Source organism: Bradyrhizobium sp. WBAH42, assembly GCF_024585265.1.
Classification (GTDB): Bacteria; Pseudomonadota; Alphaproteobacteria; order Rhizobiales; family Xanthobacteraceae; genus Bradyrhizobium.
This window is the reverse complement of the sequence record NZ_CP036533.1, coordinates 7,813,366-7,869,333: the sequence shown is the minus strand read 5'-3', so window position 1 is coordinate 7,869,333 and position 55,968 is coordinate 7,813,366. Positions and strand designations below refer to the sequence as shown.

Here is a 55,968-nt window from a genome sequence, read left to right as displayed (position 1 = left end):
TGCCCATGAGCCATTCACGCCTGCGCATCATCGCAGGAGACGCACAAAACGCCGAGATCATCGCACAGGTCGTGGAGGGGCAGGATGTGGTCTGTGATTGTCTGGGCACCACCAATGTCACGCAGACGATAACCATGTTCTCGCGTTGCGCGGAAAACCTTGCAAAGGTCCTAAAGCCCGAGCAATTGCTGATCGCCGTGACCGGTATCGGCACCGGCGATAGTCGAGGCCACGGCGGCTTCTTATACGATTACCTGTTCATGCCGATTGTTCTGCGCAGGATGTATGCCGATAAGGATCGCCAGGAACGGATCATCAAAGACAATGTTGCGCGCTGGATCATCGTCCGGCCCGGCTTCTTGACCAATGGCCCGCACACGGGACGTTATCGTGCTCTTACTGATTTAACAGGCATCCATGGTGGGCGGATTTCACGCGAAGACGTCGCCGATTTCATGCTTTCGCAGGCAAAGGCACCAGAATTCATCGGTCAGACGCCTCTGCTGATCTACTGACGGGCGCGCCAATTCGAATCGCCGTCTCGAATTCTCACTTTGGCGCGGTCGCAGGCTGCTCATTGCCTCCCTTGTCCGTCCATTCCGGAGGAAGCCCGAGACCTCCCCCGACGAGACCGGCGACCCCTGGACTGCGACCGAAAGCATCGCATGCGGAATTCTCGTGGGCGCCGCCCAGATCAGAACGGATCTTCTGCATCGAGGGCAAGGACGGACCCTTGCCGAATGGGCTCTCGCCTGTGGCCACAAGAGTGCCGAAATCCTCGCCAAATGCGCTAGCAAGATCGTAGGCGTCCGAGGCTTCGGACACTTTGGGTCGGCTAGTGATGGAGTCCGCGCCTCGCGCCCATATCAGGGCGGCTTTCTGCTGATTGCTGCGGTCGCGCGCTTCCGCCTCGACCGATAGGCTGCCGAGGCCGACAGGAAGACGAGGCACCGGCACTGGAATACTCAGGACGGAAGGCACAATCGAGACAGCCTTTGAAGCCCCGGCAGCTACCTTATCAGTCGGTTCGGCGTGGGTGATCGTGGCATGAACGGTCAGATCCGCAGTTTCCGTAGCGTTCACGACCCGAAGCCGATCACTTAGCTTAACGCAGAGCGCGCGATCGACGGCATTCAGGACCAGCTTGCGCTGCTCGTCCGAGAAATTAGCCGGGAGGGCACCGGAAGCGACCGACGCGGGTGCGATACGAACCGTCTTGGCCGCAAGAACGTCCGGCTTGTCAACCCGCACCCTGGATTTTGTCAGAACTCCATCACTGGAAGTAAGATTATCATAGGAGCTCAGCGCGCCGGACTGGCTCAGAGGCGCCGTCGCGCAGGCGGCAAGCGGCAGCAAAAACGCCAGAGAGCCGCACGCCAAATACCTCCGAACTTCCCTTGGCATTCGCCGGCGTCTACCGCCCCCCTGATCTTGGCATTGGACGACACGAGCTGCGACTAGAGCGTGGAGTCTAACATACATTGACACGGGTGAGATGGTCCGATACTGATTAGATCGAACGATCTATTAATCGGAAGACGATGGTCATGCAATGCGTCAACTTGGCCAATGTCCACACCGAGGAGCAACCATCGTCAGGCCTGCCAATCTCCTCAAGCCTCAGTTGCGTTGGACCGATCTGATGTGGGTAAGGAACCAGACTTCTATCCGATCCCGCTTTCGATTGATCGACCTGCCGATGGTGCAACCGAATGGTGAGTCATGACTCGGCTGGCCCCGGCGTTTCGAGCGATCCTGATGAAACACTCACCGATGTTCATCGCTTTATCGCTTGGGATTTCCTCGCAAGCCTTTGGTGGCGTCGATACCATGGCAGGTAGATGGTCCGGGACCGGCTCCATGAAGCCCTCGGACGGACCTCGAGAAAAGATCCATTGCAAGGTGGCTTATGACGTGAAGCGGCCAGGCAAGTCCATCAAACTAGACCTGAAATGTGCGAGCGACGCCTACAAGCTGATGCTGTCGGCAGATATCGAGCAAGATGGAGATAACATCTCCGGCAACTGGTTTGAGAGCGAATGGCGACAGGGCGGCAAGGTTATCGGCACAAGCTCGGGTGACCTCGTCGAGGCCAGAATTGAAGGCAATACCGTCGCTGCATTTGTAACCATCCGAACGACAGCCAATCGGCAATGGTTCGTGATGGACGCCCCCGGTTCGTGGGTGTCTCAGGTCTCGATAGAGTTGAAGCGGGAAGCACCATAATCGGACCTCCCTCACCAGCATCGACCGCCTTCTTTGCGCGTAATTCACACGCGGAACAACTATCCGTCGATCCCTACAGCGTCCGGAAAGCACCAATTTACACGATTTTTCGAGTGTTCAGTCTAATCTAGATTGACGCCTTCGCTCGTAGTCGGTAAATTCGACCGAATGATCTAGAAACTTAGAGAGACCTTGTATGCAACCGCGTCGACTAGATCATCGTGGCCCTTCGACGTCCGCGCCAGCTGGCCCCGGCAATGAGGTCCACCACCCGAGGCCTCTCCCATGAAGCATCTTAGCAAGGCCGTCTTTCGCCCTTCCAAAAGCACCCCGCACTGTATTCTTTTTGCGGCGGCGGTCGTGGCCATTAGCGCGGTGATGGGCACCTCCGACCGGGCATCCGCACAGACTGCGTTCACCTTGCCGGCGCCGCCTTTTGAGCTGCCGGTCCTGCCGCCGGTGTCTGGGACCTGGACCGTGATGATCGGCGCCGAGGGCCAGTACAGGCCAAGCTATGAAGGAGCGAACCACAGCCTGTTCAGTCCTGTGCCGATTTTCTCCATCCGGCGCGCAGGCTCCGTGGACCAGTTTCGCAGCCCGCGCGACAACATAAGCATCGCGCTCATTGACTTCGGCGATCTGCGCGCCGGCCCCGCTGGCAAGTTTGTGCCGTCGCGAAAGGCAAGCAACTATTCCGAGCTCACTGGCCTGGGCGACGTCAAGGCTGCCTTCGAAGCTGGCGGATTCATCGAATACTTTCCCGTCGATTGGTTTCGCGTGCGCAACGAGACCCGCGCCGGGTTTGGTGGCCATGAGGGCGTCGTCTCGGACTTTTCGGCGGATTTCATCGTCCCCGTGACACGGGCGATTACCGTTTCGGGCGGCCCGCGCTTCACATGGGAGAGCACGAAGGCTGTAGCGCCCTATTTCAGCATCGATGCCGTTCAGGCGACGGCGGCCGGGCTGCCGGCGTTCGACGCCAAGGGCGGTGCGCACTCCGTCGGCGCGGGCGCTCAGGTGAAGTATCGGATCGATCCGCAATGGGAGGTTCATTCCTACATCGAATACGATCGGCTGCTCGGCGACGCGGCAAAAAGTCCGCTCGTGACCGCGCGCGGTTCGGTCAACCAAACGACAGTCGGCATCGGCGCGTCCTACTCCTTCGACTTCAAGATCCGGTAGGAGGCGCGATGCGCACTGCCGGCCGATATGCCTGGATAGCGATCTCGATCTCTTTGGTACTGAGTAGCGGCGCTCACGCGTTGTTCGAGACCCGGGACGCAAAGCTCAAGGACGTCAAAACGATCGGCATCGTTTCGGCGATCGGCGATCAGTTCACCTATGCAAAAACGGGGCTCACAGGCATCAACAACAGCCCTCGAAACGTACCAATCGCTTCCTGGGGTCTCGACGACCTGATCGCGCAGGAGATGGCAAAGGCGCTGAGCAACCGTTTTCAAGTGCAGCCTGTCACCTATCCGCGCGCTACCTTCGCAACGACCCAGGAATCGGCGATCGGCCCCGTCAATCTCGTTCGAGGTGATCCGTTCAAGAAGCTCGTTCAGACCGAGGTCTCTCCGCAAGGGCTCGACGCCTACATCATCATCACCAAGGCCAAAGCCTCTTTTGGCGGCGGCAGCCGAAAGGTGGAGGGCGTGGGCCTGATCACATACAGCACGGTTTTGGAATCATTTGACCTGCTCCACGCGCTTTACGAGGTCAGAGTTATCGACGGTAAGACGTTCGACGTCATCGAAAAGCTGGCTGCAGGGCCGCAAGATGGCACGTCGAGCGTCCGACTCCCGGGTCCTAGCCTGATGGTCGATGCAGGCTTCGACACACGAGACGAGAACCTGCGTCGAACGATCGTTGATCTTATCGTCCGCAGCCTCCCGAACACACTGAGCGATCTGCATCTGATCAATCGACAGCCCTAGATGGACGAAATGATGAACGCCACGCCGCTTTACCTGGCTCGCCTGGTATGGCCGTTGGCTGCAAGGCGGATCGAACACATTGGCGGCGACGCCGGTTTGGCGTGCTCACGACGAAAAATTGAGTGCGCGGTTACGACGGTATCACTTGGTACGGTGGAGCTCATCCAGCTGCGTGATGCAGCACCTGCCGCAGGCACGTAGCCCCCCGCGAATCGGAGGTCACAAATGCTGTTCTGCCGAGGCGCAACGGCGCTCTCCAGCTTCGCTTCGGCTCTACGGTCAATTGTGACGTGGGTCGCTCGAATAGCCCTTTGCCTGACGTCGGGCGTTTCCGGTGCCGTCGAACTGTCCGTCGACCCGGCGATCCTATCAACCACGGGCATCGCGTGGGCGAGCGGCTCGCCGCTCTGGTTCGTTCGCTCCGTGGGGACGGTCGAACTGGCAGGCGCAGTCGGAATGGCGGCCGCAGCACTCACCGGCGCCGCGCCGCATCTCACTGTCCTGTCTGCAGCCGGTCTATTTGCCATAGACCTGGTGGCACTGGGCGTTTGCTCGCGCGGGTCTACACTGGCGACGCCCGCGCCGCTGGACCAGCTTTCGCTCGCTCTGTCTTTGGTTGTGCTTTGCACGGCACGGACAACCTCGCTCCGCTCGCAACGCAAGCGTCGTGTGCAATCCGGCTCGCGATCGTATCTGGATATGAGCCCATGAGATTGCAACGTCGCAGGACTCGGCGAACCACGGCAGCCTCTCCTAACGGGCCCCAGCAGATCCCCTTCTGTCTATTGATACGTTTGATTGCCATCCAACTGCGGCTCCTCACTGATCCGCGGTCGTTGCCATTGATCGTATCCTTGGCAAGTTTTGTTGCGACCATTGCGCTACCGACCGAATCCCATGCCGCGACCATTCGTGCGCGATACTTGATGAAATACGTCGGGATAGAGGTCGGTGAGCTCGCGATCGTCAACAACATCGGTTCCTCGTCCTACGAAGCCGCGTTGCAGGCGCATGTAACGGGCATTGCGACCGTAGCCACTTCGCGCAGCGTCAGCATGAAGGCGAGCGGAACCATTCGCAAAGGCACGGTTGTGCCATCCACTTTCTTTTCAGATCAGGTCGGCGCCGACCAGACGCGAACGACGCGGGTGTCTCTGACCGATGGCAATGCGAGACTTGTCGAAATTGATCCGCCTTTCCAGGACAACGCTGAGCGCGTGCCCCTGACAGAAGAGCATAAGCGCAACGTGATTGATCCTCTCAGCGCACTTATCCTGACCGTCCCTCCCGGCGAGCGCGCGATAGGGCCGTCTACCTGCAACAGAACCCTGCGGGTGTTCAATGGGCTGTTCCGTGCAGATGTAGAGCTTGCCTATGTGAGAACAGAGCCATTCAATGCAAAGGGCTATTCCGGTGCTGTCGCGGTCTGCTCGGCGCGATATGCGCCACTCGCAGGCTATAATCCAAATGCGACGATGACGAAGTTCATGATGGCAAATCGAGCCATGGAGATCCGTGTGGCTATGATCGAGGACGCCATGCTGGCAATTCCGGTGTCGGTCAGAATACCAATGCCCGTGGGTACTGCCTCTGTGGAGCTCCAAGACTACAGCGTCGAGCCGACGCCAGGGGCCACGAGAAAATGACCTGCGAACCCATAGGGACGACCGGCTGCACCGATCCAAATTCGGTCGACGGCGGCGGCCAAGAAGGGGGCTGCGGCCGATACCTACCCCCCTATCGCTTGGCGATGGGCTTTGCAACCGATCGCGCGGCCACAACGCGGCGTTGCGGCGGCTGCGACAAATAGTTCAAACAGTCTAACTTTATTGACGGGGAGGCTCTGGCCTGATAATTATTAGATCATGTGATCTAATAATTAGGATCGAAGTTCCGCGAGCTGAATGAGAGCCCGAGCGTATCGACGGGCGGTCTCGGGTCCGCTCATGCAAGGATGAAGCCGGAAGCGATGGTTGCAAGCACTTCCCAATGGTTACCGTCTCTCAAGGAGCAAGTAGCATGAAACGACAGCTCAGCGCCATAATCCTAGCGTGCGTTGTCGCAACAACGCTTCCTGCGACAGGCGCGAATGCGCAGGTTGCCGCTGTGCAACAGGAGGTGGCGCCCTTCCGTACGGTCGATTTCGATTGGGTCGATGCTTCTCGGGGACGCAAGGTTCCTGCCCGCCTGTATTGGCCTGCTGCTGCATCCCCGGGACAGGTGCCGCTGATTGTGTTCTCACATGGCATGGGGGGAACCCGGAATGGCTACACCTATCTTGCCAGGCAGTGGGCCACACACGGCATTGCCAGCCTGCATGTCCAGCACACCGGCAGCGACTCCGGGGTTTGGTTCGGCAACCCCTTTGGAGTCGTGAATCGGCTGCAGGCAGCGGCACAGGACGGCGAAGCGGCGGCGCGGGTCGGGGATTTGCGATTTGCGCTCGACCGTATCCTGTCAGAAGCAACTGGACCGTACGCCGGCTTCATCGACCGCCGCCGGATCGTCGCCGCGGGTCATTCCTATGGTGCCAACACCACGCTGTTGGCCATCGGCGCGCGGGTCATGCGAAACGGTCGGCTGCTCGACTTCCGCGATCAGCGTTACAGCGCCGCGATCGTGATTTCCGCGCCCGCGTTCTACGGCGAAAAGAACCTGGCCAGCGTGCTCGCCAATATCACCGTGCCAACCCTCCACGTGACGTCCACCGAAGACATCATCAGAATTCCGGGCTTTTTCTCGCCAGCCAGCGATCGCGTCGCAATCTTTAACGCAGTTGCCGGCCCGCGAAAGCTGCTGGCGGTCTTTCAAGGTGGGTCTCACAGCATGTTCACTGACCGCCCTCTGGTCGGAGGCCTGGCGCTAAATCCGAAGGTCAAGGAGGCCACAGCGGATCTCACGCTCGCATTCATGGACTACGCCTTCGGGTCTCACGTCAACGCTTTGAGCCACTGGAGTGCCACCTGGCGAAATCTTCTCGCCGAGCCTCCAGCAAGGCTGACGGTTGCAGCGACGCCAGCACAGAGGCTGTTGCAGCCGGCGATATCAGGCGAGCCAGCCGCAACGGTTTCCGAAGTGAGCGCGGAAGCCCGCATCGGGCCCGGTGAAGGCCGAAGCCCGGCCGCAGCGCGCTGTGCTCCGCGCCGCTCGGGTGCTTTCAGGGGATCTCCGGCCTGGGCTGGCGAGACCTGCACGGATCAGAACGGGACGATCGGCCATGGACCAAGCTAGACCGCAGCGCGTCGTCGTCATGACGGGAGCCACATCCGGGCTTGGCGCTCATGCGCTTCGGCAGATCGTCGCCCAGTCGAACACGCGTGTTTTCATAGGTGCGCGCGGAAGCGGAAGGACGGTACCTGACGGCGTCGAGGTCCTCCCGCTCGATCTCGCCTCCCTCGCGAGCGTCCGCGAATTCGCAGAGGCGGTGACTCGGCGACTCGGGGATGCTCGCATCAACATTCTGGTCCTCAACGCCGGGATCCATGGTTCGGACGCCAAGCAACGTAGCGCGGAGGGATATGGGCTGGCATTCGCGGTCAATCATCTCGCCCACTATCTGCTGGCCCGACTCCTGCTGCCGAATATGGCCGACCATGGTCGCCTGGTGATCACCTCGAGCAACATGCACGATCCTCCTTTCAAGCGGATCGCGCCCAAGTCGCTCGACGTGCAGGAATGGGCCCATCCGACTCCAAATGGTTCTGGCGCGGGTATACGCTCCTATACGGCTTCGAAGCTGTGCAACATGATGACGGCGCTGTCGTTTGCGCGGCTGGACGAGGTGAAGGCGCGCCAGATCAACATCGTCGCCTTCAATCCCGGCCTTACCGGCGGCGTTGCCGGCCGTGATGCCTCGGCCTTGCAGAGAGCGTCGGTCAGACTCCTGACGCGCACGATCTTTCCCCTCATTGGCCTGTTCCGTCCCGAGTTCATCATGAACACACCTGAACACTCCGGCAACATGCTTGCCAACGTTGCTCTGGGGGCAGTCAGTCCGCCACCCGGCCGGATCTATGTCTCCCTGATCAAGGGCGAACCGACATTCCCCGATCCCTCGGAATTGGCGCGAAACGGAGAGGCTCAAGATCGACTGTGGCGCGAGAGCGCCGCGATGGTCGGCATCAAGGGACAGCCGAGCATGCCGCCTACCCTCGGAGTGTCTGAGAGCGATCTGTCTAAGTGAACGTCAATCTTGAATGGAGAATTGGCTGTGAGCGAACCGATGTCCGAACAGTCCGGCCCGAACGCCGGCATCTCTAATGCGACCGCCGCGCCTCTGCACGCTGATGGTGCGCTTGAGGCCGCCGCAAGCATGGACGGACCGTCGATTGCTCCGGACCACGAGGCGCCGCCCAAGCCGGACGCCCCGAAGATTGAGGCATCCAACGCCGAAGCTCCCCGGATCGAGGTGCCGAATATCGGAGCCAAGCTGGAGGCGGAGCCCAAAGCCGAGCCAAAACCCGGCAAGCTCATCGTGATGGCCCCAACGGAGTGGTCTTCGAACCGGTTCAGGGACCGCGAGGATTTCGGCCCCGATAAGAACGCAAACGAGGCGCGCGCGGCTGGCAAGCGCCGGCTGGCGGGGACGGCCGCGGTAGTGGCGCTCGCAGCCTGCGTCGGCGCCATCAGCGGCGCGCTGACGACAGCTCGCGTCATGCAATTCGCCACCAACCCGGCGCCCGTGCCGATGGCAGATAACAGCGCGCTGGCAGCTTCGGTCGGGCGGATCGATGCCGATGTCATCGCGCTCAAGGCGAGCCTCGACAATACCTCCAAGACCGGCGTAGACCAATTCAACCGGACCACCGACCGTCTCGACAAGCTCGAAAAGGCGCAGGCCGAGCCGATGGCCAAGCTCGCAAAGTTGTCCGAGACGGTGGACAAGCTCCGCACCGCGCAGGCTGCGGTCCCCGCACCGACTGCCGCAGCTCAGGCGGCAACACCCGCAGCTACCCCGCCGAAGGTCGAAGCCAGCAAGCTGCCGATGGTTGACGGCTGGCGCCTGCGTGACGTCGCCAATGGCGGCGCCCTAATCGAGGGCCGGGAAGGTCTTTATGAGGTCTATGCCGGCGATCCCGTACCGGGCCTTGGCCGCGTCGATGCGATCCGGCGTCAGGATGGCCGCTGGGTCGTCGTCACCAGCAAGGGCCTGATCGTCGCACGCTGATCCGCCGATACCCATTTCGGCAGACACTGCACTACAACGCGAGGCGCTTTGATGGAACCTCGCTATCAAAAATTCTGCTTTGATAGCATCGCAGTTAGTTTCCGGAGGACGCCATCATGGCGGCCGTCACCATCCGCAACCTCTCCGAGGAGGCGCATCGCGCCCTGAAAGTCCGCGCGGCGCAGCACAATCGCAGCGCGGAAGGAAATGCGCGCCACGGTTCTGTCGCTGCGTTCCCGCCGCAGAGGGGAGCTTGTCGCGATCGCGATAGATACCGACCAGACCCGCGACCGCAACTAGCGCCTCGAAATCAAGAAATCGTCCGTAAACTCTCCCCGCGACACCTTCACTGGAATCTCTCCCTCGCTACCGATTTCGAATATCTCGGACCCCGACCTCTCCGCTTCATCGGCGAGACGATCGATTCGTTCGGCGATCTGCTCGGCCTGCCATGCGTTGAGATACCAGGCGAATTCCTCTCGTTTTGGACGCATGCCGAATTCGGGATCCGCCGGCAGCAGGCTGACAGCGGTTTCCGGATGAAGGGCCGGCAAATCCCGAGCCATCGATATCTTGTTCGGCTGGCGAGCGAACTTTCTCAGGAGCTCTGCCAGTCCAGCCAGATCGCGACTGTCGCCGATGAAGAGGAACATCGGATTGAAGTCACTCGGAAGGAATTCGTATCTGAGCATTGATCCGGACCGGGCTTTCGAATCTGAATTCACGTACTCGCGGACGTGCTCAGTACGGAAACGATGTCCTGAGCATGGCAAAGCTCGATCAAGCCAACGTCACTTCCCTCGCGAGATTCCAAATACTTGACCTCCACCCACATGCCATCGTCCATGTTCTGAGTGACTTCCGCGACGATTTCCTCCCTGAGCTTCAGCCGATCGCCAGGCTTAAGATCCAGAACGTTAATCATGGGTCCCCTCCCTGCTCAAAAGAACATGGTCAGATTTTTGGCGAGCAGGATGTTCTGCTCCAGTATGATTTCCCGCCTACAGACCTTCCAGGCTCCATCGATTAGCCGGAGCGTATCGTGCCGGCGGCCTACCAACGTGTAGGTCTCGTACTCCACCCTGTTTTGATAGACCAGGAAACGACTGGTAACGTCCACCTCATGAGCCTGCTCAAGGCTGGGACGCACGTCCTTGATCTGCACGTTCGTGATCATGTGGGTGACACGAGATAGCGGCTCCTCCGCGTAGTGAACGCCCGTCAGGATTTGCTCGACGCGCTTGGTCAGCGTCCATTTGTCTTCGTCAAACCAACTGATGCCTTCGCCCCTTTTCGTGTTCTCGCGGGCTTCGTGCTGACCAAATTTCACGTTTCTTCGAATAGGCATGAAGTAGGAGATGTCTTCGGTAAGGACGTCAAGCCACTCGCGAAAACGGCGTTCGTCGAGCAAATCTGCTTCGAAGTAGAGAAAGTCCTCGATGTCCGCCTTGAGGCGATAATAATGCGCATTCCGCTCGATCGTGCGATTGCCCGCGGCTTGCGCCCTCACTGTGTCCGGCGTTGATACTTGGTTCATGCGCGGCTCCTTTCTTCAGTCACGTAATTTCAGCTTTTCGGCTTTGGCGGCACGGGGCCGCCCTGGTGCGCAAAGCAGCCGACATCGATGACGGCTCCTGAAATCGTCTCGGCATCGGGCGACAGAAGGAAAGCAACAACATTGGCGATATCGTCTCCCGTGGCCGGCCGGCCTGCGGCCGTGCCGGGCGCTCCAATTCCGAATTTGCTCGTGTCGCCATCTACGCGTCCGAGGCTCATACCGCTGACGATTCCTCCACCGCCTGGGATGACCGTGTTCACCTTGATCCCGCGATGAATGAAGTCGTATGCAGTCGCGGCGCCCAGGGCCACCAAGGCGCCCTTGGTTGCCGAGTACACGGCCATGTTGGGCTTCCCCCAACCCGCCCCTGATCCAATATTGACGATCGAACCACTTCCGCGGCGAAGCATGTGCGGTAGCACAGCACGTGAGGTCAGGTAGGGTCCTTTGAGATTGACGGAGACAATTCTATCGAAAAGAGCCTCGTCCGTGTCGAGAACTGTGCCGAGCGGACCGATGGCGGCGTTGTTCACGAGACCATCGATCCGGCCGTAGTGCTCCAATGCGAAACTGACAACGCGTTGGACATCTGATGATTGAGACACATCTGCTTCAAGGAGGTGCGCCTGCAGGCCGCGATGCGCCAGTTCGTCCCGCAGACCTGGTATGGCTGCCTCCGCTGTACTCGAAACTTGACGACCTTCCAGGCCGAATGCGACGACCTTGTGACCTCGCGCGGCGAGGCCGAGCGTGATTTGCCGCCCAATTCCGAATGTTCCTCCCGTTACGATGACGATCTTGCTGGCCACGTTCACTCCGCCGCCTGCCTGCTCGCAGCCGGTACACCCAGCAACTCACCCCAGTCCGCATCACGCATGTAGGATTCCCACCGCTTGTAGAAACCGCGCGCGATCTGCTCCGTGACTTGCAGGCTCACTTCACCGCCAAGTTTGTGCTCTGTGGTGTACGCTCCCATCGACTGCTGATAGTTGAACGGATAGCGACGAGCGACGGTGCCCGTGCTGGCGGCAGTCGCGTACAGCCAATTCTCCAGATCGTCTTGCTCGGTCATGCCGGCGGGCCCCGAATAGCGCATGTAATAGCGCCGCAAATAATCCTTCACTTCCGCGGGAGCATCCTTGTCGACCAGGAAGAAACGCCAGCCTTCGGTGGACGTCGGGCTGTGGGGATGCCAGGCGCAGAGGCCTCGCGGCTGACGCCCGTGATAGGACGTGTTCGGGAAGATGGTACCGACGAAGGGCAAAAGGCGGGCGTCCTCGCCCAGCCGCCGCTTCCGCTCCTCGTAGCAATGCCTGAAGTATTGCTCCAGGACCGGGTTGTCGAGAAAGGACTCGATGTATTCGTTTGCCTCGGGCTGGATCGCGCTATGCACCCCATGGCCAGCGGGAAAGCTGATCCAGACATGCTGAGCGTGCTCGAGTTCGTTGTCCCGTCGGCCTTTCTTGCCGGATGCTGCGCTCGGCCCGATCCCAATCAAGTCAACCGAGCGATGACTGGGATTGTGATAGGTATCGCCGAGAAAATTTTCGGCGGCGAACTTCCAATTTGCCGGGAAGACCCACTTGTGAACTCCGATGACCTCGGACCCGCCCTCTCGACCGTCGCGACAATCAAGCGCCTGATCCAGATGGAGCTTTGCATCGCCGAGATAGGTCAGGAAATCCGGAGCGTTCTTGTCCCACGTCGCCCAGATTGAACCTTTGTAATTGAACAGCTTCGCCACCGAGACGAGCGAGTTGGCCTCCCGATCCAGGACCCCGTCATAAAGCGACTTGTAAAGAGGAACACCTTGCAACTTGCCATCGGTCGTATAGGTCCAACTGTGATACGGACACGTGAATAGAGAGGTGTTGCCGGATTCGTATCGGCACACCTTCATGCCGCGATGCCGACACGAGTTAAGGAAGACATGGATCTCTCCCTTCTTGTCGCGGCACAGGATGACCGACTCTTCGCCCATGCGGGACGTGTAGAAATCACCTGGATTCGGCACTAGGCTTTCGTGACCGACGAGCAGCCAGGCCCGCGTGAAGACCTTGCTGAGCTCTTCCTTGTAGATGTCGGCATCCACAAAAATTTCGCGACTGATGTAGCCGTTTGTGACGTCCACCAAACCTTCGATTTGCTGGCGCTGCGTCATGGGGCGCTTCTCCAATGCTGATGATTTATCCCTGCCGCTCCGGGACATGAACGACGAGACCGTCGAGATCTGCGGAAAATTCGATTTGACAACTCAGACGGCTCGTCGGGCGCCGCTCGCTGGCGGTGCAATCGAGCATCTCATCCTCGTCCTCACTGGCCGCCGGAACGCGCGAAACCCAACTCTCGTCGAGGTAGATGTGACAGGTTGCGCAAGACGCAGCGCCACCGCAGTCGGCCAAGATACCTGAGACGCCGTTGTACACGGCAATTTGCATGAGGCTCACGCCGAACTGCCCTTCGACAATGGCTCGAGAACCGTTGGGCTGGATGTAGGTCACGTGCGGCATGTACAGCACCAGATGTCCGTCAGATGGACATTATTTTCATTTTCATGAGAATCAGCTTTTTGACAGAGACTGTCAAGACCAGGTACCCTGGAGTCGATCAGGAAATTCGGCTGGCTACGCCATCGAGGCGGTTGTCGTCGGCAATCGACAGAATAGGCGCGAGCGAGCGCCAAGCTCAGCGCGCAAACGACTTGCCAGGGTTGAGAACGTCGCGCGGATCGAGCGCGTGCTTAACACGCCGCATCAGCTCGATGTCCAGCTCCGACCGTTGCTCAGCCAGTTCTCGACGATGAAGCTGCCCAATACCGTGTTCCGCACTGATGCTGCCGCCGAGCTTCCAGACAACTTCGTTTGCAACATCTTCAATGCGCTGCTTCTTGGCAATGAATGCGTTCGGATCTCCGTGCGGAGGTTGGCATGCGCTGAAGTGAAGATTGCCATCGCCGAGATGACCGAAGGCGAAGGGCACGAAGTCCGGCTCCAGCTTGCGGATTGCTTCGCACAAACGGTCATAGAGCGCGGGAATCTGGCCGATGGGGACCGAGTAGTCGAACCGGATCGACTGACCCAGATGGCGGTGAAATGGAGAAAATGCGTCACGGATCGCCCACAACTGAACCTCCTGCGCTACCGACTGTGCAACAACGGCGTCATTGCACAACCCTTGCTGTAGCGCCTCCTCAATATGCCCCTCCAGCACATCGCTTTCCGCATTACCTGCAAAGCGCACCAACACGTACCAATCGCCACAAAGGGGAAGAGGCGGCTGACATTTGACTATCCTCTCGCAAGCACCCTTGACCCCGATAAAGGGCATCAATTCCAGTGCCGACAGCCCCCCTCCCGCCAAGATCAGCGCCCGTTCTGCAAACTCGCTCGCGGCCTCAATAGAGGGCACTGCAACCAACGCGGATTGCCCCCACGCTTCGGGCGGGGCAAGTTTAAGCGCCGCTGCAGTGATGATGCCGAGCGTTCCTTCCGAACCAATAAAGAGATGGTTCAGGTCGATCCCAGTGTTGTCCTTGCGTAAACTTTTCAATCCGGACCACAGCTCGCCATCGGCGAGAACGACCTCTAATCCGAGCACCAGTTCACGGCAATTGCCGTATCGCACCACGTTCATTCCGCCTGCATTCGTGGCGATGGCGCCTCCCAGGAGCGCACTGTCGCGCGCTCCGAAGTCCAGGCCAAAATGCCGGCCCGCTTCTCGTGCCGCACCTTGGATCTGACTGATCGTGCAGCCGGCCTCCGCGACGACGGACCACGATGTCCGATCGATCGAACGGACACGATTGAGGTTCGCGAGACTTAGTACGATCCAGCGATTGCCATCATCCGATGGAACCGCACCTCCGCACATGCTTGTATTGCCCCCTTGAGGCACAATCTTGAAGCCGTTCTCCGCGCAAACGCGAACCGCGGATCGAACCTCGTCCACCGTGTTCGGGCGCAATAGCCCCGCCGCAGGCCCCCTGAACCAACCGCGATAATCGGAAGTTACCGACGCGAGGACGTCTGCGTCGGTGACGAGAAAGCCCGGGCGATCGAATGCGGCTCGCAACTCGGCTGTCATTGATCCTCCTCAAGCACCCCAGAAACCGGCCAGAGGGGCCGACCTCGCTCATCGCCTGCGAGGCACCCCGACAGACCGTGCCGCCCAAACCAAGTGCGCCGCTTTCAGATTGGTCTTGCGGCCTTGGGGCTCCGAAATGTCTAGGCTCTATTCCAGGGCACTAGAAGCCGCTCGATCTCGTTGAAGAACAGCGTCAGGACGAACCCGATGACCGCGATTGTAAGGACACCTGCATACATCGTATCGACCGCAAGCAGCTCCCAGGAGTTCCAGATCATGTAGCCGAGCCCCTGCTTCGCTCCGACCATCTCGGCCAACGCGATCAATACGAGTCCAAGCCCCGCACCCAGCTTGATCCCGGTCATAATGAGCGGTAGCGCCCCGGGAAGAGCGATTGTCCGGAACACTTGCCACCTCGTCGCTCCAAAATGTGTACCGACTTCGAAGTAGACTTTGTTGATGGTAAGAACACCCGCAGTCGTGTTGGATAGCCACCGGATAGAACACACCGATGGCGACCATGGCGATCTTCGATCCTTCTCCGAGACCGAATATCAGCAACAGCAAAGGCAGGATCGCGCTCTTCGGAACGGGATAGGTCGCGGCGATCAGCGGATCTACAATCAACCTCATTGGACGCGACAGCCCCATGAGAATTCCAATGGCCAGCGCCGGAATTCCACCGACCAGAAATCCGAGCGCCAGACGGGCCAGGCTTGCCTTGGTATTCGACCAGAGCTCGCCTGAAGCAGCCAGCGCGTGCAGAGCTGCAAAAATGGTGCTGGGCGTCGGAAAATACCGTTGATCGAGGAGACCAGCCCGTCCCGCGAGCTCCCAAACCAACAGCAACGCCACCGGCGACACCAGCGTCATGATCCGTTCGGTCAGCGCAGACCCGAAGCTCAGCGAAAGGCGCCTCTTTGCAGATGCAGAGGCGACCGTGACAAATTTCGATGAACTTACCTGAGCACTCATGCTGCTCATGCTCCGTATCTCCCCTCGAGCCGCCCCTCGCTCTGCAATCTTGCCTGCTGAACCTCGTCCCGAAGATATCCCCAGATGCGGAAGACCAACTCGCCGTATGCCGGCTGTGCTCTGAGGTCTATGACTTTTCGCGGCCGGTCGAACGGCACGTCGACGAGTTCCTTGATGCGCCCAGGGTGAGCAGTCATGATCATGATCTTGTCGCCAAGCGTGACTGCCTCGTCGACGCTGTGGGTTATAAATAGAACTGTCTTTTTCGTCTCATCCCAGATTTTCAGCAGCTCCTCCTGAAGGAGGGTTTTGTTCTGCTCGTCCAGCGCTGAAAACGGCTCGTCCATCAAGAGGATTTCCGGATCATTGGCGAAGGCCCTCGCGATCGACACACGCTGGCGCATGCCTCCCGATAGCTGGTGGGGATATGCCTTCGCGAACTTGGTCAAACCGGTACGGTCCAGGAAATGCCCGACGACATCCGCTACCTCTCCGGGCGATACGTTTCGGAGCTTGAGCGCATACGCCGCGTTGTCCCACACATTCATCCAGGGAAAAATTGCGTCTCCCTGAAACACCATCGACATTCGCGGACGACCGGAGCCGCTGCGGGCGCATTCGATGGTTCCGGCGCTCGGCCGTTCCAAGCCTGCCAGCATTCGCAGCAGCGTCGTCTTTCCGCAACCACTTGGTCCGACAATCACGAAGAACGTGCCATTCGCGATGTCGAGATTGATTTCGTCAATAGCGGTGAAAACCCGATTCCCGGCCGTGAAGTCTTTGCGCAGATTGCGAAAGCGGATCTTGCATTGGTCCGCAATCGGGAGCGCTGCGGGTTCGAACAAAACGGGAGATTCAGCGGATCCGCGCGACATTCTTTTCGCCGATACGATCATTTGATTTGCTCGGCACCGTCAGTTGGTGCCACCCGCCGATGCAAGCGCCTTGGCAGCGCGCTCGGCGAAAGACAGGTCGATAAGCTGCTCGATGTCGGCGTCTCCTTTGATCAAGCCCCTCTGCTTGAAGAACTCGTAATCCTTCTTCATTCCGGGAACGTTGAGTTTTCCGTCCGGGTCGCAACCATGGGGGGTCATCGCCTCAATGAGACGATCCTCCTTCAGTTCCGTGTAGCTCTTGTAGGCCGCCTTAACTTTCTCCGCGGCAGCGCCTGCGACCATCTTGCCATTCACATAGGCAGAATTGAAAAGACGGCACCCTCTGAGAAACGCCTTCATGAAGCCCACCGCAGGCCCGGCGCGGTCCTTCATGAACGAGCCCGAATAGATCATCACTCCGAGCACATCATTGGGGTAGATCTGGTCTCCGGTCGCAACGCGAATGACAGATCCCTGGCTAAGAGCAAAGGTCGCATGCGGCTCCGTCACGAAGGCTGCATCAATGGCCTTGTTTCCCAGCGCGACCGCAAGTTCGGAGTGCCCCAGATAGGTCACATCCACATCGTCGAACTTAAGGCCTCCGAGCTTCAGGAGTTCGTTGAGTGTTGATTCCGCAGCTCCGCCTTTGGACTGCGTACCGATTTTCATTCCCTTGAGATCGGCGTAGCTCTTGTACCTGCCATTTTCGATGAGGTCCTTGCGAACCAGAAACTGCATGTAGCCGTGGCCGGGCGGCATCGATGCACGATCGGATACGATCTTGAGGTCGACGCCGCGAACAGACAGGTTGTTCAGTCCGGCCGCGACAACTCCCGCCGCGACATCGAGCTGTCCAGTTCCCAGCGGCGCCACCATTTGCGCGCCCGACTTGAACGGGACCATTTCGACTTTCAGTCCTTCAGCCTGGAAATAACCCTCTCTTTCAGCCAGGTGGAGCGCCACGTCGCCGGTCGAACCGAGAACCCCAACCTTCGCCAGTGCCGGCTGCTGCGCAGAAGCGGCGCCCGAACTTGCGATCGAAACGACCGCGACGAACGCCGTGAGCGGAAACGCAGTCCGAAGAACGCGTCGAAGCATTTGCACCCTCCCAGGACGGGTTATGGTGATGTCCATTAGGTGGACACGTGTATTATTTTTTGATCTATGTCAAATAGCGGCCGACGTGTCAATGGTTCGCAGTTGCACGTGAAGCGACCAACTCGAAATGACCGTTATCGCACTCGCTCGCCCACCCCCTTGGTGCGGCCGCGAGCGCCTAGGGGAGGAGAAACATGGGACGAATAGTTTTTGTGTTGCTACTTGTTGCCGCAGCAGCCGCCGCGCGCGCGGAAGAGCCCACCACAAATACCCCAGCGCTCTGGGGTAGCCCGACCGTGGACAATGGCACTTGCTGTTCGACGCTTGCCGAGGTGCGGCAGAACATCGACCGTATCGATCGTGAGCTTGTGCGACTGATGGCGGAGCGAGGGCGCTACGTCCACGAGGCGTCACGCTTCAAAGCCAATCCGGCGCAGGTGGAAGCGCCAGAACGTGCGGAAGCCGTTGTAAGAAAGGCAATGTCTCTTGCCGAGGAAAACGGCCTGTCGCCTAAGATTGCCGAGACCACTTACCGCGCCATGGTGCGATCCTTCATCGATTACGAGCAGGAGGTCTTTGCCAAAGCGGCTGCCGAGGGGCAGACACCCTGGAAGAAGTAGTCTTCGCTGCTCCGTCTAGGCGCTCTCACCTGCCAACAGGCGCCGGTCCCAGCGGATTCGGCGCAACCTTCTTGTCCGATGCGAAGGGCGGAGGCATCAGCCTCAGCAGGTGCCACGGGCTCGGCATTTGTCCGACACGGGCCTCGATCAGGATTGGCCCATACGTTTCTGAGCGAGCGCGCAGAGATTTTTCGAGTCCACCGGGCTCGTCGATTCTCTCATACGGAATGCCGAACGCGTCCGCTAGGCGATCAAATTTCGGATTGAGAAGATCAACTCCAAACTCCTTTCCGAACTGGTCCTGCTGCATCTTTCTGACGTTGCCAAAATGACCGTCGTTGAACACCACGATCGCGGCGTTGAGATCATATTTCCGGGCGGTGGCAAGCTCCTGCATCCCCCATCCAAAGCCGCCATCGCCGTTGATGCTGACGACCATGCGACCCGGGTCGGCGGCTGCGGCGCCGAGCGCCGTGGGGAAACCAAAGCCGAGCGTTCCCTGATAGCCCGGAGTAATGAAGGTGTTCGGCAGATAGACTGGATAGGCGATCCGGGCGAAATATCCGACTTGCGTGAGCTCGTTCACGAGAACGCCATTGTCGGGAATGGCAGCACGAAGGGCTCTCACCCAGGCTCCCTGCGGCTCGATATCGCGCATCTGCTCCTCCGCCCAGGCGCGGACCTTGCCGAGATCGATTCGCAGCGGCGCACGTCGAGCGCAAGCGCGCTCGAGCGCTGCGAGTCCAGCCTTGCAGTCAGCTTCGATCGCAACATCGGCCCGACGCGGTGGCTCCCAGGCAGAGGGATCTATGTTGAGGTAGATATACTGAGTGGTCGCATCCGACGGCCAGGCAGGTCGGCCCATCGCAGTATCCACAAAGCGACTTCCGATCACCATTACAAGATCGGCGTGCGGGAACAGTGCGCGCCCCTCGAGGCTGTTGAGTGCGAGTGGATGACGATCCGAGATCGAACCTCGGGCGTTTTCGCCCATGACCACGGGAATCTGGAGTCTTTCTGCAAAAGACTTCAAGGCCTCGGATGCCGCGCCCGCCATCACGCCGCCTCCAACATAGGCGATCGGCAGCCGCGCCTTCGCGAGCATGTCGGCAGCACGCTCGATAGCGCGAGGATCCGGAGTTGTCGGACCGGGGCCGACGGCCGGTGGAACGAGGCTCATGTCGGCAGTTGCGCTTAGCATATCATGCGGAATCTCGATGCCCACCGGCTGCGGTCGCCCGGAGTTCAGCTCTTGAAAGGCCCGATGGACCAGCGCGGGGATATCTTCCGCTCTGCCTGCCCTCCCATTCCACTTAGTGACCGACCCAAGAATCTCCGATTGGTTTCGGATTTCATGCAGCAGGCCGAGCCCCTTGCCAAACGCAGGCGAGTAGATGTCACCGCTGATACAGAGGACCCTGGAGTTGCATGCATAGGCGGTCGAAAGCCCGGCCATTGCGTTCAGCAGCCCCGGCCCTGGGACGACCATACAGACTCCGACGCCTCCGGTACTCCGAGCATAGCCATCCGCCATATACGAACTCGCCTGCTCGTGGCGCGCGACTACGTATCGGATGCGCTCTCGTACCTTGCGCAGGCCGTCGACGGCCCAGTCAAGTTGAACGCCAGGCACACCAAAGACATCAGTAACTCCTTCGAGCACGAGCTGTTGCGCCAAGGCGTCGCCACCGGTCAGCATGACCCCTCCACTCCAAAATTGGTCACTTCGCATGACTATCAAATCATGATAATAGTGTCCATCAGATAGACATTCCCGGCCGTGCCTGCGTTTGCGAGCCACAGACCAGCAAGTTTTCAGTCTGTCCCCGCTGATTTGGGTCCAGTACTGTCGAAGCCAAATTCACGAGTCACATCAGTTCGGTGCTATGGCGAAATCACGCGAATCCGACCTCGACGATGTTGGCGCAACGAGCGTCAGGGCCGTCGATCGCGCTATTGCGATCCTTCAATCGTTCACCTCCGAGAATCCAACGATGAGTGTGATCGACATCCAGAAGCGTGTCGGACTTAGCCGGCCGACGCTCTACAGGTTGCTCCATACGCTCTCGCAAAAAGGATTAATTCAGGCCGAGGGAGATCCCCAGCGCTTCAGGCTGGCGCATGGCGTGATGAGCCTCGCGCATGTTTGGCTGAAGGCGCTTGATGCTGTTCAGCTTGCCCGGCCGATCGTGGAAGGCCTGCGCGACGTGACCGGCGAGACCGCGGCGCTCTTCAAACTGCAGGAAGATCGCGGAATTTGCATTCTGGAGTGCGAGAGCCGCCATGTTCTCTCGATCAGCCGAGGCGTCGGCGACTCCTTGAGCATCTCGCAAGGAGCAACGGGCAAGGCGATGCTTGCCTTCATGGAGAAAGACCGACAGACCGAGTTTTTGAACCGCATGCCGCGCGATGCACATCGCGCAAGTCTCGAGCAAGCCCTGGCGATTGCCAAACGAAAGGGCTTTACCACAAGCCGAAGCGAAATCATCCTCGGAGCCGTCGCCGTCGCCGCTCCCTTTTTCGATCATCGGGGAGCGGTCGTAGGAGCAGTTGGGCTATATGGTCCCAATGTAAGGGTTACAGATGATCATCAGGAAGAGTTCGCCAACCTCGTTGTTGAGGCTGGCCGCAAGATCTCGCGCCTACTCGGATTCCAATCAAAAGACCTTACGGTGCAAGATCAGGAACACGTTGCGACAACGAAGCCGCAATCGCGTGTGCGCCGTCAGTCCTAACTGTGTCTGAACGCCGAAGGGCCCTCGATGACGAATTCGTCGATACGGCGAAATGTCAGCGATCGCGGAGGTTCGAGCCGGTTTCGCCTACCGGGAACAGCCGCAGCAGAGCGTTATCTGCAGCGCGTCGGCCTGCTCGCCGATCTGGAAACGCTCGGCTTCGGCATTGTCGGCTATGGCCTGCATCGGCAATTCGGGCTGCTCGCGCCCGCCATGGCCAAGGCCATGCAGGCTCGCGAGCTCGCGAAATCGCAATTTTCCAGGTCGCGTGCACGGCCAGATCGAACTTGCGTTTCTGGCATCGCCCCCGCTCGTGGTCGCCTTTGCGCTCGCCAGCGACGTAGGTCGCGCCATCGCCCGCAATGCCGCCGGGATAGACATCCGCAGGACCTGGACCTCCGTCCGGACGATAGCATCGAGATCGAGGCTCCGGCGGAGGCGATCCCCCCCCCCCGCGCGCAATCTTGGCCGTGCGTGTCCTGCCGAACGGCGTGGAAACCGGACGGTTTGTCGCGACGGCCGCGATCGAAACCAATCTGGAATGCGCAATTCTTCGTGCAGGTGGCTTGCTGCCGCTCATCCTGCGCAACGCCATGTCTCATTCCGGCATCGAACGCTGACGCGGTCGTTCACCGGCCCTGAAAGACCGCCGGCCGCCGTTCGATGAAGGACTGGATGCCCTCGCGCGCGTCGGCGCTCTTGAGAACGCGATCCCGGATCATCGGGATGCAGGCAATCGCAGCCGCTTCGCCCTGCTCGATGTATTTCGCAGCCGCCTCCTTGGTCGCTTGAATACCAAGCGGTGCATTCCGGGCGATGGTCGCCGCGATCTCCAGGGCGCGGGCGATCTGCTGACCGGCCGGCACGACCTCCTGGACGAGACCGATCTCACGAGCACGCTGTGCGGTGAATTCATCACAGAGGAAGAGGTGGTACATGGCGTTGCCCCAGCCTGCGCGGGACAGGTAACGGAAATGCGCACCGCCCAGCGGCGCGATGCCGCGCTTCGCCTCCATCTGGCAGAACCGGCTGTCGTCAGCAGCGACCACGATGTCGCCGGCCAGCATCAGCTCGATGCCGACGGTATAGACGATGCCCTGCGTCGCCGTCACGATCGGCTTCCTGCAACGCTTGCTGAGGCCGAAGACGTCAACATTGCCTTCCTTGATGTTCCGCTTCTCCGCGTTCGGGCCGAAAAACTTCGGCATGTCGAGACCCGCGGTAAAGTCCCTACCTTCCGCGCAGATCACACCGACCCGGTAGCTGTCTTTGTTGTGCAACTCGGTCAGAGCATCCGAAAGCTGGTCCATCATTGCTGGCGAGAAGGAGTTCTTCTTCGCGGAGTTGTCGATGATGATCTTCAGAATGTGATCATGCGCCTCGGTGCGGATCGTGCCCTCGGTTGTCATTTCGTAGCCTCCTGTTTATCGATCGTTCTTGATCGCAAGTGCGGTACGGATGGCTGCGGCCCGCTCTGGCGGGAAAGCTGCCGCGCCCTCCTGCAGGATATCGAGGAACGACAGCACACCGCCGCGTGAGCCCCAGTTGCCCTCTTCGATGATGCGGAAATTGACCCACCAGCCCGGAGGCGGCTCCTTCAGCTCGCAAGCATCCGCGAGAGCCCTGAGAACGTTGCGAATGACCGCAGCTCGGTCTTCTCGTGTCCAGCAGCAGTCCATCACCACGACATCCACCACCATGACGTCTCTTGGCTGGTCAGACAGCAACTCTCCGCCGTTGGCCATCATGTCGAGCGGGCGCTCGAGGAAATGCACCTGGTAGCCTCGACGCGCCTGCGTGACGAGCCGGCCGACCTCCGGCACCAGCACGGCATCCGTCAATGTTTTGGCCAAGACTCGGCGCTGCTGCCCGGTCAATCGACCCTGCGGGGTCATCACATGGATAAACGTCATCGCGATCTCGGGCGCGGGGTTATATGTCACGTGACATAGCCACGCAAATACTCGCTATGTCAACTGGCATATTGTACAATCGGGGTTCGAGGTGCCCGATGACGTCCGATACGAGAGCGAAAATGGTGGCCGGGGCCGCCGACCTGATGAGCCGCCGCGGCGTGAATGCGACCAGCGTGCGGGAAGTCGTGCGTCACACCGGCACGCCGCGCGGATCGATCAGCCATCATTTCCCCGGAGGCAAGCAGCAGCTGATTGAAGATGCCATTGTCTTTGCAGGCGCCCAGGTCAGCGGTCCCCTGCGCCATCTCACCAGCGAACGCGGTGCCATGGCCGGCTTGCGCGCCTTCATCACACTGTGGAAGAAGACCCTCGAGCGCACAAATTATCAGGCGGGATGCCCGATCCTGGCAGTCGCCGTCGAAGAATACATTTGCGATCCCGTCGACAAGGATGGCGTCGGCGAGCAGGACGTACAGGACCGCCTGCTCGATCTCGCCCAGAGCATCTTTGCCGACTGGCAGCAGATCCTGTCCAGTGCGCTGAGGCGCGAAGGTCTCACGGCATCGCGGGCGCGGCGGCTTGCGACGCTCGTCGTCGCGTCCGTCGAGGGAACTGTCGCAATGTGCCGGGCCGCGCGGAGCGCCGAGCCATTGGACGAAGTCAGTCACGAGCTCGAATTCGTCTTGAAGGGCGCAATCGAAAAACTATAGCGAACCGCGCCCGGTTTCAGGTTTAGCGAAGCTGGCCTCAATCAATCCGCAATGCGATCGAGTTGATGACGTCCCGCCATTTGGGAATTTCCTGCGCCATGAACTTCCCCAAATATGCCGGGCTATTCGACGGCGCCGGGATAATGCCTTGCGCTTCGAGAATGGGCTTGATCGAGCTGTCATTCATGGCGCCGACGAAAGCCGCATTGAGCTTTTCGATGATCGGCTCAGGTACGCCCTTCGGCGCGACGACGCCGAAGAAGACGCTGACGTCGAAACCTTTCAAGCCTTGCTCGTCGAAGGTCGGTACATCAGGCAAGACCGGCGTCCGCTCGATCGTCGTGACGCCGAGCGCGCGAAGGAGTCCGGCCCTGATGTGAGGGGCGGAGACGAAGATGTCGGCGAAGCTCATCTGAACCTGGCCTCCGATCAGATCGTTGATCGCAGGCGCGCCACCACGATAAGGCACGTGCAGAATATCGGTTCCGGCGGCGGCGTTGAACATGACCCCAGCGAGGTGAGTGGATGCCCCATTGCCGGACGAGGAGAAGCTCAACTTGCCTGGATTCACTTTCGCATACGCGATCAACTCCTGCACATTCTGCGCCGGCACAGAGGGGTGCACCGAGAGCACGTTGGGCATTTTGCCGATCATGATGACCGGATCGAAGCTCTTGATCGGATCATAGCTGAGCTTCGCGTACAGGTTCACATTGATGGCAAGCGGGCCCGATGTCCCAAACAGGAGGGTATAACCATCGGCCGGCGCGTTTGCGACGTAGTCGGCACCGACATTGGCGCCGGCACCGGCGCGGTTCTCGACAATGACGGGTTGGCCGAGCTTGGCTCTGACGCCCTCGGCCAGAGACCTCGCCAGCGCGTCCGTCGGTCCGCCGGCCGCAAAAGGCACGACGAATTTTATCGGTCGCTCGGGAAATTCCGCCCTCGCCACCGCAGGCGTGGATAGCGCGATGGCCGACGCAAGCAGTAATTTGCGGCAAAGACCGATCAAGCCCATTGGCTTCTCCCATCCCTCGAGGCAAGGCTGGCGCCATGCTGTTTCCAACTCTTCGCCGGTTGGTGTGGCGAGATCGTCACGCCGCACGTCCGACTGTTGTTTTTGAAAAACTCGTCGGTTCGATCAGATCACGCGTACGTCACTGTCACCTTGCCGAAGGGCCCGAAATCAGCGACGAACGTCTCGCCGGCGTTCGGCCTCAACATTCCCGTCACCGTGCCGGTGCTGATCATCTGCCCCGCCTTCAGGCCGATGCCGGTCCGGGAGAGTTCGTTGGCGAGCCAGGTCACAGGCACGATCGGATGGTCCAGCGCGATCGCCGCACATCCCTTCCGCCTCAGTGTCCCGTTGCAGGTCAGGACAACTTCCTGGCCGGCAATGTCCCTCTCCCGCCAGTTCTCGATCGACGGACCATACGCGATGGTCCCACTGCCGGCCCCATCTGCAAGGATCGCGGGCAGAGGTGGAAACGCGGCGTCGTGGACGAAGCGGCACTCGGCCAGTTCTACGCCAGGATGCAGTGAAGCGATCGCTTCCTCGACTTCTGCCATGCTGTAAGGCGCTTCACGCGGCGGAAGATCGGCCCCGAGCACCGCCTGGTATTCGACTTCCGGAATGGGACTGCACTGGCGTGCATGCTCGACCGTGACCGGCGATGGCTTGATCAGCGGAACGTAGACCCGACCATAGATTGGCGAGTCCGTGCGCAATTCCCGCTGCAGCCCTTCCTTCATGGCTGCAATCTTCCAGCCCGCGAGGTCCCAGCCGAGCTCCTCCTCGACCATACGCGCGATGCGATAGGCGGTCGGCTTGTCGGGCGGCACGAGACGCTGGTCGAGGCCGCTCTGCTGGCGCCCTTCGCGGCGCAGGGTTGCGAGCAGGCGGGCAAGCTCGCGTTGGGCCAACAGATCCATCGCGATTACCTCACCAGCAGCGCGGCCGCGCGCGATAACTGCACCGGCGCATCATCCAGCAGCAAGTCGATGGCCTCGTCCTCCCAGCGCTGGCTCTCCAGATTCAGCGTGTTCGGCTCTTGCAAGCGGTGCTCCAGCACGAAGCGCGCCAACAGCAGGCGGCGGGCATCGCCGCCGGTCGCGCCCAGGCGCAGGCCCTCCTGGATGAACAGCGCGGCGGTGACGGCATGATAGAGCTTGCCCGCGGCGGCACGGCAGAAGCGCTCGTTCTCTGGGCTTGCAGCGACCTCTTCCGCGAAGCGCATGGCACTATTGATAGCGCCCTCAAGCCGCGTACGGAATTGACCGGGAACGCCCTGCATCTCGGCGAGCCGAGACGCGAGATCGTCGCGCAGGGCGGCCTGCGCGCCGACCTTTCCCACTGCGCGCTGCACGGCATCGAGCGCATTGATATTGCTGGTGCCTTCCCAGATCAGGCCGAGATGGGCGTCACGCACTAGCCGTGCGTTCGGCCAGTCCTCAATGTAGCCGTTGCCGCCGCGCGCCTCCATCGCACCGGTTGCCACCGTGACATTGTCGCGGCAGGCGCGGTATTTGACGACGGGCGTCAGCAGCCGCAGCACCTTCTCCGGCGCGGTTGCCGAATAGAGCAGCGCCGAAAGCGCCTGCTCGGTCGGCACCATCAGTTTCAGGAGCTGTCGGCGCATCAAGGGATGATCGACCACCGCGCGGCCGAAGGCATTGCGGTGACAGGAGGCCTGAAGCGCCTCATTGAGGCAGCGCCGCATCATGCCGGCGGCACGTGCCAGGTGCGACACGCGGCTGGAGTTCACCATCACCAGCATGTGCTTCAGGCCCTGATCGAGCTCGCCGAGCTGATAGGCAACGGCGCCATCGAACACGATCTCACCGCTTGCCATGGTGCGGCTGCCGAGCTTGTCCTTGAGACGTACGATGCGATAGGCGTTCCGGCTGCCATCCGGCAGCGTCTTCGGCATCAGGAACAGGCCGAGACCGCGCCCGCCGACCGGCGCGCCCTCCGGCCGTGCCAGCAACACGGCAAGCTCCGCATCGGCATTGGAGCAGAACCATTTCTCACCATAGAGCTTCCACTGCGCGCCATCGCGCACGGCGGTCAGTTCGGCCGCACCGACATCGGAACCGCCGGCCTTCTCCGTCATGAACTGCGCGCATTTGAGCAGCGTGGCCGGATCCTGGCTCCACATCCGCGCAAGATATCGCTCATGAAGCTCCTCGCTGCCGAAGCGCCGGACCAGCTCCGAGGAGCTGTCAGTGAGGTTCACCGGACACAGCAGGCCGAACTCGGCCTGGGCGAACAGGTAGTGAAACACGTATTTCGCGATCGGCGGCATTGCCGAGGGCCAGCCCAGCACACCACCGCGGTTGCACATCGCGTGCATGCCGAACTGTCCGAACGCGATCCGCTCCATATCGCGATAGGCCGGGTGATACTCGACCCACTCTTCATCGCGGCCATAACCGTCGCGAGAATGCAGCACGGGCTGATGGCGCTCGGCCTGATCGGAAAGGTCGTACAACGTGCTCCCGGCCAGCATGCCGAGCTCTTGAAGATGCGGCTCTAGATGAGCCAGCAATGGCGCGTTCATGTAGAGGGGAAGCAGATCCCGAACGCTCTGGTCAATGACAAAGTAATTCAGCCCACGGCAGGTGGGCGCCAACGCCTTCGAGCGCCCGGACGACGCTTCGCGACGCGCCAAACCGGCATGAACGGTCATGAGCTTCCTCTCCGGACGTGCGTGTCTTGGCCGGGCGGACCCGGTCCATTTTCCGGGTATGACTTGACAGCGCTCCGCGCAAACGACTTCTTGGGTGGGAGCCTTGAGCCAAACTCAAGGCTCCCTTATCCGCGGGGCGCACGATCATGGCTTCACGACGACTTCCTCCACTCCATGCCGTGCGGGCATTTGAAGCGGCGGCACGACATCTGTCGATCACGCGCGCCGCCGACGAACTGAACGTGACGGTCGGCGCCGTCAGTAGGCACGTCCGCGCACTCGAAGTACGAATGAACACAGCGCTGTTCCTGCGGGGATCGCGGGGCCTGGTCCTGACCTCCGCCGGCAAAGCCTTCGCCGATTCCGCGCGCGAAGCGCTGGACCGCATTGCCGATGCGGCCGAAGGCCTGCACTTGCGGCAGTTCAGGCGGCTGTCCGTCGGCGTGTACGGGTTCTTCCTGTCGCGTTTTCTCCTGCCAATATGGCCCAGCCTGAAGGCAGCGCATCCTGAGTTGGAAATCGACCTTCACACCAGTGCGAACCCCGTGGACCTTCTTGCCAGCCGCTACGATGCCGTCATCGCCGTCTCAGACGGGACACCCAGAGCGGGATTGATAACCCGACCTCTGCTGCCGATTGCCACAGTACCAGTCTGCTCGCCAACCCTACTGAAGGACGGCACGCTGGACTTCACGTCCGTTCCGCTGCTGCATAACAGACCGCGGCCGGACGACTGGCGCCGCTGGCTCGACCATGCGCAGCTTAGTAAGGTGCCGGTCCGCGGCGGAAGCAGCTTCGAGAACCTTGGCCTCGCCGTCGAAGCTGCGGCCGCCGGTCTCGGCGCCGCCGTCGCGATTGAGAGCCTACTCGATGTCGATCTTGCGCGGCTTAATCTCGTGAAGGCGCATCCTCTCGTCCGGCCGACGCGGCGTCATTTCGTTCTCGAATACGAGCAGCGCATGGCGGACGACCCGGCCGTTGCGGCATTTTCAACTTGGCTGTGTAATTCCTGCAAACAACAGGCCGGCAAGAAAACACCGAACAGAAAGCCCGTACGAAAGGGTGTTCTGATTGGGCGTTGAGTTTCGCTCAAAGGGCCCCGAAAAGATCTGGTTTCCCGTCTGTACCGGCTCCGCCGCCTTCATCAGCGGGCTGGCACACGAACGTAGTGCAATCTCCAAACCCGGCCGCTCGTGCCCTCAGCTTCGGGCGCTGTGGTCAGGCTTGGCCAACAATCCCCAAATCGCGCGATCAGCTTTCGCGATTCGAGAACAATTTACCTCCACTTAATTGCGGCGGCCCAATCTCGATACCAGCTCCTGAATGCCGCGTGAATGGCAATGTTGCATTGTCAGCATACTTTCGCGTTAGCGCTCCCAAGTAACACCTGCCTCTCAAGGAGACTGATATGTGGCTCGCCGTGCTACGCCGGTTCAAGCTCTCGATTGGCCTCAAAATTTATGCACTGATCGGTTTGTGCTTCATTGGCCTCGTCGGAGTTACGGCCTTCAACTTCTTCGAGTTTAGCGCCGGGCTAAAGCAGCAAAAACAGCTCGAACTGCAGCACCTGACGGAGATTGCGCTGAGCGTCATAGCTGATGAACATACTGTCGCAGTGAAGAACGGTATCCCAATCGCCGACGCGCAGAAGCGAGCTTTGGAACGCGTCTCACAGCTGCGCTATGGCAGCAACGAGTTCTTCTTCGTCACCGATATGACACCACGCGTGCTCCTGCAACCGTTAGCGAAAGAGCTGATTGGGCGGGACGTGTCCACGTTCAAGGACAAGCGCGGCAAACCTGTCTTCGTCGAATTCGTCGATGCCGTCCGGAACGCGGGTCACGGCGTCATCGATTATGCTGCACCAAAGCGCGGCTCTGACGATGCATACCCCAAACTCAGCTATGTAGGCGGCTTCGCCCCTTGGAACTGGGTGGTCGGCACAGGCGTCTACATTGACGACCTCTCAGCGCAAGCATGGGCTTCGACGTTGCGCTCTCTAACAACCGCCGGCGTTGTCATGCTGATCACACTTGCGGTCTCGGCGCTAGTAGCGCGTGGCATCACTAACCCGCTGAATCGCATGACGGCCGCCATGAAGTCTCTTGCCGGCGGCTCACTCGATATCGACATCCCTGGCACTACTCGCGGAGACGAGATCGGCGAGATGGCCGAGGCTGTCGTCGTGTTCAAGAGCAACGCGGTAGCGCGTCGGGCGCTCGAGGCAGAACGAGAAGAGACAGAGGCACAGGCGGCTGCGCGGCGCAAAGCGGACATGTACAAGATGGCGGCTGAATTCGAAGGGGCCGTCGGAGAGATCGTCGACACCGTCTCGTCAGCCTCTTCGCAGCTCGAAAAGTCTGCCCGCACGCTGAGCGACACGGCCGCACGAGGCGAGAATCTCACGATCGCGGTCACGATGGCGTCCGCAAACGCGTCGACCAATGTTCAATCTGTGGCCGCAGCTACGGAGGAGATGGCCTCCTCAGTCACCGAGATCAGTAGACAGGTGCAAGAATCGGCTCGCATGGCCAACGAAGCGGTCGAACAGGCTCGCCGAACCAACGAAAGGGTGAGTGAGCTGTCGAAGGCAGCAAGCCGTATCGGCGATGTCGTCGAACTAATCAACAGCATTGCCGGCCAGACCAACCTTCTGGCGCTCAACGCCACGATCGAAGCCGCCCGTGCCGGCGAGTCCGGGCGCGGCTTCGCCGTGGTCGCCGCTGAAGTTAAGGCGCTCGCAGAGCAGACCGCCAAAGCAACTGACGAGATCGGGCAGCAAGTCGTCGGGATTCAGACAGCGACGCAGGAATCCGTCGGCGCGATCAAGGCAATCTCGGGCACGATCGTGCAGCTGTCCGATGTTTCTTCGGCGATTGCTGCCGCCGTCGAGGAGCAGGGCGCTGCGACTCAGGAGATTTCTCGGAACGTCCAGCAGGCCGCCCACGGTACCAAGGAGGTCTCCGCCAATATCAGTGACGTGCAGAGCGGCGCGACCGAAACTGGCGTGGCGTCCTCGCAAGTGTTTCAGGCGGCGAAGCGACTTTCCGACGACAGTAGCCGCCTTAAACAAGAGGTTGCGAAATTCCTGACCAGCGTCCGTGCTGCGTAGCGGGCGCATGCTATTGCTGGACAGCAAGAAGGCAGCAACAGGAAGCCTGTGCGCAAGGGGTGAACCTGACTGACTGTTGAGTTGCACTCAAGGGGCACCGAAAAAACCTCGTTTGCAAGGCCGAACCGGCTCTGACACAGACCCCGTCATCACGTCCTGATCATGGGGGAATGCTGGATGAGGCTGCTATTCGGACTGCTCGTCGCGGGACTGGCAACCGGGGCAAGCGCCCCAGTTCGCTCGCAGATCTCCGGCGACGTGGTGAGGATCGGCGTGCTGACCGACATGTCGGGCATCGTCTCCGATGCCACAGGCGAAGGCTCGGTCGTCGCCGCACAACTGGCTGCGGAGGAGTTCGGCAACCGCGTCGCCGGCAAGCCGGTCCAGATCGTCTTCGCGGACCATCAGCTCAAGCCAGACGTTGGCGCCAGCATTGCGCGCAAATGGTTCGAGCAGGAGGGCGTGGATGCCATCGCCGACGTTCCGAACTCGGCCGTCGCACTCGCGGTTCAGGAGGTCGCCCGGTCCCGGTCCCGCGTCATGCTGTTCTCCTCGCCCGGGACGACGGCGCTTACCAACCAGTTCTGCTCCCCGACCAGCGTGGCCTGGACCTTCGACACTTACGCTCTTGCCCGTGGAACGGCCAAGACCGTGGTCGAGGGTGGCGGCAAGACCTGGTACTTCGTAACTGCGGACTACGCTTTCGGTCATCAGCTTCAGAAGGATGCCAGCGCCGTCGTTCAGGCCAACGGCGGCAAGGTGCTTGGAGCCTCGGCGCACCCGCAAGGGATCACCGATTTCGCGTCTTTCCTTCTGCAGGCGCAGGCTTCCAAGGCCAACATCGTCGGACTCGCGAACGCCGCCGGGGATACGGTCGCAACCATCAAGCAGGCCGAAGAGTTCGGCCTGACGGCGGGCGGACAGAAGATGGCCGCGATGCTCCTTCTGCTCACCGACGTCCACTCGCTCGGCCTTCCGGCAACGCAAGGCACATTCCTCACGACTCCCTTCTATTGGGATCTCAACGAACAAACCCGTGCCTGGTCGGAGAAGTTCGCGGCACGCCGCAAAGGGCAGCGGCCGACCTTCATGCAGATCGGCGTCTATGAGGCCGTGCGTCACTATCTGCAGGCCATCGAGGCAACCGGCTCGGACTACGCAAACAGCGTGATCGCGAAGATGCGTGCAAAGCCGATCGAGAGCGCCTTCACACACGGCGCCATGATTCGCGAGGACGGCCGTGTCGTTCGCGACATGTATCTCGCCGAGGTCAAGGCCCCCAAGGAATCCAGGGGCGAGTGGGATCTCTACAAGATTCTCCGCACGATCCCGGCCCAGGACGTCACCATTCCGCTGACCGAGAGCACCTGCCCGCTCGTGAAGCGCTGACATTACATCCATCATCCGACTTCAACATCCGAGGACGACAATGACGACACCCGAGAGCGAGTGGCAATATCCTTACGGCACCAAGCAGCGTTACCACCTCCAGCACGTGCATCTGTTTGCCTCCAACGTCGACGCCACCATCGACTTCTACAAGAAATGGTTCGATGCCGAGGTGATGTGGGATGGCGACGTCGCCGGAGCGCGCAACGTCTTTATCAAGGTCGGCATCGGTGCGCTGCACCTCTACGACCAGCTCCCGCGCGGCGAAGGCAAGAATGCTGTTCATCATCTCGGCATGCAGGTGGTCGGGATCGACGAGCTCTACGACCGCATGAAGGCCGCAGGCCTGCATATTCCCAATCCCATTCGCCGCCTGGGCGGAGGTGGCGGCTATTTCATGCTCGGCGCGCCCGACGGCGTCGTCATCGAAATCTTCGAGCCGGGCAAGCTGCGCGAGCCGGTGGTCCGCAGCTACTATGGCTTCGGGGGTTGAGGCCCATGGAAACCGCTCCTCCGTTCGATACTGTCGCCGACCTCGTTGCCGCCCAAGCTTTGGGGACGCCAGACAAGACGGCCCTGACATTCGTGGACGTGGCGGCTGACGGCACTTATCGAACGGAGGAGCGCTTCTACGCCCAGTTGGAAAGAAACGGCGCTGCGCTCGCGCGGCGTCTCGCGGCGCTCGGCCTTCGGCGCGGCGACACGTTCGCGCTGATGATGGCCAACCACCCGGAATTCGTCGAGGCCATGCTGGCCGCCGCAATGCTGGGCGCGGTCTTCGTGCCGATCGATCCCCGAACAATCGGCGAGAAGCTGAGCTTCATGCTGTCGCATGCCGAGTGCCGCGGCGTGATCTGCTCAGCCGAATGTGCAGCCGCCATTGCCGACCTCGGAGGCAACGACCTCTCCTGGGCCGTGATTCTTACCGACCAAAGCGCTTGGCCTGCCTCGATCGCGCGGATGAACCTGGCTTACGGGGACGTCTTGACGGAAGACGGATCCAGCAACCGCGTCGGCGTTTCACCGGCCGATCCCATGATGCTGATGTTCACGTCGGGCACGACGGGCAACCCCAAAGCCGTCGTGATATCCCATGGCGCCTATATGAGCCGCGCCCGCGGCATGCACGGCATCGAGCTCAATGCCGATGATGTGCTCTACACAGGCCTTTCGCTGACGCACATCAACGCCCAGGGCACGCTTCGCATCGGCCTGACGGCAGGCTTGCCGGTTGTCATCAGCCGCAAGTTCAGCAAGCGGCATCTGTGGCCGATCTGCCGGACATTCGGCTGCACCATGTTCAACATTCTCGGCGGCATGATTCCTGAGATCTACAGCATCCCGGAAGCGCCCGACGATGCGAGGAACCCGGTCCGGCTTATCATCAGCGCCGGCATGCCGCCCGACCTCTGGACAGAGTATGAGCGCCGCTATGGCGTGCGGATCTGCGAGATCTACGGCTCGACCGAAGGCGGCGGCGCCCTCACCAACCCGCCAGGATTCGGACCGATCGGAAGCCTGGGCAAGCCACCCCCAGAGCTCGAAGCAGCCGTATTCGACGACGACGGACGGCGCTGCCCAGCGATGCGGCCCGGAGAGCTGCGCTTCCGGCGCAAGGATGGTGTGCACATCAAGACCACATACTTCAGAAATCCGGAGGCGAGCGAGGCAAAGGTTGTCGATGGCTGGTTCCGCACCGGCGACGTTGTGCACACAGATGAAGACGGCTGGTTCTTCTTTCACTATCGGATCGGTGGTGGCGTTCGGCGCAATGGCGACTTTATCAACACAACGCTTGTAGAGGCAGCTCTGATCAAGTCGGGCCTGGTCTCCGACGTCTTCGTTTACGGCGTCGCGACGTCACAGAACGTGGCGGGAGAAAAGACCCTGGTTGCAGCCGTGGTCCCGCGCACAGCTGATTTCAACAGGACCGCGCTCCGCGCATATTGCAGCAAGGCATTGCAGAAGCGGGACATACCCGAGATTATTCAGGTCCTCGACGCGATCCCGAAAACGATCTCCGAGAAGCCGATCGAGCGGGCCTGCATCGAGCGGTTGCGAGAGAGCGGCCTAATAGATTGATAAGACCGCGAAGCCGGAAAGGCGCATTGGGGTCGCACAAGGCGACCAAACCAGGCGCGATGGTCGCGGGGTGTAGTGGCGTGGTCGCAACCGTTGCCGGCTAGACTGATAAGGTTTGTGTAATTTCCCTATCAGTCCACAACTAATTCCATCGCCGCCACGACATTCGCCGTCCGGCCGTCGCAGCTTAGACCAAGTCCTCGGGCGGACACTCGGGGCAAGCGTCGCCGACGGTATCCAAGAGTTCTGTGATCGCACCTGTGGCTTCGTCGGGAGACACGCCCGCCGGCGGATCCCGACGAGCGATATCATAGGCGCGATCGCGGGCGTGCGGGTCAGCTCGATCCTGCATCCAGCCGTGTTCCTCGCATTCGCGGATGGCGCCGACTTCCTGCAGCACCGAGGTCGCCCAGCCGCGCAGCGTCCGGATCGCCGGTCTTCTCCATTTCGTCATCAGCATCGAGATCGTTCCCGCGGAACGAATCCTTGCGGCGCCCGCTTCGTTCCGAGCGACTAGCACAGAGCAGGGATTCGAAATCGCTAGAGCTGCCGCTTGTCCACGTGTTCCGCCGGCATATGCACAGCCGCGAATTCCAACGCGCCAGCAGCTTGCTATGGCTTGCGCTCAGGAGGCGGACGCTGGATCTTCCTTCTCGCCCTTGGCGACGATCGTCAGGGCTCCATCGGGCAGCGGCCGCTGTAGCGCCTTAGCCTCGTCCCAAGGGGCGCGCATCCAGGCGTCGTACTCCTCGGGCATCGTCAGGATCACCGGCATCGCCTTCGGGTGGACGCGGCCGACTTCAGCGTTGGGCTCGGTAGTGAGGAATCCGAACACGTCGGTCGTGACCTCGCCCTCCTTGGCCTTTCGAACCGATGTCCAGTTCGTCCACAAGCCGCCGAACGCAAGCAGCGGCCGGCTCTCGTCCGCGGCGAACCAGACCGGCACCTTCTTGCCGTCAATGGTGTCGTACTCGCTGAACGAGGTGAACGGCACCAAGCAGCGGTTCTCCGGACCAAGCCACCGCTTCCAATGTGCGCTGTTCACGTTGCGGATGTTGGTCGTTCCGCCATCCGGCTCCATTCGGAGTAGCTCCTTGAAGTCGACGGGCTTGCCCTTCGCCTCTAGTTTCTCTGCTCGCTTCTTAGTCGCGTCCATGAGCGCCTTGGCGGACGACGGCATGCCCCACCGCGCCATGACGACTTCCCGCCCCTCGGCTGCATTTCGGACAATCGGCGCCGGATAATCGGGAAAGATGCCGGGCATGGACGGCAGGTTGCCGACCTGGCTGTTCAGCGCGCCGAACAGGCGGCGGATCGCTTCGACGTTTTTTGTCATGGAGTAGAGATTGCACACGATCAAGTCTCCGGAGCGGCCAGGCGGGGCCGCGACATCAGTTGCAGCAGCGTGGCAGAGGGGCGACGGCCGGCCTTAGCACATTTGCTGCAGCGGAGCCGGCTGGCCAAGTCGTGGACAAATGTGGTCGGCGGATGACGCAGCGCCGCCAAGTCAACGTTCTGTTTTGTCTTGCAGCGCGAGCATTCGATCGCGAGCGAGGCGAAGCCACCGTTGATGGCTTGGTCGACCGTCGGTGATGGATCAATGGGCCCGCCATCTGCCCACATGCGTTCGTTCCAGGACTCGCAGAGCAACTTGTCAGCCTGGCGGATGAAAGCTTCGCCTTTGGCCCGGGCTTCAGCTGCCTGTCCTGCGAGGATCCTCGTCATCGCGCGTGCCCGGCCAAGCTCCTTGCTGAGTGCCTTGCGGTCTCCTCCGGAGAGGGGCGTCGGGTGATGCTTCGGTGCCATGGCAGCATCCAGTTCGCGCAGCGTCGGCGACTTACTCAAACGCAGGCCAGCAGCCGTCTTCCTCATGGCGACCGGTGCGCTGGGTGCAGGTATTAGCCAACAGCCGCTGTCCGACCTTCTTCCAGAGCGCGTCAGGACCGTAGAGGCGAGCGGCATCTGCCTTCTGGATCTCGACGACCCTGGCGCAGCGGCGGCAGCCCACCCTCAGCAAATGTTGAGGAATTTGGCTTAGCCGCAGCGTCCCTCCGGATGGGGTCGTCGGCTTGGCCTCGGCCCGGGGGTCGGCGAGAAGCGCTTCCCAGTATTCCTGTGGCAGATCGTCGTCCGGAGCCAATCCTTGCTCCCGAGGCATGGTTTTGCGGACGAGAGCTGCCATCTTTTCCATTTGCTTTGGGGTCGGCATACGCCAGCTCGCGGGTCGATCGGTCATGTCCGATTAGAACATAACAAGAACAAAAGAGTCGAGTCCCGGACCGAAAATTTGAGCTTTATGGCGAGGCAACCGTTGTCGGAACCATGGTCTGCCGTTCGTCTTGAATCCAGGCCGTCTCGAACCGGAGTTCTGCGTACATGGCCCCCCGCGCCAACTGGAAAGGCTTCCTGCGTTTGTCGCTCGTGACGTGCCCCGTGGCACTCTATCCGGCCACCTCCGAGTCGGAGAAGATCAGCTTCAACCAGCTCAACCGGCAGACGGGCCATCGCATCAAGTACCTGAAGGTCGACGCCGACACCGGTGACGAGGTGCCGAACGAGGACATCGTCAAGGGATACGAACTCGATAAGGGGCAGTACATCGAGGTCACGAAGGAGGAGCTCGAGGAGATCGCGTTGGAATCGACGCGCACCATCGAGATCGACGAATTCGTCGACAAGTCCGACATCGACCCCCGCTACCTGATCCGTCCCTACTACATCCGTCCAGACGGCAAGGTCGGGCACGACGCCTTTGCGGTGATCCGCGAGACCATTCGCGAGATGGACAAGGTTGCGATCGGTCGCGTGGTGCTGACCAACCGCGAGCACATTATCGCGCTTGAGCCGCTGGACAAAGGACTCGTCGGCACACTGCTCCGCTACCCCTACGAAGTGCGCGGCGAGCAGGAGTATTTCGACGAGATCCAGGACGTGAAGGTCACCAAGGACATGCTGGACCTCGCGAAGCACATCGTGAACCAGAAGGCCGGTCGGTTCGAGCCCGACAAGTTCGAGGACCACTACGAGACTGCGCTGATCGATCTCATCAACCAGAAGCGCGCCGGCAAGCCCATCACGCCGAAGGAGCGGCCCGCGACGACCAACGTGGTCGACCTGATGGATGCGCTGCGGCGGAGCGTCGGGCGGGAGGCCGCGCCGGCGAAGATCGCAAAGCCGGCCAAAAAAGCGCGCAAGGCATCGAGTGGTCAGAAGGAGATGCTGATGCCGATCGAGGGCAAGAAGCTCAAGGAGACGGCGGCGAAGAAGCCAGCGGCCAAGCCGCAGCGGAAGTCAGCCTGAGGTCGGAATAGGAGGACCGCATGGACATGAAAGAAGCTTCCGCGATGACCGAAGCCTCCGGCCTGGTTGATGATCAGGATGCCCTCGGCGCACCGCAGCCGAGCAGCCAGACCGAGACGGCCTGGAGCCGAAGGTCGGTGCGCCAGCCCTCGAACGAGGCGGCGCTGCGCTGGGCCGAGCGGCTGCGCAAGGTGACGGTGCAAGCCCCGTTGTCCGCGCTGTTCGTCGCCTTCCTACTCGGCACCTGGGTTGCGCGCCGGCGCTAGGACAAAGCCGCGGGCTGCCGACATCCATGGCAAGGAAGCTCAAGACATTTCAGACGTCGCTGGGCTTCTATGATCTCGCGGTCGCAGCGCCGTCGATGAAAGCGGCGCTCGAAGCCTGGGGCGCTGGCAGCAATCTCTTCCATCAGGGCGTCGCCAAGGAGACGGACGACCCCGACGTGGTCGCCGCAACGATGTCCAAGCCCCGCGTCGTGCTCAAGCGCCCGGCGGGATCGAACGGGCGCTTCGCCGAGCAGTCCGATCTCCCGTCCGACCTGGGATCCGGTGAGAACCGGGCCCGGCGCGGAAGACAGCGGCCGAAGCCGACGAAGCGAGCTGCTCCGAAAATCAGCGAACGAGAATCCCGAAAGGCCGCGGCCGACTACGAGAAGGAGCAGAAACGCCGCGATGCGCAGCGCCGGCGGGAAGAGGTCGCCCGTGAAAGGGAGCGCGAACGGCGAGAGAGGGCGACGGCCAAAGCGCAAGCTGCGCTGACAAGGCCCAGCGCGAGCACGAAAGAAAAGCAGCGGCCATCCAGGCCGAGGTCGAGGCGCTTGAGAAGCGGTCACGCGCCGAGGATGATCGGTGGGAGAAGCAAAGAGAGCGGCTGCAAGCCTCGCTGAGACGTGCACGGGACTAGGGCCTCGGCGGGCATTTCGCACAAGAACGTGAAGGTCCGGAGCGACTCGAACCTCCGAGCCACAAATTATTCACCATCACAGCCAAACCACGCAACGGAATCGCTTCGCCGCCACCGGACTGATAAGGTCTCGATGCAATCCTTATCAGTTAGTCTACTAGTCCGAGTTGTGAGCAATTCGGCTCAGCCGACCTTAGCCATCAGCTGGTCCAAAAAGTACAGTCCTATAAATATTAATCGCTTCACAATTCGAGAACGCCCGACCGCTAGGAGACGGCAGCAAGAAGAATTTGGCCTCTCGATCGCCAATCTTGATCCGGTCAAACGGCTGGATCCGGTCGATAGTACGATCATTGCGCAGACGTTCGCGGTAGACGCGGAGGCGAGCTGACTGCCCCATTGCCATAAGCGACCATTCAAACGCTCTATGGCTCGTAAAGGCCAAAGCCTCTACTGACGGGTGCTGCACCAAGACCTCAGCAAAATTTACACACTCGCTAGGTAAAGGTGTGATGATGTCGTCGTCGGCCGAACTGCACTCCCGGCCGGTTTTCCTCCGGTAGCTTTGCAAGACGTCTTTCATCCACAGGCGATTAAGTCTAAGAAATTCCCGTGCCGCTTCGCCATATTCTTGTGCGCTCGCTTCGTCATTCGGCAGCGCCCTCCCCTGGTCCGCGGCAATTTTGTTTAGCCAGAGCCACATGCTGTTATGGCCAGAGCCATAGAAAAAACTGAACTCGAGTTTATGTGCTCGGACGCCCTCGCATTGGGGATTGGAGAACCGGGGGGGCGGCGCCGTGCCGACAATTAGCAACCGGACGTTAGCAGGCAAGGGTTCTGAGTTGTAGGGGTGCCTTTCCGTAAAGGACATTCTGGCCATCTTCCGTTGAACGAGCAGGCGTCGCTAGCGGCAAACACCTATAACAAATAGCCAATCAGAAAATGCCCGAACCTTGTAGCACAGTCCGACATTACCTAAACGCTGCGCCTGCCGCGACTCGCATTGGGCTTCTTGCAATGTTCTCGGATCCGCGGCACCTTCCAAACTTGACTCGCTGCCACTGACCTATCGCCAATCACGGCTGTCTGAGCCGTAGAATGCCGGACGGCTCCGCCGCTTGAAATCCGCTCGCGACTCACGCCAAATCTCAGTCTAGGGGGATTCATTACATGCATCAGCGCTTGCACGACCTTCCGCTCGAAGGATTCGCGATTATCGTGGACGGACACGCTAAAACGATTTTTCTCACCAGAGAAGGCGCGCGCAAGGCGGCTGTCGAGCTAAAGGATCGATTTCCGTCGATTCAGATTAAGATCTACGACGCTGCAACCAAACATGCCGAACTTGCTCGTTGAGAAAAGTCACATGCGTGAGCGCCGCGATGCGGCTCGGCAGTTTCCTTATCGGTCGCCGAGCTGACAGCGCTTCGTACGGAACCTTATCACTCGCGAGCTGACTCCATTTGGTAGTTTTCTTATCATTACGCGACTAAGCCTGCATCGTCGCACGTCGCCGCTGACCGCTGCCAGTATCAGCCGTCCTGTCCGGCCGCCGAGAGACATCACGCGCTCACGGAACGTCTGCAGGGGACACGAGCTCGCCGATGCCGTAGCTCTTGCCGTTGACAAGAGACCGGAGCTTGTCTCCCTCCACCCTGAGCTTGGCACGGGTATCGGCGTAGCTGCCCTCGCGGAAACCCGTCAATCGTTCGAACCAATCCACTGCCTCATCGCATCCGCAATATGTCATTCGCCAATTGGAAGTCCTCGGGCTTGCCCTTGGCGATGATCTTTACCCCGGCCTCTTCCAGCTGCAGCCGCTTTCTCTTGATCCGGCCGTCCTTCTCGTCCTGGCCGAAATCGTAGACCAGGAGATAAACGTTGCGATGGATTGACAGTTTTAACCTCCCGTCTCCCACCTGCCTGACGAGGTCATCGACCTGCCGCGCCGGGCTTTGGTCGCTGATGTCCGCCAGATTTTTGCAGACCCTGACATAGGCATCGATCAATCTTTGCTCGTTCTCCTTAGCCTGAATGAACTGCTCATACTTCCTGATCTGGGCGATCACGGCAGTGGAACGCTCTTGCGGGGGCAGACTTTTTGTTCCCTTAGGAAGCTTTTCCAGGCCCCACAATTCAGGATTGTCTGCGCATTTCGCCTCGCAGAAGACCAGCTCCGCTCCACCCGATTCCGTCGGTACCAATACGGCGATATCCATCCGTGGCGCAGATAGATCGCCGTTCTCTCCCGCCCTCGTGAAGGCAACCTCGAGATCGACGACCCTCGGCTCCTTCCTGGCGATCTTGTGCACGCCGCTTTTCTCGGGCCCCGCAAATCGAGCAGCCGTCTTGATGAGTTGACGCAAGGTAAGCTTTGACTCGTACTCGGTGTTGATGATGTCTTCGGGCTCGATATCAAACTTCGATCCATTGAACGACACATACGGATCCTTTTTCTCAAGGTCCGGCTTCACCAGGTACTTGTAATGGATCGCAAGGCGGGGCTCGCTGCCGCTGCTGCCTTTCCCAAAGGCAATCTTGAAGACGCTCTGACCTTTGACATAGGCATTTAAGTATCCGTTTCGGACTGCTAGCAAGAGATCCTTGCTCTCCAGAACCTCCTTCCACCAGTTGTCATCCGTCTTATCTGCGAGCCCTTTCAAACCTGCCATTTGCGAATTGGACAGGCCGCGCTTGAGGAAGTTCAGTTCAGACGTCAATCCATTCGCCATCGTTCGCCAATTCCACGTTGTTAAAGAGATCCGGAAACCGTAGCCGTTCAAATGTATGGATGGGGATCAGGCGCTTCGCCGCGACGGCGGTGGCAAGGCGCTTCAGGTCAGTCGGGCTGGCGTGTCCCGAGGTGTGTACCGTTTCGAATGGGATACCGCGGCGCTCGCAGTCGGCCTTCAAGGCCGCTCCGGACTGGCCCTCGGCCAGATAGCCGTCCCATTGCGACCACAACACCCGCGCGCCCTTGAGCGCGCCTGCCCGCTCGAGATCGGAAATCATCCACCCCCGAAGCAGCATGACCGAGCGCGGCGCACTTTCGGCGAGCTGCCCGGGCCAAACCCGAAAGCCGCGGTAGCTATCGACCAGGGCAGCGATTCCCTTGGCTTTCAACTGAACGCGCTGCCTCTGCGGGATATAGACCGCGAGATTTGACCATCCCGGCGTGGGCTGGGGAATGCTGTCGCGCCCCGTGGCCTTCAGCACCTCGGCGGCATAGGCATCGATGAGGAGGCTGCGGCCGGTTCGTTTTGCCGCGCGATAGACCGTGACCACCCGGTCGATGTTCTGGGCCGAGCAGGCGACCAGGGCGAAGCCTTCGGTCTGCTCGAATCGCGTGACGAACGTCTCCTCCAGGTCCTCCTCGGACGGGAACGTCGCGTCATCAGCCAAGCGGCCGAGGCTCGATCCTTCCATCAACATGAGGTCGATGTCGCGGGGCGGATCGCTGATCAGCGCGTCGAACAGCTTGCGCTTGCGGCCGTGAGCGCGCAGATCGCCGGAATAGAACACCCGCTTGCCGCCGGACGAAATTTCTATAGCGTAAGCATCGAAGCCCGAATGATCCACGAGCCGGGGCATGATGGTGAAGGGGCCAAGCTGGATTGGCTTGCGATGCTCGAGGTGATGACTTGCCTTCAAGGCGACGGCATCGGAAACGAAATCGGCGGCCGCCCGGATGATGCTCTCTGTCTCTTGCCCCATGATGAGTGGAATCGCGGGGTTTACCTTTGGCACCAAACCCCAATGGTCTCGATGACCGTGCGACAGGACGATACCGAGAAGGCTGCCACTGGGGGCGGAAAGCCCATCGACGTCGGGCAGCGGTGTGGAAGCAAGGTCCTTGGCGTTCAGCGGAAGACCTAGATCAAGCAGGATTCGGGTCCCCTCGCTCTCCAATTCGATACAGGTGCCGCCAATCTCCCGCGTCCCCCGATGGATTCGCAATCTCACTACGCGACCTCGCCCCCGCCCATTCCAATCTCCCTATATTCAATCGAGGCCCCGAGAAATTTACACATTATGGAACATTTGCAAAAAATATTCTGCGTGGCGAAGCGCCCCTGTTGATGTCAACTAGATTGATTTGCAATGGACGGTCAATATGAACGAACGCATGACCTTCGCGGTTGGAGACATCCATGGATGCTTCGAGGAGCTCAGGTCTCTGCTCGACGCCTGCCGAAAGAGCGCCCGCGACATTGAGCACGACTTCCTCTTCCTGGGCGACTACGTCGATAGAGGGCCTGCCTCCAACCAGGTGATAGCCTATCTGATGCGAGAGCAGGCCAGCGCCCCGTCGAGATTCCGTTGCCTCATGGGGAATCACGACCACATGCTTTGCCGCGCCGCGGATAGGAGCCGCTCCGATGCCGAGATCATTCAGTGGTGGGCGAACGGCGGCGAGCAGACACTGGAGGCCTACGGCAAGGACGACCCATCCGATCTCCCGGCAGAGCACCTCGCGTGGATGAGGGCGTTGCCTCTTCAAGTTCGCGACGAGCACAGGTTGTTCGTTCATGCCGGAGTAAGACCCGGTGTCGCCTTGGAGGCCCAGTCCAGAGACGACATGTTGTGGATACGTGAGCCGTTCCTGTCCTCGAGGCTGTGGCACGGTGCTCTCGTGGTCCACGGCCATACGCCGACGGCAACGCGTGCTCCCGACGTTCAAGCCAATCGCGTCAACGTCGATACAGGAGCTTGCTTCGGGGGCCCCCTCACGGCGGCGGCATTTGGTACGGTACTGTCGGGGCCCCTATTCTTTCTCAACAGCGATGGATTGAAGTTTCAACTGAAGCCCGAGCCTGCAACACCGCGAAATCCCAAGAGCTTCCCCTGATTTGTGAGTTTGAGAAATGACCCAGTCGCAAGCCACCCGGCCCCGACTGATAAGCTTTCGCATATTATCTTATCAGTCCGCCAACTGACTCCATTTGCGACCAAACCTTATCAGTCGCCCAAATGACTCCCTTCGTGAAAGCTCTGAGTTTGTAGGTCGCCTCCTTGATCATTGAATTCGTGGAAATCGTCACTTCCGATAGCAGCTCTTCTCGGAAGCTATAGGTCGCCCTAGGTGATGACGCCAATGGACGAAGCTCCTAGAGGCTGCAGCGTCCCCTGCCCGACGGCAAACGCTCTGGATCGTCAGATCGTCACCCGGAGTGTGAAGGAAGGATCCGAGGCCGGAGCGACGGTCGCCGCGACGATCGTACTCGTCCGGTTTCCGGCCGACAGCCGACGTAGGCGGCCGGTGCTGCGTTGTTCAGCTTAGGGCCATCACTGGAACTCGCAGGTCTTCGCCTTTCACGTGAGTTCCTCGAGCAGAGCCTTCGCTTCTTTCAAATCGCGGGTATCAAACCCTTCGTTGAACCAGTCGTAGATCGGCGCAAGCAGCTCGCGGCCCTCGTTTCCCTTGCCTCGATCGCGCCAGAGCCGCGCCATGCTCATAGCGACGCGCAGCTCGAATGATCTTGCCCGCTGCTTGCGGGCGAGTTCGAGAGCTTGAACAAGGCTTGCTTCCGCTTCCATGGATGCACCGAAAAGCAATTGGAGTTCGCCTTCAATTCTCAACACGTCGGCTTGCCAGAGGTATTCGCCTGTTTCGGCTATCAGCTCGGTGGCTTTTTTGATCGTGCTCAGGCTACCCTGCATATCTCCTGCGCGTGCTTGCAGGACCGCAAGGAGTGAATGGTAGTGCGGAGAATGAAATCGAACCTGTTGTTCGGCGGCATGTATTCCCTGTTTCATTAGAGCAATGCCGCCTTCCAGCTGCTCTGCACACCCGATTGCCCAGCCGCTCAGTATTTGACCGCAACTAATGGCCCAGAGCGGCACGCGCGATCCAAGTTGTGCGCTCAGGTTTTCAACGTAGTTATTAACGTCGGCCATCTTGCCGAGCAACACGGACAACTGTGCGCCAGCATAGATGCCAACGATGCCGCTCGTGTTCGCGTGGTTTGCGCTGATGGCATGTTCAAATGCCTTCTGGCGTGCTGCGACTGCCTGATCAGGGTACCCCAAGGCCCACAGGCTCAATGCCAGATAGGCAAGACCTGACGAGTGCGGATCCGCGAGGTAAAGCACCGACAGAGCTTGGTCCATTTCGACTCTGTCGATTGCAAGGATCTGTTCCAGCTGTGCTTTCGCGGCCTCGAACTCACCTATTTCAAGCAGCGAGGCGCCCATGGCGCGGTGCGCGATCAGTCGCGCCACGCGGTCGCCGGTGTGCGCGGCCAGCGATTGGCAGCGCTGCGAGTACTCAAGTGCCTTCGGGATCCTGCCGCTCGCTATGCAGTAGGCATACTGCCCGTAGAGGCTCGGTAACAGGTTCTCCGTGTCGCCTAACTTTTCACACAGGGCGATCGCGCGATCGCGTGCAGCCCCGACGAGCGGGTTGCCATACCCATGCTGAGCCGCCAAGGGCGTGCCCAACGCGAGCTGGAATTCGAGTTCTTGCTGATCCTTTTGCGTCGAATGCGGCAGCGTCGTTAACATCTCTAGGCCCCGCCTGAGATGACGCACGGCCTCCTGGTCGGCAGAGCGCTCCGCCGCGCGCCGCCCGGCCTTCAACCAATATGAAATGGCGGTATCTGCCTGTCCGGCCTCCGCGAAATGGTGCGCCAACAGTTCGGGCTCGATGCTGGCACGCTCGGGAAGGAGCAGTTCGAGCGCTTTGCCAATGGCTGCATGTAGCTTGTGACGGCCTCCCCGCAGCAGCGTGCCGTAGGCCGCATCCTGCACTAAGGCGTGCTTAAAGCTGTATTCCGCGTCTGGTGGCATTCCGCGCCGGAAAATCAGTTCGGCAGATACCAGCTGATCCAGCGCATCATCAAGCTCAGCTGAGTTCCGCTGCGCTACGGCCCGTAATAGCTCGTAGGAGAACTCCCGACCGATGGCCGCGCCCACCTGCGCCACCTCTCTGGCGGGTGAACCGAGCCGATCAAGGCGAGCCATCAGGGAGGCGTGCAGAGTGGCTGGAATGGCAAGCGCAGTCCTCGAAACATGCGCGAGCGCGGTTCTGGCGCCGCGGTCATCTGCCTCGAGCACCACCTTTGTCAGCTCCTCGAGGAATAGCGGCACCCCATCCGTGCGCTCGACAATCTCCGAAACGACATCACTCGTTAGCGTTCCTGCGCCGACGAGCTGCTGAACCAACGCAGCGCCCTCGCGCCGGTCGAGCCGGCTGAGGGACAGCATTGTGAAGTGCGTTTGTCCGGCCCAGATCCGTTCGAACTCGGGACGGAATGTAATAACGAGCAACACCGGTAGATGCTGGACCCGCTCGAGCACAAGGTCGAGCAGTTCGCGCGAGCTGGGATCGATCCAGTGCACGTCCTCAAAGAGCATCAACACCGGTCGTTGCTGCGCTAGGCCATGGAGCTGCCGAAGCAGCGCCTCGAAAGTTTTTTCCTTTTTTCCTCTGGGCGTTAGCTGGAGAGGCAGAAAACGGCCTTTGAACGGGATCGATAGCAGCTCTGCCAGCAAGGCCTGATCCTCTTGCGGCGGTGATGCCTGCACTAACAGCGCTGCCAATTTCTCAAGCTGCGCCTCGGGCGTATCTTCGCGCAAAAAACCGGCAGCGCGCTCCAGCTGTGTAATGATCGGATAGAACGCACTGTCGACGCGCTGCGGTGAGCAAAAGTACCTAAGGCTGGTGTGCAGCTCGATTTGAAGTCGCTCCTGGAGCGCCGCGATCAATCGCGACTTGCCGATACCTGGCTCGCCAGCAAGCAGTACGACCTGACCTTCACCGCTCGCCGCGCGCCGCCATCGCCGTAGCAGCAGATCGAGTTCTTCTCGCCGTCCGACTAACTCGGTCAGCCCACTTCCGTGGAGCGCCTCGAAACGGCTTTCCACCGAACTCACTTGTAGCACTGCCCAGGCTCGCGCCGGCGCATCGATGCCCTTGAGGTCCTGCAATCCGAGGTCCGCCAAATCGAACAGGCTCCCGAGCAGTCTCCGCGTGCTCTCAGCTATGACCACCGCGTTCGGTTTGGCGACGTTCTGAAGCCGTGCAGCAAGATTTGGGGTCTCGCCAACGATCGCCTGCTCCTGTGCCGATCCCGTGCCAATCAAGTCGCCGACGACGACCAGGCCCGTCGCGATACCGATGCGGGTTTGCAGTGGAACTGAAAACTTGAGCTCACCAATTGCGCCAATCGCGTCCAATCCTGCGCGAACGGCTCGCTCAGCGTCGTCCTCGTGAGCCTGCGGGTAGCCGAAATAGATCAGTACGCCGTCGCCCATATACTTCGCAACGAAGCCCCCGAAGCGGCGCACCGTATCGGCGATGCACGTTTGATACGCCGAAATAATCTCGCGCAGGTCTTCTGGGTCCATACGTGCGGAGAGCGATGTCGAACCGACTAGGTCCGAGAACATCACGGTGACTTGGCGGCGCTCGGCGGTGTCCTTGGCGGCTTTGCATGTTGCCGAAGAAGCGTCGGATAGGGGCACCGGTGCGCCCGCTGCAGCACGCAAGGCGGCGATGGCGTCGAGCAGTTTGCGGCGATGCCCGACAATTCCGACACCAAGATCCTTCAAGTCCTCGGCCGTGAGGTTCGGCAGGACTGTATCGTCGATCTCATTCTCGCGGAATGCTGCCTCATATTGTTCGAGACCAAGCCTCCGCAGCCAACCTCCCAGGTCCATGACGGCGGCCCCAGTTCGCCTAGCGCTCCATCATTTCCCCGGCGAGGCGGCCTGTCTAGAGAAATGACCGCTTCGAGTCAAAAGCGGCGGTCGGGGGTAGCCCGGCCCGCGTCCGCTCTACGGCCGATAGCCGACATCAAGATCGCATCAGCATGGTTCGGCCAGCCGATGGGACATCATCCGGCCTGCCAGCGGGCGCCGGGCAATGCGTCCCCAGGGGCAGCCTCCTGTACCTCGGAATTTCCGAGCGCACTCCGCTACACAGCGAGGCCCGAGCGCGGTAAACTTCCGTTCGTCCCCAGCGTGAGTTGCTGTGTATGCCTCGCTCCCCGTCCATCGTGCCGCACGTCGATCACGACACCTATCTGGTGCTGAACGATTTTGGCAGGCTCGGGCGCGCCTGGTGCGAGGCTGACGAAGAAGGCACTGACCGGGAGACGCTTCTCCGCCGTCTGCTGGACGACCAGTATAGCCATCCAGTGCGGATCGTCGCGTTCAACACCGCCGAGGGCTGGTCGCGCGACGTGACGGTGGATATTGCCGACGAGCTACGTCGGCGTTTTGCCGAGTACGACGACGTGCCAAGTTCTGTGCAGGAGTTCTTGGAGACCGCAGTCCGGCGGTGATCACGCGCGACTTCGGAGAGCACGCGGGCGAGCGCTTCCGCGAAGGAATGCTGCGGCCACGTAAATTTCCCAAGTGTCGGCAATTTCGCTCGCTGGTTAACTGGTGCGGGTCGAGCGCCGCATCATGAAAACACCGAAGCCAAAGCAGTGGGCCGACCAGGAGGTCCGACGATTGATTAGTTCTGGCGCGGCAAGGCGTTGGCGCATTGAGGATAGCCGCCGAACTCGGCCGCCACGCCGGATCGGTCAGGCGCATGGCGCGAACGTTGGGACTGCTGTTGAAGAAGTAGCGCGGGCCACTCGCAGATGCATTTCCCGTACTTGTACGGGCATTGCGCGCGCGGAATATTTGGCATCTACTTTCGATTGAATTTCATGACGTACTGATTTCCGGATGTAGGCCCATGAGCATTAAAGCCATGATGGCGATGATCCTTCAAAACCAAATGGCTTTGCGCGGCGTGCATTCCCTCACGCCATCTGACTACGAAGAGATTGTAGAGCACATGCTCGAACAGCTCAGAGAGCTGGAGCTTAGCTTGGCCGCTCGCGAATTCGATGGCAGGCAAGAGCCGAAGTAACTTCCACTTGGTTGGTCAGCTACCGCGACTCAATGTGTCCCTCGCCACTATGAAATACACATCTGCTCGCCCCTTAGCCGACCCTGAGACCGGCGCCCGAAAGCTCGTCGAGATCGCCAGCGGCATTCAACCCGTGCAGGACGGACGCGTCTTCATCGAGCTGATCAATGTGCCCTTCCTAAAACAGGGCGGCACGGGCGAACAATTCAGCGCCGCAGTCGCCTTGGCGCAGGAGCGCGGCTGGTTGGAGCTGCATGAGAGCGGCACATATGTGCGGCTAGCCGACCATCGAAAGTCCGTTTAAGCGCATCGCGGCTGACCTACAGCCCAAAAGCTTCAGGTCTCGCGTTTCCCAATTCGCGCACCATCGCTCATAGCAATCGGGATAGCAGGCTCTCGCCTTGATGCTGCGCAAAGCCCCATCGGGCCAGCCTGACCCCCTGGGGCTGGAGGGACAAGTGCGGGGCCAAGCGGTCCGACGGCTGGCGCGTGAGGAGCGCCATGCGATTGGAGGCTAGTCCCAGGCGGCGAGATTGCTGTGTTCACTTGTGACCCGAGGCAGCATTTGTAATGTTCCTGCATTGGAACATCGAGCCGCAGATGAAAGACATGCAGGCTCGGTTGGAAAAGCTAAAGCGAGACGCTGCTGAGTGCGCCCTCATCCGCGATGGGGGCAAACCGAAATCAGGGGAACTCAGTGACTCATCGTTGAGTACCCAATCCGCTATATTGATTTCGCTTGAACCGAGAGTATAGGCGTTGGCAGGCAAGCACTCCTTGCCATCTGCTGTCCGTAAAACGGAGACGTACCGAACTCTCCGTTTTCTCTGAAGTGGCAGCGTTGGTGCCATCGGCAGGCGCTTTCAAAACTCCGCCCTTCTCAATGTTCCGAATTGCATGTGCTTAACCCCCATGAATGAGGAGAGACGGCATGAGCATCAATTTTTTGAGAACGGATTACGCGACCGGAAGTAGGCCATATGCGATCAAGATCGCTGACGTGAATGGGGATGGGCTACTTGACCTGATCTCATCGGACTATTTCTCAAATGATGTGTCCATCATGCTGGGAAACGGTAATGGTACGTTTCAAAGCAGAGTTGTTTATGCGACCGGTGGGCAGCCCATATCGATTGCGGTTGCCGAGATCAGCGGGGATGACAAAGCTGACCTTGTTGTTGCGAATAATCAATCTGAATTTGTATCCGTATTGCTCGGCAATGGCGATGGCACCTTTCAAAGTCAGGTCACCTACCCAGCTCTTTCCAAACAAGGCTCGCTAACTGCGGCAGACGTGAACGGTGATGGGGAAAAAGATATTGTTGAGACAAATTATTATGCCGGGAGAGTCTCAATCCTATTGGGTAACGGCGACGGCTCCTTTCAACCTCCGACTGGCAACTACCAAACTGCCTCTAACGTTGATAGTTATCCAATATCTGTTGCTGTCGCTGACATTAATGGTGACGGAAAGGGCGACCTCGTTGTCGGCAACAACGGCGCAGATGTCTCTGTCTTGCTCGGCAATGGCGACGGCACATTCCAGTCACAAAGCGCGATCGGGGCTGGCAACAGCAACTCCGTTGCTGTCGCTGATTTGAATGGAGACGGCAATTTAGACGTCGTCACTTCCAGCCCTTCTCAAAGCCTGATTGCGGTCGTGCTAGGCAATGGCGACGGTACCTTCCAGCCTCGGACGACCTACAACACAGCGCAGCTTCCTTATGACGCAATCCTCAGTGACGTGGATGATGATGGGCAGCTTGACATCGTTTCCGTCATAGACTCCGGTAACATGCTGGTCTTATTGGGCAACGGTGATGGGACATTCCAATCCCCCGTCACTTTTTCTTCTTTTGGAGCTAGCCCATTTGCCGTAGCAGCGGGCGATTTGAACGGCGACGGCCATATGGATGTTGTGACTAGCAATTTTGGCAGCGACACCCTTTCGGTCTTTCTGCAAAATAACTCTCCGACCATCACCTCGAACGGCGGCGGCAACACGGCGGCGGTTTCGGTTGCAGAGAACACCACCGCGGTGACGACGGTTGCGGCAACCGACCCAGATGCCGGCCAGACGTTAAGCTATGCCATCACCGGCGGCGCAGACGCGGCCAAGTTCACGATCAACGAGACCAACGGCGCGCTCGCCTTCATAACCGCGCCGGATTTCGAGATCCGGACCGATGCCGGCGCCAACAACGTCTATGACGTGACTGTCCAAGCCTCAGACGGCTTTGGCGGCATCGACACGCAGGCGGTTGCGGTCACGGTAACGAACCAGCACGAGGCGCCGGCGACCGCAAGCGCCACCGTGACCGCGGCCGAAGATACGACCTACACGTTCACGCTGGCCGATTTCGCGTTCAACGACGCTGATCAGCCCTCCGACGCCCTGCGCCACATCGTCATCACTTCGATCCCCGCGGCCGGCACGCTGGCGTTGGACGGCGTCGCGATCACGGCGGCGCAGGTGGCAAGCGGTCTTGTCGTCTCGCCGGCGGCCATCGCCTCCGGTCTACTGACCTTCACGGCAGGGGCCGATGCAAATGGCAGCGACTACGCGACATTCGATTTCCACGTGCGCGACGATGGGGTGGGCGCCGGCACGGCGGGGACTTGGACCTTCAGCGGCAGCGGCGCGGATGATTCCGGAAACGACCATCACCTGGCGCTGACTGGCGGCGCCGGCTTTGCGCCGGGCTTGTTTGGCGAGGCGCTGGCTCTCGATGGCGCCAAGGGCAGCGGCGCCGTGCTCAGCACCGACCCCTCGGCCTTCGATTTTGGTTCGAGCGATTTTACTATTGAGCTGTGGGTCAAGTTCGATGACCTCAGCCGGGAATCGACCTTGATTGAGAAGTTTACCAACGACAGCGGACCGGGCTGGACGTTCACGGTTCTGGGGGACCACCGTCTGCAATTCTATGCCGCTGGAGTAGCAGTCCTCACGTCAGATCCGCTGACGATTGCCACGGGAGAGTGGCACCAGTTTGTTGCCGAGCGTAGCGGCACCACCTTCAACCTGTTTGTAGACGGTACCCAGGTCCTGAGCGGCTCAGGAGGCGGCGCGATCATACCCTCGTCAGGGCCGCTTCTGATCGGCGGACGCAACACCGGCGACCCGCGCAATTTCACGGTCGATGGTGTCGTCGACAACGTGACCATCTGGGACCACGCCCTCTCCACCACGCAAATTTCGCAGCACTGGAACGGCGGCGCTGGCATAGATCCGGGAGAAAATGTGTCCCAGACGGCGACCGTGACGATCGATGTCAGCGCGCTCAACGATCCGCCGACCATCACCTCAAACGGCGGCAACGACACGGCGGCGGTTTCGATCGCAGAGAACACCACGGCGGTGACGACGGTTGTCGCAACCGACTCGGACGCCGGACAGACGCTGACCTATTCGATCACTGGCGGCGCGGACTCCAACAAGTTCTCGATCAACGCAACGACCGGCGCGCTTGCCTTCCTCACAGCGCCGAACTTCGAGGCTCCGAGCGATAGCGGCAGCAACAACGTCTATGACGTGACGGTCCAAGCTGCGGATGGCAACGGCGGCGCCGACACGCAAGCAATTGCGGTGACTGTAACCGACGAACACGAGAACCAGGCGCCGACCATCACCTCAAACGGCGGCAACGACACGGCGGCGGTTTCGATCGCAGAGAACACCACGGCGGTGACGACGGTTGTCGCAACCGACCCGGACGCCGGACAGACGCTGACCTATTCGATCACTGGCGGCGCGGACTCCAACAAGTTCTCGATCAATGCAACGACCGGCGCGCTTGCCTTCCTCACAGCGCCGAACTTCGAGGCTCCGAGCGATGCCGGCGGCAACAACGTCTATGACCTGACCGTCCAAGCCTCAGACGGCAATGGCGGCATCGACACGCAGGCGATTGCCGTGACGGTGCAGAATGCGAATGAGGCGCCGACCATCACCTCGAACGGCGCCGGCACCACGGCAGCGATTTCGGTTGCAGAGAACACCACCACCGCGGTGATGACAGTTACGGCGACCGACCCAGATGCCGGACAGACGCTGACCTACTCGATCACTGGCGGCGCGGACTCCAACAAGTTCTCCATCAACGCAACGACCGGCGCGCTCACCTTCGTCACGGCACCGAACTTCGAGGCTCCGAGCGATAGCGGCAGCAACAACGTCTATGACGTGACCGTCCAAGCTGCGGACGGCAACGGCGGCATCGACACGCAGGCGATTGCGGTGACGGTGACCAACGTCGCCGGCATCACGTTAACCAATGATGCGGCGACGATCACCGGCACAGATGAGGAAGACGTGCTCACCGGCGGTTCGGGCAACAATACGTTACAGGGGTTGCGCGGCAACGACAGTCTGAATGGCGGAGATGGCAACGATAACTTCCTTTACCAAGTTGGCGACGGTGCCGACAGGATGGACGGCGGCAAAGGGGCCGACACTCTCACCATCACCGGCACGGCCGGCGCCGACACGATCCACGTCATTGTGTCCGGGAGCGGCAGCATCATTGGACTGGAGGGTGGCACAGTTACTAACGTCGAGAAAGTCACTCTCGATCTTCTTGGCGGTACTGACACTCTGAGCTACGCCGGAACAAACTCAAGCGTCTCCGTCAATCTGTTATCGCCCGCAACCGCGACAGGCTTTAACTCCATCTCGGGCGTGGAGAACGTCACCGGGGGATCAGGAAATGACAATCTAACGGGAAATTCGACCGGCAACGCGATTGACGGCGGCGCGGGAGCCGATACCTTGTTTGGCGGGGGCGGAAGTGACAACTTTGTCTTTACGACGCTAGCGAACTCTCGTGCCGCGGCCTTCGACACCATCAACGATTTTACCCCCGGTGCCGACCATCTGCAGATTGGGCATGAGCTTATGAGCTTGACCACAGGAACGGTGAAAGGCACCGGAAATCTCTCCACAGATCTCGCGAACTTTCTTAACGCCAACAATCTCGTGGCTAACGGGGCTGCTGAAGTAACTATTAAAGGCGGCAAGGATGCCGGAACCTACGTCGTCATCAACGACAGCACGCCCGGGTACAATGCGAGCAACGACGGCGTCATAATGCTTGTCGGAGCGCCGGTGCTGCACACGGCGGATTTCATCCTCTGACGGACGAAGCAGGCGCGTCGAAGCCAACTCGAAGGAAGGTATTTCTCTGCGCCTCTCAGTGAATACCTCCCAAGCAACAGCCCCCGACGTGTTGCACGTCGGGGCCTCCGTCTAGATCGATGAATTGCCGCTCTAGCTCCGACAGATGGGTCTCCAGCAGACTGCGGTAGCGGCGTATATTGTTGCGATGTAAACGGATGCAGGCAAGGTTTTCATCGAGCATCTTCGTTACACTACCGGGATGCATGCTGGCGTTCGGATCGACAACGTGATCGTGATGAGCGGTCGTCAGCCGCATGGCTTCCTCCGTTTCCAAGACGAGTTTGAGGAATAGCCGCGCGGGAGGACCCGCGCGGTTCAGCCATTCTGGGCTTAAGCGGCCCTAGATTCGATCTGAGTGACTTTGTTCGGCCCGGAGCCGTTGATTGCAATCTGGCGCGGCTTCATTGCTTCAGGGATCTCGCGCTGTAGGCTGATGACGAGCAAGCCGTTCTCGAAGTTGGCGCCCTTGACCTCGACGTGGTCGGCGAGCGTGAACTGGCGCTTGAAATTGCGGGTCGAGATACCGCGATGCAAGAAGGTCTTACCCTCTTTCTCGCTCTTGTGTCCTTCCAGAGTCAGTACGTTTTGCTCGACCGTCAGAGCGAGCTCCTCAGGGCTAAAACCGGCGAGAGCGATCGAGATTTGGAAGCGGTGTTCGTCGAGACGCTCGATGTTGTAGGGGGGATAGGTCTCCTCGCCGGCACGCTGGGCGGCTTCGGCGAGATCGAAGACACGGTCAAAGCCGATGGCCGACCGGAAGAGGGGCGAAAAATCAAGAGTGCGCATAGCCAGATCCTCCTGAGAGCAAAATGGTTACGAGCGGCACCGGAAACGACCGGTGCCCGTCTCAGTCGCGGGACCCAAACGGCATCCCGATCGTCTTGCGACGACGCCGAAGGAAATTGGAAGCTAGGGAGCAGTTTCAAGACGTGTGGACGAAATTTTTTGAGAGAAGCTGCAACGGTCAAATGGCTCCTCGAGCTCGCCGACCCGGGAAATTTTCAACGGACCCCTTTTGCCTGACTCGACATTTGTTCTCTTTATGTTCTAATTGCCGCCATGACCGATCGACCTGCGAGTTGGCGCATGCCCACCCCGAAACAGATGGAAAAGTTAGCAGCATCAATGGGTAGAGCGCCCGCGAGGGAGCGTCCGCTCGGGCCCGGCGATGACTTGCCGGAAGAGTATTGGCGCGCCCTCCTCGATGATGCCCATGTCCACACTGCTGATGCCGGACGTTCGGGCCCGAGCCTCCGCCTTAGCGAGATCTCGCAGCATGTCCTGCGGGTTTCCTGCCGCAGGTGCGAGCGCATCGTTGAAATTCAGAAGGCCGACGCGGTCCGTCTCTACGGGCAGCAGGCCGGATGGAAGGAGGTTGCGCAGCGATTGCTGGACAACACCTGTCAGGACCGAACTGGCCGACACGAGGAGGACGGCTGCTGGCCGGCCTTCGAACCGGTTTGACCGCACACACGCTCGCATGGCTCCGAAGCATCACCCGACGCCGCTCTCCGGTGGCGACCGCAAGGCTTTGGGCAAGGAGCTCAGCAAAGCGCGCGCGATGACCGCCATTTTGGCTGCGCAGTCCGCAGCGGCTCGCGCCGAAGGCGAGGCGCTGATCAAGCAGGCCGATCGCCTCCTGTGCGAGAGCTGGAACGAACGCATGTGGGCGAACGGCGAACCCATCGATCCCTCCCCCACGGTCGATCAGGCAATCAACGGCGGCTACCCTTGGCTCGATATCCAGTGCTCGCGCTGCAAGACTAAACGTGATGTTGATCTTGGCAGCATTGCCGCATGTCACGACAACCTTTGTCCACGATCTGGCAAGCAGGCTCCGGTGCAACAAATGTGCTAAGGCGGGACGCCGCCCTGCCGCGACGTTGCTACAGCTCGCGCATCATCCCCGCCCTTCTTCTCCCGAGACGTGACGATGTGCAACCTCTACTCGATCACGACGAACCAAGCCGCCATCAGCGCGCTGTTCCGCGTGATCAACCAATACGTCGGCAACCTCGCGCCTATGCCTGGCGTGTTTCCCGACTACAAGGCGCCCATCATCCGCACCGGTGCCAGGGGACGCGAACTCGCGACCGCCCGCTGGGGCATGCCGTCATCTTCGAAAGCATTGATGGACGCAACCAAGAAGCGCGCCGAGAAGCTGCAAGCCAAGGGCAAGACCGTCGATTTCAAGGAATTACTCCGAATGGAGCCCGACAGCGGCACGACCAACATCCGCAACGTGAAGAGCAAGCACTGGACGCGCTGGCTGGGGGTGGAAAACCGGTGCGTCGTGCCATTCAACTCATTCAGCGAGTTCAACAAGGCCGAGGGCGGCGACATCTGGTTTGCACTCGACGAGAGCCGCCCCCTCTCCTGCTTCGCGGGCATCTGGACCAACTGGACCTCGGTCCGGAAGGTCAAGGAAGGCGAGACCACCAACGACCTCTATGCGTTCCTCACAACGGAGGCGAATGCCGAAGTGTTTGCCATCCACCCGAAGGCCATGCCGGTGATCCTGACCACGCCCGAAGAGGTCGAGATCTGGA

General features: G+C 60.3%; 56 protein-coding genes and 4 pseudogenes (2 of these 60 cut by a window edge). 33 read left to right on the top strand and 27 right to left on the bottom strand.

The genetic code is table 11. The features are described 5' to 3' along the window. A protein-coding gene (locus DCG74_RS36910; protein WP_172787625.1) for an NAD(P)-dependent oxidoreductase crosses the window boundary here: on the top strand, positions 1 to 515 show its 3' portion. Its footprint begins 109 nt before the window's first position; the window shows 515 of its 624 coding nt (coding positions 110-624); its start codon lies off the left edge, out of view; the stop codon is at positions 513 to 515. Between the two features lie 34 nt (positions 516 to 549). Here the strand turns inward: DCG74_RS36910 and DCG74_RS36905 are convergent, their stop codons facing one another. Next, positions 550 to 1,356, bottom strand: a complete 807-nt coding sequence (locus tag DCG74_RS36905; protein WP_257187502.1) for a DUF3313 domain-containing protein — start codon at positions 1,354 to 1,356, stop codon at positions 550 to 552. 366 nt (positions 1,357 to 1,722) lie between these two features. Between DCG74_RS36905 and DCG74_RS36900 the strand changes: the two genes are divergently transcribed. The 10 genes and pseudogenes from DCG74_RS36900 to DCG74_RS36855 all read left to right on the top strand — a co-directional run. After that, positions 1,723 to 2,226 carry a hypothetical protein gene (locus tag DCG74_RS36900; protein ID WP_175421780.1) on the top strand — a complete coding sequence of 168 codons (504 nt, stop codon included), beginning with the start codon at positions 1,723 to 1,725 and terminating at the stop codon, positions 2,224 to 2,226. A 285-nt stretch (positions 2,227 to 2,511) separates the two neighbouring features. Then, on the top strand, positions 2,512 to 3,408 hold the full coding sequence (locus DCG74_RS36895; protein ID WP_172787623.1) for a MipA/OmpV family protein: 897 nt from the start codon (positions 2,512 to 2,514) through the stop codon (positions 3,406 to 3,408). 8 nt (positions 3,409 to 3,416) lie between these two features. After that, positions 3,417 to 4,163: a hypothetical protein gene (locus tag DCG74_RS36890; RefSeq protein WP_172787622.1), complete on the top strand. Its 747-nt coding sequence runs from the start codon at positions 3,417 to 3,419 to the stop codon at positions 4,161 to 4,163. After that, on the top strand, positions 4,164 to 4,364 hold the full coding sequence (locus DCG74_RS36885) for a hypothetical protein (protein ID WP_172787621.1): 201 nt from the start codon (positions 4,164 to 4,166) through the stop codon (positions 4,362 to 4,364). 24 nt (positions 4,365 to 4,388) lie between these two features. Then, positions 4,389 to 4,874 carry a DoxX family protein gene (locus DCG74_RS36880; RefSeq protein ID WP_172787620.1) on the top strand — a complete coding sequence of 162 codons (486 nt, stop codon included), beginning with the start codon at positions 4,389 to 4,391 and terminating at the stop codon, positions 4,872 to 4,874. Beyond that, positions 4,871 to 5,809, top strand: coding sequence for a DUF3108 domain-containing protein (locus tag DCG74_RS36875; protein WP_257187501.1), 939 nt, complete (start codon positions 4,871 to 4,873; stop codon positions 5,807 to 5,809). Before DCG74_RS36880 ends, DCG74_RS36875 begins: the two co-directional genes overlap by 4 nt. Before the next feature lie 373 nt (positions 5,810 to 6,182). Further along, a complete protein-coding gene (locus tag DCG74_RS36870) occupies positions 6,183 to 7,394 on the top strand; it encodes an acetylhydrolase (RefSeq protein WP_172787618.1) in 1,212 nt (403 codons plus the stop codon). Further along, on the top strand, positions 7,381 to 8,346 hold the full coding sequence (locus DCG74_RS36865) for an SDR family NAD(P)-dependent oxidoreductase (protein ID WP_210268414.1): 966 nt from the start codon (positions 7,381 to 7,383) through the stop codon (positions 8,344 to 8,346). Before DCG74_RS36870 ends, DCG74_RS36865 begins: the two co-directional genes overlap by 14 nt. A gap of 39 nt (positions 8,347 to 8,385) precedes the next feature. After that, positions 8,386 to 9,330 (top strand): hypothetical protein, encoded by a 945-nt coding sequence (locus DCG74_RS36860; protein WP_172787678.1) that lies wholly within the window; start codon positions 8,386 to 8,388, stop codon positions 9,328 to 9,330. A gap of 116 nt (positions 9,331 to 9,446) precedes the next feature. Then, positions 9,447 to 9,575, top strand: a pseudogene (locus DCG74_RS36855) (plasmid stabilization protein); the annotation flags it as partial. A 51-nt stretch (positions 9,576 to 9,626) separates the two neighbouring features. Here DCG74_RS36855 and DCG74_RS36850 read toward each other — a convergent pair. From DCG74_RS36850 to DCG74_RS36805, 10 genes are all read right to left on the bottom strand, one after another. Then, positions 9,627 to 9,983 (bottom strand): hypothetical protein, encoded by a 357-nt coding sequence (locus DCG74_RS36850; protein ID WP_257187613.1) that lies wholly within the window; start codon positions 9,981 to 9,983, stop codon positions 9,627 to 9,629. Positions 9,984 to 10,051: 68 nt separating this feature from the next. Further along, complete coding sequence (locus tag DCG74_RS36845; protein WP_246708914.1) at positions 10,052 to 10,255, bottom strand: hypothetical protein; 204 nt, start codon at positions 10,253 to 10,255, stop codon at positions 10,052 to 10,054. A gap of 15 nt (positions 10,256 to 10,270) precedes the next feature. Further along, entirely contained in the window at positions 10,271 to 10,867 is a 597-nt protein-coding gene (locus DCG74_RS36840; RefSeq protein WP_172787617.1) for a 3-phenylpropionate/cinnamic acid dioxygenase subunit beta, read from the bottom strand. Between the two features lie 29 nt (positions 10,868 to 10,896). Further along, positions 10,897 to 11,697, bottom strand: a complete 801-nt coding sequence (locus tag DCG74_RS36835; protein WP_257187500.1) for an SDR family NAD(P)-dependent oxidoreductase — start codon at positions 11,695 to 11,697, stop codon at positions 10,897 to 10,899. 2 nt (positions 11,698 to 11,699) lie between these two features. Then, positions 11,700 to 13,049, bottom strand: a complete 1,350-nt coding sequence (locus tag DCG74_RS36830) for an aromatic ring-hydroxylating dioxygenase subunit alpha (protein ID WP_172787615.1) — start codon at positions 13,047 to 13,049, stop codon at positions 11,700 to 11,702. Positions 13,050 to 13,074: 25 nt separating this feature from the next. After that, complete coding sequence (locus DCG74_RS36825) at positions 13,075 to 13,398, bottom strand: 2Fe-2S iron-sulfur cluster-binding protein (protein ID WP_172787614.1); 324 nt, start codon at positions 13,396 to 13,398, stop codon at positions 13,075 to 13,077. Between the two features lie 175 nt (positions 13,399 to 13,573). Continuing rightward, positions 13,574 to 14,971: an FAD-binding oxidoreductase gene (locus tag DCG74_RS36820; protein ID WP_172787613.1), complete on the bottom strand. Its 1,398-nt coding sequence runs from the start codon at positions 14,969 to 14,971 to the stop codon at positions 13,574 to 13,576. Positions 14,972 to 15,111: 140 nt separating this feature from the next. Continuing rightward, a complete protein-coding gene (locus DCG74_RS36815) occupies positions 15,112 to 15,480 on the bottom strand; it encodes an ABC transporter permease (protein WP_257187499.1) in 369 nt (122 codons plus the stop codon). 471 nt (positions 15,481 to 15,951) lie between these two features. Continuing rightward, positions 15,952 to 16,842, bottom strand: coding sequence for an ABC transporter ATP-binding protein (locus DCG74_RS36810; protein ID WP_246708913.1), 891 nt, complete (start codon positions 16,840 to 16,842; stop codon positions 15,952 to 15,954). An 18-nt stretch (positions 16,843 to 16,860) separates the two neighbouring features. Then, the gene (locus tag DCG74_RS36805; protein ID WP_172787612.1) at positions 16,861 to 17,919 is read right to left on the bottom strand and encodes an ABC transporter substrate-binding protein; all 1,059 of its coding nucleotides are present in this window, start codon (positions 17,917 to 17,919) and stop codon (positions 16,861 to 16,863) included. A 194-nt stretch (positions 17,920 to 18,113) separates the two neighbouring features. Between DCG74_RS36805 and DCG74_RS36800 the strand changes: the two genes are divergently transcribed. Continuing rightward, positions 18,114 to 18,539: a chorismate mutase gene (locus tag DCG74_RS36800; RefSeq protein ID WP_172787611.1), complete on the top strand. Its 426-nt coding sequence runs from the start codon at positions 18,114 to 18,116 to the stop codon at positions 18,537 to 18,539. Positions 18,540 to 18,564: 25 nt separating this feature from the next. Here the strand turns inward: DCG74_RS36800 and DCG74_RS36795 are convergent, their stop codons facing one another. Further along, positions 18,565 to 20,238, bottom strand: coding sequence for a thiamine pyrophosphate-dependent enzyme (locus DCG74_RS36795; RefSeq protein WP_172787610.1), 1,674 nt, complete (start codon positions 20,236 to 20,238; stop codon positions 18,565 to 18,567). Positions 20,239 to 20,425: 187 nt separating this feature from the next. Here DCG74_RS36795 and DCG74_RS36790 point away from each other — a divergent pair, with 187 nt between their 5' ends. The 3 genes and pseudogenes from DCG74_RS36790 (at position 20,426) to DCG74_RS36780 (ending at position 21,894) form a co-directional block, all read left to right on the top strand. After that, on the top strand, positions 20,426 to 21,274 hold the full coding sequence (locus DCG74_RS36790; RefSeq protein WP_172787609.1) for an IclR family transcriptional regulator: 849 nt from the start codon (positions 20,426 to 20,428) through the stop codon (positions 21,272 to 21,274). A 90-nt stretch (positions 21,275 to 21,364) separates the two neighbouring features. Continuing rightward, positions 21,365 to 21,647 (top strand): annotated as a pseudogene (locus DCG74_RS36785) (aconitase family protein); the annotation flags it as partial. Between the two features lie 91 nt (positions 21,648 to 21,738). Beyond that, entirely contained in the window at positions 21,739 to 21,894 is a 156-nt protein-coding gene (locus tag DCG74_RS36780) for a hypothetical protein (RefSeq protein ID WP_246708923.1), read from the top strand. A gap of 9 nt (positions 21,895 to 21,903) precedes the next feature. On the opposite strand, the gene DCG74_RS36775 is transcribed toward DCG74_RS36780, so the two are convergent. Then, positions 21,904 to 22,683 carry a crotonase/enoyl-CoA hydratase family protein gene (locus tag DCG74_RS36775; RefSeq protein ID WP_172787608.1) on the bottom strand — a complete coding sequence of 260 codons (780 nt, stop codon included), beginning with the start codon at positions 22,681 to 22,683 and terminating at the stop codon, positions 21,904 to 21,906. A 15-nt stretch (positions 22,684 to 22,698) separates the two neighbouring features. Continuing rightward, the gene (locus tag DCG74_RS36770) at positions 22,699 to 23,187 is read right to left on the bottom strand and encodes a tautomerase enzyme (RefSeq protein WP_172787607.1); all 489 of its coding nucleotides are present in this window, start codon (positions 23,185 to 23,187) and stop codon (positions 22,699 to 22,701) included. A gap of 122 nt (positions 23,188 to 23,309) precedes the next feature. Between DCG74_RS36770 and DCG74_RS36765 the strand changes: the two genes are divergently transcribed. Beyond that, entirely contained in the window at positions 23,310 to 23,900 is a 591-nt protein-coding gene (locus tag DCG74_RS36765) for a TetR/AcrR family transcriptional regulator (protein ID WP_246708912.1), read from the top strand. A gap of 37 nt (positions 23,901 to 23,937) precedes the next feature. Here the strand turns inward: DCG74_RS36765 and DCG74_RS36760 are convergent, their stop codons facing one another. From DCG74_RS36760 to DCG74_RS36750, 3 genes are all read right to left on the bottom strand, one after another. Beyond that, on the bottom strand, positions 23,938 to 24,918 hold the full coding sequence (locus tag DCG74_RS36760; protein ID WP_172787605.1) for a tripartite tricarboxylate transporter substrate binding protein: 981 nt from the start codon (positions 24,916 to 24,918) through the stop codon (positions 23,938 to 23,940). 128 nt (positions 24,919 to 25,046) lie between these two features. Next, positions 25,047 to 25,832 (bottom strand): 2-keto-4-pentenoate hydratase, encoded by a 786-nt coding sequence (locus tag DCG74_RS36755; protein ID WP_172787604.1) that lies wholly within the window; start codon positions 25,830 to 25,832, stop codon positions 25,047 to 25,049. Positions 25,833 to 25,837: 5 nt separating this feature from the next. Beyond that, positions 25,838 to 27,589 (bottom strand): acyl-CoA dehydrogenase family protein, encoded by a 1,752-nt coding sequence (locus DCG74_RS36750; protein WP_172787603.1) that lies wholly within the window; start codon positions 27,587 to 27,589, stop codon positions 25,838 to 25,840. A 146-nt stretch (positions 27,590 to 27,735) separates the two neighbouring features. On the opposite strand from DCG74_RS36750, the gene DCG74_RS36745 reads away from it, so the two are divergent. The 5 genes from DCG74_RS36745 to DCG74_RS36725 all read left to right on the top strand — a co-directional run bounded on the left by DCG74_RS36745 (position 27,736) and on the right by DCG74_RS36725 (position 34,172). Further along, a complete protein-coding gene (locus DCG74_RS36745) occupies positions 27,736 to 28,671 on the top strand; it encodes a LysR substrate-binding domain-containing protein (protein ID WP_172787602.1) in 936 nt (311 codons plus the stop codon). A gap of 326 nt (positions 28,672 to 28,997) precedes the next feature. Then, positions 28,998 to 30,701 (top strand): methyl-accepting chemotaxis protein, encoded by a 1,704-nt coding sequence (locus DCG74_RS36740; protein ID WP_172787601.1) that lies wholly within the window; start codon positions 28,998 to 29,000, stop codon positions 30,699 to 30,701. A 177-nt stretch (positions 30,702 to 30,878) separates the two neighbouring features. Then, positions 30,879 to 32,090 carry an ABC transporter substrate-binding protein gene (locus DCG74_RS36735; protein ID WP_210268413.1) on the top strand — a complete coding sequence of 404 codons (1,212 nt, stop codon included), beginning with the start codon at positions 30,879 to 30,881 and terminating at the stop codon, positions 32,088 to 32,090. A gap of 40 nt (positions 32,091 to 32,130) precedes the next feature. Further along, positions 32,131 to 32,583, top strand: a complete 453-nt coding sequence (locus DCG74_RS36730) for a VOC family protein (protein WP_172787599.1) — start codon at positions 32,131 to 32,133, stop codon at positions 32,581 to 32,583. A gap of 5 nt (positions 32,584 to 32,588) precedes the next feature. After that, entirely contained in the window at positions 32,589 to 34,172 is a 1,584-nt protein-coding gene (locus DCG74_RS36725) for an AMP-binding protein (RefSeq protein WP_172787598.1), read from the top strand. 187 nt (positions 34,173 to 34,359) lie between these two features. On the opposite strand, the gene DCG74_RS36720 is transcribed toward DCG74_RS36725, so the two are convergent. From DCG74_RS36720 to DCG74_RS36705, 4 genes are all read right to left on the bottom strand, one after another. After that, positions 34,360 to 34,632: a hypothetical protein gene (locus tag DCG74_RS36720; protein WP_172787597.1), complete on the bottom strand. Its 273-nt coding sequence runs from the start codon at positions 34,630 to 34,632 to the stop codon at positions 34,360 to 34,362. 165 nt (positions 34,633 to 34,797) lie between these two features. Further along, positions 34,798 to 35,526 carry an SOS response-associated peptidase gene (locus tag DCG74_RS36715; RefSeq protein ID WP_172787596.1) on the bottom strand — a complete coding sequence of 243 codons (729 nt, stop codon included), beginning with the start codon at positions 35,524 to 35,526 and terminating at the stop codon, positions 34,798 to 34,800. 2 nt (positions 35,527 to 35,528) lie between these two features. Next, on the bottom strand, positions 35,529 to 35,978 hold the full coding sequence (locus DCG74_RS36710; protein ID WP_172787675.1) for a hypothetical protein: 450 nt from the start codon (positions 35,976 to 35,978) through the stop codon (positions 35,529 to 35,531). Positions 35,979 to 36,009: 31 nt separating this feature from the next. Next, complete coding sequence (locus tag DCG74_RS36705) at positions 36,010 to 36,408, bottom strand: hypothetical protein (protein WP_172787595.1); 399 nt, start codon at positions 36,406 to 36,408, stop codon at positions 36,010 to 36,012. A gap of 140 nt (positions 36,409 to 36,548) precedes the next feature. Here DCG74_RS36705 and DCG74_RS36700 point away from each other — a divergent pair, with 140 nt between their 5' ends. The 3 genes and pseudogenes from DCG74_RS36700 (at position 36,549) to DCG74_RS36690 (ending at position 38,375) form a co-directional block, all read left to right on the top strand. Then, positions 36,549 to 37,472, top strand: a complete 924-nt coding sequence (locus tag DCG74_RS36700; protein WP_172787594.1) for a Ku protein — start codon at positions 36,549 to 36,551, stop codon at positions 37,470 to 37,472. Between the two features lie 20 nt (positions 37,473 to 37,492). Further along, positions 37,493 to 37,738, top strand: a complete 246-nt coding sequence (locus DCG74_RS36695; protein ID WP_172787593.1) for a hypothetical protein — start codon at positions 37,493 to 37,495, stop codon at positions 37,736 to 37,738. 26 nt (positions 37,739 to 37,764) lie between these two features. Next, a pseudogene (locus tag DCG74_RS36690) lies at positions 37,765 to 38,375 on the top strand (cell envelope biogenesis protein TolA). 193 nt (positions 38,376 to 38,568) lie between these two features. Here the strand turns inward: DCG74_RS36690 and DCG74_RS36685 are convergent. After that, entirely contained in the window at positions 38,569 to 39,246 is a 678-nt protein-coding gene (locus tag DCG74_RS36685) for a hypothetical protein (RefSeq protein ID WP_172787592.1), read from the bottom strand. 299 nt (positions 39,247 to 39,545) lie between these two features. Between DCG74_RS36685 and DCG74_RS36680 the strand changes: the two genes are divergently transcribed. After that, positions 39,546 to 39,731, top strand: a complete 186-nt coding sequence (locus DCG74_RS36680; RefSeq protein WP_172787591.1) for a hypothetical protein — start codon at positions 39,546 to 39,548, stop codon at positions 39,729 to 39,731. A 371-nt stretch (positions 39,732 to 40,102) separates the two neighbouring features. Here DCG74_RS36680 and DCG74_RS36675 read toward each other — a convergent pair whose 3' ends face one another. Next, positions 40,103 to 41,095 (bottom strand): hypothetical protein, encoded by a 993-nt coding sequence (locus DCG74_RS36675; RefSeq protein ID WP_172787590.1) that lies wholly within the window; start codon positions 41,093 to 41,095, stop codon positions 40,103 to 40,105. Continuing rightward, positions 41,085 to 42,338 (bottom strand): MBL fold metallo-hydrolase, encoded by a 1,254-nt coding sequence (locus tag DCG74_RS36670; RefSeq protein ID WP_172787589.1) that lies wholly within the window; start codon positions 42,336 to 42,338, stop codon positions 41,085 to 41,087. The genes DCG74_RS36675 and DCG74_RS36670 overlap by 11 nt, the downstream gene beginning before the upstream one ends. A gap of 151 nt (positions 42,339 to 42,489) precedes the next feature. Here DCG74_RS36670 and DCG74_RS36665 point away from each other — a divergent pair, with 151 nt between their 5' ends. After that, entirely contained in the window at positions 42,490 to 43,224 is a 735-nt protein-coding gene (locus DCG74_RS36665; protein WP_172787588.1) for a metallophosphoesterase family protein, read from the top strand. 464 nt (positions 43,225 to 43,688) lie between these two features. Here the strand turns inward: DCG74_RS36665 and DCG74_RS36660 are convergent, their stop codons facing one another. Beyond that, positions 43,689 to 47,036, bottom strand: coding sequence for an adenylate/guanylate cyclase domain-containing protein (locus DCG74_RS36660; protein WP_172787587.1), 3,348 nt, complete (start codon positions 47,034 to 47,036; stop codon positions 43,689 to 43,691). A gap of 317 nt (positions 47,037 to 47,353) precedes the next feature. On the opposite strand from DCG74_RS36660, the gene DCG74_RS36655 reads away from it, so the two are divergent. The 4 genes from DCG74_RS36655 to DCG74_RS36640 all read left to right on the top strand — a co-directional run bounded on the left by DCG74_RS36655 (position 47,354) and on the right by DCG74_RS36640 (position 53,377). Then, the gene (locus DCG74_RS36655; RefSeq protein WP_172787586.1) at positions 47,354 to 47,662 is read left to right on the top strand and encodes a hypothetical protein; all 309 of its coding nucleotides are present in this window, start codon (positions 47,354 to 47,356) and stop codon (positions 47,660 to 47,662) included. Positions 47,663 to 48,066: 404 nt separating this feature from the next. Continuing rightward, positions 48,067 to 48,243 carry a hypothetical protein gene (locus tag DCG74_RS36650; protein ID WP_172787585.1) on the top strand — a complete coding sequence of 59 codons (177 nt, stop codon included), beginning with the start codon at positions 48,067 to 48,069 and terminating at the stop codon, positions 48,241 to 48,243. Further along, positions 48,221 to 48,547 (top strand): hypothetical protein, encoded by a 327-nt coding sequence (locus DCG74_RS36645; protein WP_306557996.1) that lies wholly within the window; start codon positions 48,221 to 48,223, stop codon positions 48,545 to 48,547. The genes DCG74_RS36650 and DCG74_RS36645 overlap by 23 nt, the downstream gene beginning before the upstream one ends. A gap of 627 nt (positions 48,548 to 49,174) precedes the next feature. Further along, positions 49,175 to 53,377 carry an S-layer family protein gene (locus DCG74_RS36640; RefSeq protein WP_210268411.1) on the top strand — a complete coding sequence of 1,401 codons (4,203 nt, stop codon included), beginning with the start codon at positions 49,175 to 49,177 and terminating at the stop codon, positions 53,375 to 53,377. Positions 53,378 to 53,432: 55 nt separating this feature from the next. Here the strand turns inward: DCG74_RS36640 and DCG74_RS36635 are convergent, their stop codons facing one another. After that, the gene (locus tag DCG74_RS36635) at positions 53,433 to 53,675 is read right to left on the bottom strand and encodes a hypothetical protein (protein ID WP_172787533.1); all 243 of its coding nucleotides are present in this window, start codon (positions 53,673 to 53,675) and stop codon (positions 53,433 to 53,435) included. A 74-nt stretch (positions 53,676 to 53,749) separates the two neighbouring features. Beyond that, positions 53,750 to 54,205, bottom strand: coding sequence for an Hsp20 family protein (locus tag DCG74_RS36630; RefSeq protein ID WP_172787584.1), 456 nt, complete (start codon positions 54,203 to 54,205; stop codon positions 53,750 to 53,752). 273 nt (positions 54,206 to 54,478) lie between these two features. On the opposite strand from DCG74_RS36630, the gene DCG74_RS36625 reads away from it, so the two are divergent. The 3 genes and pseudogenes from DCG74_RS36625 to DCG74_RS36615 form a co-directional block, all read left to right on the top strand. Then, positions 54,479 to 54,883, top strand: coding sequence for a hypothetical protein (locus DCG74_RS36625; RefSeq protein WP_172787583.1), 405 nt, complete (start codon positions 54,479 to 54,481; stop codon positions 54,881 to 54,883). Between the two features lie 16 nt (positions 54,884 to 54,899). Continuing rightward, positions 54,900 to 55,350 (top strand): annotated as a pseudogene (locus DCG74_RS36620) (hypothetical protein). A gap of 2 nt (positions 55,351 to 55,352) precedes the next feature. After that, a protein-coding gene (locus DCG74_RS36615; RefSeq protein WP_172787582.1) for an SOS response-associated peptidase crosses the window boundary here: on the top strand, positions 55,353 to 55,968 show its 5' portion. It continues 131 nt past the right edge of the window; only the first 616 of its 747 coding nucleotides appear in the window; the start codon lies at positions 55,353 to 55,355; the stop codon falls past the right edge of the window.

Coding starts and splice junctions, on each gene's coding strand:
- DCG74_RS36735 (WP_210268413.1), top strand. CDS start 30,879: ATGAGGCTGCTATTCGGACTGCTCGTCGCGGGACTGGCAACCGGGGCA.
- DCG74_RS36880 (WP_172787620.1), top strand. CDS start 4,389: ATGCTGTTCTGCCGAGGCGCAACGGCGCTCTCCAGCTTCGCTTCGGCT.
- DCG74_RS36795 (WP_172787610.1), bottom strand. CDS start 20,238: ATGCTGACCGGTGGCGACGCCTTGGCGCAACAGCTCGTGCTCGAAGGA.
- DCG74_RS36890 (WP_172787622.1), top strand. CDS start 3,417: ATGCGCACTGCCGGCCGATATGCCTGGATAGCGATCTCGATCTCTTTG.
- DCG74_RS36875 (WP_257187501.1), top strand. CDS start 4,871: ATGAGATTGCAACGTCGCAGGACTCGGCGAACCACGGCAGCCTCTCCT.
- DCG74_RS36900 (WP_175421780.1), top strand. CDS start 1,723: ATGACTCGGCTGGCCCCGGCGTTTCGAGCGATCCTGATGAAACACTCA.
- DCG74_RS36800 (WP_172787611.1), top strand. CDS start 18,114: ATGGGACGAATAGTTTTTGTGTTGCTACTTGTTGCCGCAGCAGCCGCC.
- DCG74_RS36825 (WP_172787614.1), bottom strand. CDS start 13,398: ATGCCGCACGTGACCTACATCCAGCCCAACGGTTCTCGAGCCATTGTC.
- DCG74_RS36775 (WP_172787608.1), bottom strand. CDS start 22,683: ATGACAACCGAGGGCACGATCCGCACCGAGGCGCATGATCACATTCTG.
- DCG74_RS36895 (WP_172787623.1), top strand. CDS start 2,512: ATGAAGCATCTTAGCAAGGCCGTCTTTCGCCCTTCCAAAAGCACCCCG.
- DCG74_RS36720 (WP_172787597.1), bottom strand. CDS start 34,632: ATGCTGATGACGAAATGGAGAAGACCGGCGATCCGGACGCTGCGCGGC.
- DCG74_RS36750 (WP_172787603.1), bottom strand. CDS start 27,589: ATGACCGTTCATGCCGGTTTGGCGCGTCGCGAAGCGTCGTCCGGGCGC.
- DCG74_RS36665 (WP_172787588.1), top strand. CDS start 42,490: ATGAACGAACGCATGACCTTCGCGGTTGGAGACATCCATGGATGCTTC.
- DCG74_RS36645 (WP_306557996.1), top strand. CDS start 48,221: ATGGCAGGCAAGAGCCGAAGTAACTTCCACTTGGTTGGTCAGCTACCG.
- DCG74_RS36625 (WP_172787583.1), top strand. CDS start 54,479: ATGACCGATCGACCTGCGAGTTGGCGCATGCCCACCCCGAAACAGATG.
- DCG74_RS36830 (WP_172787615.1), bottom strand. CDS start 13,049: ATGACGCAGCGCCAGCAAATCGAAGGTTTGGTGGACGTCACAAACGGC.
- DCG74_RS36865 (WP_210268414.1), top strand. CDS start 7,381: ATGGACCAAGCTAGACCGCAGCGCGTCGTCGTCATGACGGGAGCCACA.
- DCG74_RS36660 (WP_172787587.1), bottom strand. CDS start 47,036: ATGGACCTGGGAGGTTGGCTGCGGAGGCTTGGTCTCGAACAATATGAG.
- DCG74_RS36680 (WP_172787591.1), top strand. CDS start 39,546: ATGCATCAGCGCTTGCACGACCTTCCGCTCGAAGGATTCGCGATTATC.
- DCG74_RS36790 (WP_172787609.1), top strand. CDS start 20,426: ATGGCGAAATCACGCGAATCCGACCTCGACGATGTTGGCGCAACGAGC.
- DCG74_RS36685 (WP_172787592.1), bottom strand. CDS start 39,246: ATGTCCTTTACGGAAAGGCACCCCTACAACTCAGAACCCTTGCCTGCT.
- DCG74_RS36755 (WP_172787604.1), bottom strand. CDS start 25,832: ATGGATCTGTTGGCCCAACGCGAGCTTGCCCGCCTGCTCGCAACCCTG.
- DCG74_RS36760 (WP_172787605.1), bottom strand. CDS start 24,918: ATGGGCTTGATCGGTCTTTGCCGCAAATTACTGCTTGCGTCGGCCATC.
- DCG74_RS36730 (WP_172787599.1), top strand. CDS start 32,131: ATGACGACACCCGAGAGCGAGTGGCAATATCCTTACGGCACCAAGCAG.
- DCG74_RS36650 (WP_172787585.1), top strand. CDS start 48,067: ATGAGCATTAAAGCCATGATGGCGATGATCCTTCAAAACCAAATGGCT.
- DCG74_RS36845 (WP_246708914.1), bottom strand. CDS start 10,255: ATGATTAACGTTCTGGATCTTAAGCCTGGCGATCGGCTGAAGCTCAGG.
- DCG74_RS36700 (WP_172787594.1), top strand. CDS start 36,549: ATGGCCCCCCGCGCCAACTGGAAAGGCTTCCTGCGTTTGTCGCTCGTG.
- DCG74_RS36805 (WP_172787612.1), bottom strand. CDS start 17,919: ATGCTTCGACGCGTTCTTCGGACTGCGTTTCCGCTCACGGCGTTCGTC.
- DCG74_RS36840 (WP_172787617.1), bottom strand. CDS start 10,867: ATGAACCAAGTATCAACGCCGGACACAGTGAGGGCGCAAGCCGCGGGC.
- DCG74_RS36710 (WP_172787675.1), bottom strand. CDS start 35,978: ATGGCACCGAAGCATCACCCGACGCCCCTCTCCGGAGGAGACCGCAAG.
- DCG74_RS36655 (WP_172787586.1), top strand. CDS start 47,354: ATGCCTCGCTCCCCGTCCATCGTGCCGCACGTCGATCACGACACCTAT.
- DCG74_RS36705 (WP_172787595.1), bottom strand. CDS start 36,408: ATGACCGATCGACCCGCGAGCTGGCGTATGCCGACCCCAAAGCAAATG.
- DCG74_RS36695 (WP_172787593.1), top strand. CDS start 37,493: ATGGACATGAAAGAAGCTTCCGCGATGACCGAAGCCTCCGGCCTGGTT.
- DCG74_RS36820 (WP_172787613.1), bottom strand. CDS start 14,971: ATGACAGCCGAGTTGCGAGCCGCATTCGATCGCCCGGGCTTTCTCGTC.
- DCG74_RS36850 (WP_257187613.1), bottom strand. CDS start 9,983: ATGTTCCTCTTCATCGGCGACAGTCGCGATCTGGCTGGACTGGCAGAG.
- DCG74_RS36640 (WP_210268411.1), top strand. CDS start 49,175: ATGAGCATCAATTTTTTGAGAACGGATTACGCGACCGGAAGTAGGCCA.
- DCG74_RS36740 (WP_172787601.1), top strand. CDS start 28,998: ATGTGGCTCGCCGTGCTACGCCGGTTCAAGCTCTCGATTGGCCTCAAA.
- DCG74_RS36810 (WP_246708913.1), bottom strand. CDS start 16,842: ATGATCGTATCGGCGAAAAGAATGTCGCGCGGATCCGCTGAATCTCCC.
- DCG74_RS36630 (WP_172787584.1), bottom strand. CDS start 54,205: ATGCGCACTCTTGATTTTTCGCCCCTCTTCCGGTCGGCCATCGGCTTT.
- DCG74_RS36725 (WP_172787598.1), top strand. CDS start 32,589: ATGGAAACCGCTCCTCCGTTCGATACTGTCGCCGACCTCGTTGCCGCC.
- DCG74_RS36885 (WP_172787621.1), top strand. CDS start 4,164: ATGGACGAAATGATGAACGCCACGCCGCTTTACCTGGCTCGCCTGGTA.
- DCG74_RS36745 (WP_172787602.1), top strand. CDS start 27,736: ATGGCTTCACGACGACTTCCTCCACTCCATGCCGTGCGGGCATTTGAA.
- DCG74_RS36765 (WP_246708912.1), top strand. CDS start 23,310: ATGGTGGCCGGGGCCGCCGACCTGATGAGCCGCCGCGGCGTGAATGCG.
- DCG74_RS36635 (WP_172787533.1), bottom strand. CDS start 53,675: ATGCGGCTGACGACCGCTCATCACGATCACGTTGTCGATCCGAACGCC.
- DCG74_RS36860 (WP_172787678.1), top strand. CDS start 8,386: ATGTCCGAACAGTCCGGCCCGAACGCCGGCATCTCTAATGCGACCGCC.
- DCG74_RS36870 (WP_172787618.1), top strand. CDS start 6,183: ATGAAACGACAGCTCAGCGCCATAATCCTAGCGTGCGTTGTCGCAACA.
- DCG74_RS36770 (WP_172787607.1), bottom strand. CDS start 23,187: ATGACGTTTATCCATGTGATGACCCCGCAGGGTCGATTGACCGGGCAG.